Origin of the sequence: Azospirillum sp. B4, assembly GCF_000333275.1 — a bacterium.
GTDB lineage: Bacteria > Pseudomonadota > Alphaproteobacteria > Azospirillales > Azospirillaceae > Nitrospirillum.
In genome coordinates this window covers 115,343-168,397 of the sequence record NZ_BACU01000527.1, presented here as the reverse complement: position 1 = coordinate 168,397, position 53,055 = coordinate 115,343, and the positions used below count along the sequence as shown (strand labels likewise).

49 protein-coding genes and 1 pseudogene (1 of these 50 running past the window's edge) are annotated in these 53,055 nt (G+C 68.1%); 23 read left to right on the top strand and 27 right to left on the bottom strand.

Going from position 1 to position 53,055, the window contains the following annotated elements; all coding sequences use genetic code 11:
- Positions 1–9: 9 nt before the first annotated feature.
- The 5 genes from I55_RS23485 to I55_RS35475 form a co-directional block, all read right to left on the bottom strand.
- Positions 10–207 carry an IS110 family transposase gene (locus I55_RS23485; protein ID WP_044562999.1) on the bottom strand — a complete coding sequence of 66 codons (198 nt, stop codon included), beginning with the start codon at positions 205–207 and terminating at the stop codon, positions 10–12.
- 420 nt (positions 208–627) lie between these two features.
- A protein-coding gene (gene prfB / locus I55_RS23480; RefSeq protein ID WP_148293925.1) for a peptide chain release factor 2 occupies positions 628–1,750 on the bottom strand; the annotation gives its coding sequence in 2 pieces (ribosomal slippage) (positions 628–1,680 and positions 1,682–1,750; 1,122 coding nt in all).
- A gap of 264 nt (positions 1,751–2,014) precedes the next feature.
- Entirely contained in the window at positions 2,015–3,508 is a 1,494-nt protein-coding gene (locus I55_RS23475) for a PAS domain-containing methyl-accepting chemotaxis protein (RefSeq protein WP_044563049.1), read from the bottom strand.
- Between the two features lie 296 nt (positions 3,509–3,804).
- Entirely contained in the window at positions 3,805–4,458 is a 654-nt protein-coding gene (locus tag I55_RS23470) for an OmpW family protein (protein ID WP_044562997.1), read from the bottom strand.
- Positions 4,459–4,572: 114 nt separating this feature from the next.
- Positions 4,573–5,094, bottom strand: coding sequence for a hypothetical protein (locus I55_RS35475; protein ID WP_044562996.1), 522 nt, complete (start codon positions 5,092–5,094; stop codon positions 4,573–4,575).
- A gap of 165 nt (positions 5,095–5,259) precedes the next feature.
- On the opposite strand from I55_RS35475, the gene I55_RS23460 reads away from it, so the two are divergent.
- On the top strand, positions 5,260–5,649 hold the full coding sequence (locus I55_RS23460) for a hypothetical protein (protein ID WP_044562995.1): 390 nt from the start codon (positions 5,260–5,262) through the stop codon (positions 5,647–5,649).
- Positions 5,650–5,654: 5 nt separating this feature from the next.
- Here the strand turns inward: I55_RS23460 and I55_RS23455 are convergent, their stop codons facing one another.
- The 3 genes from I55_RS23455 to I55_RS23445 all read right to left on the bottom strand — a co-directional run bounded on the left by I55_RS23455 (position 5,655) and on the right by I55_RS23445 (position 8,339).
- On the bottom strand, positions 5,655–6,353 hold the full coding sequence (locus I55_RS23455) for a YafY family protein (protein ID WP_044563048.1): 699 nt from the start codon (positions 6,351–6,353) through the stop codon (positions 5,655–5,657).
- Between the two features lie 92 nt (positions 6,354–6,445).
- Positions 6,446–7,642 carry an FAD-dependent monooxygenase gene (locus tag I55_RS23450; protein ID WP_044562994.1) on the bottom strand — a complete coding sequence of 399 codons (1,197 nt, stop codon included), beginning with the start codon at positions 7,640–7,642 and terminating at the stop codon, positions 6,446–6,448.
- 211 nt (positions 7,643–7,853) lie between these two features.
- Positions 7,854–8,339 (bottom strand): OsmC family protein, encoded by a 486-nt coding sequence (locus I55_RS23445; protein WP_044562992.1) that lies wholly within the window; start codon positions 8,337–8,339, stop codon positions 7,854–7,856.
- 145 nt (positions 8,340–8,484) lie between these two features.
- Here I55_RS23445 and I55_RS23440 point away from each other — a divergent pair, with 145 nt between their 5' ends.
- Both I55_RS23440 and I55_RS23435 read left to right on the top strand, forming a co-directional pair.
- Positions 8,485–9,906 (top strand): sigma-54 dependent transcriptional regulator, encoded by a 1,422-nt coding sequence (locus I55_RS23440; protein ID WP_044562991.1) that lies wholly within the window; start codon positions 8,485–8,487, stop codon positions 9,904–9,906.
- Positions 9,896–11,275 carry a PAS domain-containing sensor histidine kinase gene (locus I55_RS23435; protein WP_044562990.1) on the top strand — a complete coding sequence of 460 codons (1,380 nt, stop codon included), beginning with the start codon at positions 9,896–9,898 and terminating at the stop codon, positions 11,273–11,275. Before I55_RS23440 ends, I55_RS23435 begins: the two co-directional genes overlap by 11 nt.
- Here I55_RS23435 and I55_RS23430 read toward each other — a convergent pair.
- Positions 11,259–12,527 (bottom strand): MFS transporter, encoded by a 1,269-nt coding sequence (locus I55_RS23430; protein ID WP_044562988.1) that lies wholly within the window; start codon positions 12,525–12,527, stop codon positions 11,259–11,261. The two genes, I55_RS23435 and I55_RS23430, sit on opposite strands and share 17 nt — an antisense overlap.
- On the bottom strand, positions 12,524–13,021 hold the full coding sequence (locus I55_RS23425) for a MarR family winged helix-turn-helix transcriptional regulator (RefSeq protein ID WP_044562987.1): 498 nt from the start codon (positions 13,019–13,021) through the stop codon (positions 12,524–12,526). Before I55_RS23425 ends, I55_RS23430 begins: the two co-directional genes overlap by 4 nt.
- A gap of 183 nt (positions 13,022–13,204) precedes the next feature.
- Between I55_RS23425 and I55_RS23420 the strand changes: the two genes are divergently transcribed.
- The 9 genes from I55_RS23420 to I55_RS38645 all read left to right on the top strand — a co-directional run bounded on the left by I55_RS23420 (position 13,205) and on the right by I55_RS38645 (position 24,629).
- Positions 13,205–14,125 (top strand): hypothetical protein, encoded by a 921-nt coding sequence (locus I55_RS23420; protein WP_044562986.1) that lies wholly within the window; start codon positions 13,205–13,207, stop codon positions 14,123–14,125.
- Positions 14,126–15,259, top strand: coding sequence for a DNA-processing protein DprA (gene dprA, locus I55_RS23415; RefSeq protein ID WP_044562985.1), 1,134 nt, complete (start codon positions 14,126–14,128; stop codon positions 15,257–15,259). It abuts the gene before it with no gap.
- Between the two features lie 70 nt (positions 15,260–15,329).
- The gene (topA, locus tag I55_RS23410) at positions 15,330–18,032 is read left to right on the top strand and encodes a type I DNA topoisomerase (RefSeq protein ID WP_044562983.1); all 2,703 of its coding nucleotides are present in this window, start codon (positions 15,330–15,332) and stop codon (positions 18,030–18,032) included.
- A gap of 31 nt (positions 18,033–18,063) precedes the next feature.
- Positions 18,064–20,397, top strand: a complete 2,334-nt coding sequence (gene rnr / locus I55_RS23405; RefSeq protein ID WP_252181282.1) for a ribonuclease R — start codon at positions 18,064–18,066, stop codon at positions 20,395–20,397.
- A complete protein-coding gene (locus I55_RS23400) occupies positions 20,398–20,790 on the top strand; it encodes a VOC family protein (protein ID WP_044562981.1) in 393 nt (130 codons plus the stop codon). It abuts the gene before it with no gap.
- Between the two features lie 188 nt (positions 20,791–20,978).
- Positions 20,979–21,380: a DUF983 domain-containing protein gene (locus I55_RS23395; protein ID WP_252181281.1), complete on the top strand. Its 402-nt coding sequence runs from the start codon at positions 20,979–20,981 to the stop codon at positions 21,378–21,380.
- Between the two features lie 25 nt (positions 21,381–21,405).
- Entirely contained in the window at positions 21,406–23,004 is a 1,599-nt protein-coding gene (locus I55_RS23390; RefSeq protein WP_148293924.1) for a S41 family peptidase, read from the top strand.
- Positions 23,005–23,312: 308 nt separating this feature from the next.
- The gene (gene rpmG, locus I55_RS23385; RefSeq protein ID WP_044562980.1) at positions 23,313–23,480 is read left to right on the top strand and encodes a 50S ribosomal protein L33; all 168 of its coding nucleotides are present in this window, start codon (positions 23,313–23,315) and stop codon (positions 23,478–23,480) included.
- A gap of 189 nt (positions 23,481–23,669) precedes the next feature.
- The gene (locus tag I55_RS38645) at positions 23,670–24,629 is read left to right on the top strand and encodes a glycosyltransferase family 25 protein (protein WP_159107261.1); all 960 of its coding nucleotides are present in this window, start codon (positions 23,670–23,672) and stop codon (positions 24,627–24,629) included.
- Between the two features lie 74 nt (positions 24,630–24,703).
- Here the strand turns inward: I55_RS38645 and I55_RS38640 are convergent.
- The 4 genes and pseudogenes from I55_RS38640 to I55_RS23360 all read right to left on the bottom strand — a co-directional run.
- Positions 24,704–25,678: pseudogene (locus I55_RS38640) on the bottom strand (glycosyltransferase family 2 protein); the annotation flags it as partial.
- Between the two features lie 1,368 nt (positions 25,679–27,046).
- Positions 27,047–28,495, bottom strand: coding sequence for a PleD family two-component system response regulator (locus tag I55_RS23370; protein WP_044562979.1), 1,449 nt, complete (start codon positions 28,493–28,495; stop codon positions 27,047–27,049).
- 63 nt (positions 28,496–28,558) lie between these two features.
- Positions 28,559–28,942 carry a response regulator gene (locus I55_RS23365; RefSeq protein WP_044562978.1) on the bottom strand — a complete coding sequence of 128 codons (384 nt, stop codon included), beginning with the start codon at positions 28,940–28,942 and terminating at the stop codon, positions 28,559–28,561.
- 243 nt (positions 28,943–29,185) lie between these two features.
- A complete protein-coding gene (locus tag I55_RS23360) occupies positions 29,186–31,174 on the bottom strand; it encodes an FUSC family protein (RefSeq protein WP_044562977.1) in 1,989 nt (662 codons plus the stop codon).
- Positions 31,175–31,261: 87 nt separating this feature from the next.
- Here I55_RS23360 and I55_RS23355 point away from each other — a divergent pair, with 87 nt between their 5' ends.
- Positions 31,262–32,155 carry a LysR family transcriptional regulator gene (locus I55_RS23355; RefSeq protein ID WP_044562976.1) on the top strand — a complete coding sequence of 298 codons (894 nt, stop codon included), beginning with the start codon at positions 31,262–31,264 and terminating at the stop codon, positions 32,153–32,155.
- Between the two features lie 13 nt (positions 32,156–32,168).
- Complete coding sequence (locus tag I55_RS23350; RefSeq protein WP_049974421.1) at positions 32,169–33,065, top strand: LysR family transcriptional regulator; 897 nt, start codon at positions 32,169–32,171, stop codon at positions 33,063–33,065.
- Positions 33,066–33,200: 135 nt separating this feature from the next.
- Here the strand turns inward: I55_RS23350 and I55_RS23345 are convergent, their stop codons facing one another.
- From I55_RS23345 to I55_RS23330, 4 genes are all read right to left on the bottom strand, one after another.
- Entirely contained in the window at positions 33,201–34,619 is a 1,419-nt protein-coding gene (locus I55_RS23345; RefSeq protein ID WP_044562975.1) for an efflux transporter outer membrane subunit, read from the bottom strand.
- 3 nt (positions 34,620–34,622) lie between these two features.
- A complete protein-coding gene (locus I55_RS23340) occupies positions 34,623–35,498 on the bottom strand; it encodes an HlyD family secretion protein (protein ID WP_044563039.1) in 876 nt (291 codons plus the stop codon).
- A 56-nt stretch (positions 35,499–35,554) separates the two neighbouring features.
- Entirely contained in the window at positions 35,555–35,746 is a 192-nt protein-coding gene (locus I55_RS23335; protein ID WP_044562974.1) for a DUF1656 domain-containing protein, read from the bottom strand.
- A gap of 211 nt (positions 35,747–35,957) precedes the next feature.
- A complete protein-coding gene (locus I55_RS23330) occupies positions 35,958–36,317 on the bottom strand; it encodes a hypothetical protein (RefSeq protein ID WP_044562973.1) in 360 nt (119 codons plus the stop codon).
- Between the two features lie 331 nt (positions 36,318–36,648).
- Here I55_RS23330 and I55_RS23325 point away from each other — a divergent pair, with 331 nt between their 5' ends.
- The 3 genes from I55_RS23325 (at position 36,649) to I55_RS35025 (ending at position 40,189) form a co-directional block, all read left to right on the top strand.
- Entirely contained in the window at positions 36,649–38,169 is a 1,521-nt protein-coding gene (locus tag I55_RS23325; protein ID WP_044562972.1) for an acetyl-CoA hydrolase/transferase family protein, read from the top strand.
- 644 nt (positions 38,170–38,813) lie between these two features.
- A complete protein-coding gene (locus tag I55_RS23320; protein ID WP_044562971.1) occupies positions 38,814–39,500 on the top strand; it encodes a hypothetical protein in 687 nt (228 codons plus the stop codon).
- 212 nt (positions 39,501–39,712) lie between these two features.
- Complete coding sequence (locus tag I55_RS35025; protein WP_083901362.1) at positions 39,713–40,189, top strand: hypothetical protein; 477 nt, start codon at positions 39,713–39,715, stop codon at positions 40,187–40,189.
- A gap of 16 nt (positions 40,190–40,205) precedes the next feature.
- On the opposite strand, the gene I55_RS23315 is transcribed toward I55_RS35025, so the two are convergent.
- The gene (locus I55_RS23315; protein ID WP_049974420.1) at positions 40,206–40,496 is read right to left on the bottom strand and encodes a hypothetical protein; all 291 of its coding nucleotides are present in this window, start codon (positions 40,494–40,496) and stop codon (positions 40,206–40,208) included.
- A 38-nt stretch (positions 40,497–40,534) separates the two neighbouring features.
- The gene (locus I55_RS23310; RefSeq protein WP_049974419.1) at positions 40,535–41,440 is read right to left on the bottom strand and encodes a cell envelope integrity EipB family protein; all 906 of its coding nucleotides are present in this window, start codon (positions 41,438–41,440) and stop codon (positions 40,535–40,537) included.
- Between the two features lie 366 nt (positions 41,441–41,806).
- Here I55_RS23310 and I55_RS23305 point away from each other — a divergent pair, with 366 nt between their 5' ends.
- Positions 41,807–42,484 (top strand): GGDEF domain-containing protein, encoded by a 678-nt coding sequence (locus I55_RS23305; RefSeq protein WP_085940088.1) that lies wholly within the window; start codon positions 41,807–41,809, stop codon positions 42,482–42,484.
- Positions 42,485–42,571: 87 nt separating this feature from the next.
- Here I55_RS23305 and wrbA read toward each other — a convergent pair whose 3' ends face one another.
- On the bottom strand, positions 42,572–43,174 hold the full coding sequence (gene wrbA, locus I55_RS23300; RefSeq protein ID WP_044562970.1) for an NAD(P)H:quinone oxidoreductase: 603 nt from the start codon (positions 43,172–43,174) through the stop codon (positions 42,572–42,574).
- A 216-nt stretch (positions 43,175–43,390) separates the two neighbouring features.
- Between wrbA and I55_RS23295 the strand changes: the two genes are divergently transcribed.
- Complete coding sequence (locus I55_RS23295; protein WP_044562969.1) at positions 43,391–44,248, top strand: TauD/TfdA family dioxygenase; 858 nt, start codon at positions 43,391–43,393, stop codon at positions 44,246–44,248.
- Between the two features lie 84 nt (positions 44,249–44,332).
- Positions 44,333–45,196: an oxidoreductase gene (locus tag I55_RS23290; protein ID WP_044562968.1), complete on the top strand. Its 864-nt coding sequence runs from the start codon at positions 44,333–44,335 to the stop codon at positions 45,194–45,196.
- A 223-nt stretch (positions 45,197–45,419) separates the two neighbouring features.
- On the opposite strand, the gene I55_RS23285 is transcribed toward I55_RS23290, so the two are convergent.
- Positions 45,420–47,384, bottom strand: a complete 1,965-nt coding sequence (locus I55_RS23285; protein WP_044562967.1) for a hypothetical protein — start codon at positions 47,382–47,384, stop codon at positions 45,420–45,422.
- A 48-nt stretch (positions 47,385–47,432) separates the two neighbouring features.
- Positions 47,433–47,714: a peptidoglycan-binding domain-containing protein gene (locus I55_RS23280; RefSeq protein WP_044562966.1), complete on the bottom strand. Its 282-nt coding sequence runs from the start codon at positions 47,712–47,714 to the stop codon at positions 47,433–47,435.
- A gap of 302 nt (positions 47,715–48,016) precedes the next feature.
- Between I55_RS23280 and I55_RS23275 the strand changes: the two genes are divergently transcribed.
- The 3 genes from I55_RS23275 to I55_RS23265 are packed head-to-tail and all read left to right on the top strand — an operon-like array spanning position 48,017 to position 49,534.
- Positions 48,017–48,358, top strand: coding sequence for a PadR family transcriptional regulator (locus I55_RS23275; RefSeq protein WP_044562965.1), 342 nt, complete (start codon positions 48,017–48,019; stop codon positions 48,356–48,358).
- Entirely contained in the window at positions 48,351–49,100 is a 750-nt protein-coding gene (locus I55_RS23270; protein ID WP_049974418.1) for a hypothetical protein, read from the top strand. The genes I55_RS23275 and I55_RS23270 overlap by 8 nt, the downstream gene beginning before the upstream one ends.
- A 26-nt stretch (positions 49,101–49,126) precedes the next feature.
- On the top strand, positions 49,127–49,534 hold the full coding sequence (locus I55_RS23265; protein ID WP_148293923.1) for a hypothetical protein: 408 nt from the start codon (positions 49,127–49,129) through the stop codon (positions 49,532–49,534).
- Here the strand turns inward: I55_RS23265 and I55_RS23260 are convergent.
- The 4 genes in view from I55_RS23260 to I55_RS23245 are tightly spaced (at most 18 nt apart) and all read right to left on the bottom strand, a layout consistent with a single transcriptional unit that may run on beyond the window.
- On the bottom strand, positions 49,531–50,232 hold the full coding sequence (locus I55_RS23260) for a cysteine hydrolase family protein (protein WP_083901361.1): 702 nt from the start codon (positions 50,230–50,232) through the stop codon (positions 49,531–49,533). The two genes, I55_RS23265 and I55_RS23260, sit on opposite strands and share 4 nt — an antisense overlap.
- Positions 50,232–51,062: a TauD/TfdA family dioxygenase gene (locus tag I55_RS23255; protein WP_044562963.1), complete on the bottom strand. Its 831-nt coding sequence runs from the start codon at positions 51,060–51,062 to the stop codon at positions 50,232–50,234. The genes I55_RS23260 and I55_RS23255 overlap by 1 nt, the downstream gene beginning before the upstream one ends.
- Before the next feature lie 4 nt (positions 51,063–51,066).
- Complete coding sequence (locus I55_RS23250) at positions 51,067–52,176, bottom strand: LLM class flavin-dependent oxidoreductase (protein ID WP_044562962.1); 1,110 nt, start codon at positions 52,174–52,176, stop codon at positions 51,067–51,069.
- Positions 52,177–52,194: 18 nt separating this feature from the next.
- Positions 52,195–53,055, bottom strand: partial view of a TonB-dependent receptor gene (locus I55_RS23245; RefSeq protein WP_252181280.1) — the final stretch only. Its footprint extends 1,500 nt past the window's final position; only the last 861 of its 2,361 coding nucleotides appear in the window; its start codon lies off the right edge, out of view; it ends in the stop codon at positions 52,195–52,197.

The following is a 53,055-nucleotide window of genomic DNA, read 5'->3' as shown; positions in this document are numbered from 1 at the left end:
AGCGCCCGCTCAAAGGCCCGGTGATAGGGCCCGGTGATAGGGCCCGGTGGGTTCGAACACCACCCGTGCGACGTCTTGGCCGCACCAGGCGACAAAGGCGGCATGACCGGCTTTGTCGTTGCCGAACCGCCGCTTGGCACCGTCGGACAGGCGATAGGCGTCCAGGGTGTCTTTCGAAACATCCACGCCGATGGTAACTTGGCTCATCTTTTCCGTGCCTCTGCTTGTCATACGGGGCTTTCTCCCCGGTATCCGTTCAGGCCAATGGAAAAGACGAGGGCGATCAAACTCTAACTCGGCTCGTTAACAGCCTGCGGTCACTCGATCCGTCCCTCGCCGCTGGGAGAGGGGTGCAGCCCTCTCCCAGCGATTCCATCGTCGCCCGTCGGCACGGAAATTCATAAGACAAGCGGAACGCGATCACGCGCGATCGCATCCAGCTCTAAGGCGCCGGGGCTTGGACGAAGGGCGATCAGCGCGTCCTCGCCAGACGTCCATATGGCGCACCGTTCATTCTGAAAAGGCCGGGGAATCGCCCCCGGCCTTTTCATTACTTAACCGGAACAGTATAGAAAAGCGGCGGCTTACGCCTCCGCCTCGTCGGGTTCCCCCTTGGCGGGCGAAGGCTTACGCCTCCGCCTCGTCGCCTTGACCCTTGATGCGGTGGGCCAGGGCGGCCTGCAGGAACTCATCGATGTCGCCATCCAGAACGGCGCCGCTCTGGCTGGTTTCCACGCCGGTGCGCAGGTCCTTCACCATCTGGTAGGGCTGCAGGACGTAGGAGCGGATCTGGTGGCCCCAGCCGATCTCCGTCTTCTGCGCCTCCAGGTTGGCGGCGGCCTCCTCGCGCTTGCGCAGCTCCATCTCATAGATGCGGGCGCGCAGCATGTCCCAGGCCTTGGACCGGTTCTTGTGCTGGCTGCGTTCCTGCTGGCAGGCGACCACGATGCCGGTGGGCATGTGGGTCAGGCGCACAGCCGAGTCCGTCTTGTTCACGTGCTGGCCGCCGGCACCCGACGCGCGGTAGGTGTCGACGCGGACGTCCTTCTCGTTGATCTCCACCACGATCTTGTCGTCGATGACAGGGGTGACGGAGACGCTGGAGAAGCTGGTGTGGCGGCGCGCCTGGCTGTCGAACGGGCTGATGCGCACCAGGCGGTGCACGCCTGATTCCGTCTTCAGCCAGCCATAGGCGTTGTGGCCCTTGATCTGGATGGTAGAGGACTTGATGCCGGCCTCTTCGCCGTTGGTCTCGTCCAGCAGTTCAACCTTGAACTTATGCTGTTCGGCCCAGCGGCTGTACATGCGCAGCAACATCAGGGCCCAGTCCTGGGCCTCGGTGCCGCCGGCGCCGGCGTTCACTTCCAGATAGCAGTCGTTGGCGTCGGCCTCACCCGACAGCAGGCTTTCCAGTTCCAAGGCCGCCGCGCGCTTCTGCAGGGCGACCAGGCCCTGTTCGGCGTCGGTGATGATCTCCTGGTCGCCTTCCAGCTCGCCCATCCCGATCAGCTCGATGCCGTCGTTCAGGTCGCGCTCAAGGGCGCGATAGCCCTCGATGGCGGTCTCAAGCTGGGTCTTTTCCCGCATGATCTTCTGCGCGCGGTCGGAATCGTCCCACAGCTTGGGGTCTTCCGACAGGGCGTTCAGTTCGTCATAGCGGCGGAGGGCATTTTCCCAGTCAAAGATGCCTCCTCAGCAGCGTCAAGGACTGTCGCACAGCCTCGACGACCGCCTCGATCTCGGCCCGCATCGCGGTCCTCCTCGTCTCTGGTCATGAAATGGTCTCGTAACGGACCGCTTAGATAGCCGGTCCCCCGGCCAATTTGAACCCTGGATTTCCGCCGGGCGGCGTTGCGGGTGCAAAGACCGAAGTGGGAGTGTCATGGTGTGGGGACTTGGACGGCTAGCGCCGACCGTCCAAACCGCCTTGCCGGTGCCGCTCCTGCTCGTCCGTAAAAAAAGGGCGTCCCGCGGAGGACGCCCTTTCAAGTTCCGGGTCAACCAGGTGGGGGCGTCAGCCGACCATGGCCAGCGAAGCCTCGTTGATCCGGCGGGTCAAAGCGTTGGCGCCCTGGGTGGCGTCGGCGATCTTGGTCATGCTTTCGCTGATGCTGGAGACGCCATCGGCGGCGGTCTGCATGTTGCGGGAGATGTCGCGGGCCACCGCGTTCTGTTCCTCCACCGCCGCCGCCATGGCGCCGGAGATGGCATTGATGCGGTTGATGATGCCGCCGATGCCCTGGATGGCGCGGGCCGAGTCGGTGGTGGCCAGTTGCACCGTGCTGATCTGCTCGGCGATCTCGCCCGTGGCCTTGGCCGTCTGGTTGGCCAGCGCCTTCACCTCGGTGGCGACAACGGCGAAGCCCTTGCCAGCCTCCCCCGCCCGCGCCGCCTCGATGGTGGCGTTCAGGGCCAGCAGGTTGGTCTGGCTGGCGATGTCGCTGATCAACTTCACCACTTCGCCGATGCGTTGTGCGGCGTTCAGCAGGCCGGTGACGGAGGCGTTGGTCAGATCCGTCTGGCGCACCGCGTCCTCGGAAATCTTGGAGGCCTCGGCCATCTGGCGGCTGATCTCCTCGATCGAGGCCACCAGTTCGGTGGCCCCACCGGCGATGGCCTGCACGTTGCCAGAGCAGATCATGGCGGCGTTCGAGGCGTGGCTGACCTGCTCGTCCGTCACGTTCATGGCGCCGGCCAAGCCGCTCAGATCCTGGGAGATCACCTTTTGCGTGGCGGCGCGGCGGTCGCGGGCCTGCACCTGGTTGGTGATGTCGGTGGCGAACTTGACCACCTTATAGGGCTTGCCGCTGATGTCGAAGATGGGGTTGTAGGTCGCCTGGATCCAAACCGGCTTGCCGCCCTTGCCCAAGCGCTTGTATTCCGCCGCCTGGAACTCGCCACGGCCCAGCGCCGCCCAGAAACGCTTGTATTCCGCGCTCGCCTTCACGGCGTCGTCGACGAACATGCTGTGGTGCCGGCCCTGGATCTCCGCCAGGCCGTAGCCCATGGCGTTCAGGAAGTTCTCATTGGCTGTCAGGACGATACCGTCCATATCAAACTCGATGACGGCCTGGCTCTTGTGTATCGCCTTCAACTGACTGCGCAGGTCGTCATTCCGCTGACGGCGGGCGGTAATGTCGGATGCCATCTTGATAACTTTCACCGGCTTGCCGCCGGCGCCGATGACGGGGGTGTAAGTTGCTTGCAGCCAAACCTCTCTGCCACCCTTGGCCAGGCGCTTGAATTCAGCGGTCTGGAACTCACCCCTGTTCAGGCTAGCCCAGAAATTCCGGTATTCCTCGCTGCTCCTGTAGTCGGCATCGACGAACATGCTGTGATGACGGCCCTGGATCTCCGCCAGGGTGTAACCCATGAATTTCTGGAAATTCCCATTCGCGGTGATGATGGTACCGTCCATCTTGAATTCAATGATCGCCTGGGATCGGTTCACAGCTTCCAGAATAGCTTTAGCATCAGAGTTTCCGATATTGGAAAACAGCCCGCTCATCATGATCGACCCCGCTTTTCTCTTTATTGCATGTGGTCGATGTTTCTCGACCGGACAACCTAAAATTAGGGTCGGAATCTTAAGGCTTCCTTAACGCGCAGCCTGGGTGAATATTGGTTAATTGCGCGCGATCAAAGGGTTAGCTTGTCATTTATGCCTCATTTACGCCAAATCCGTTGCTTTCTATCCTTTTGAGATGGATTATTTTACTGTTAACAATCATTAAAAAAGACCAAGCCGCCCCCGGCATCGGGGACGGCTTGGCCCATTCACAACCAGTGGGGAGTATCCCAGCCTCAGAAGCGGTACCCCACGCCGACGCCGACCAGCCAGGGGTTGATGTCAACGTCCGCCTTGATCGGCGTGCCCAGCCCGGCGTTCACCGTGGCCGTGGTGTTCAGCATCAGTTTCTTCAGGTCCAGGTTCAGCGACCAATGGTCGTCCAGCTTGTAGTCCACGCCGGCCTGGAAGGCATAGCCGAAGGTGTTGTCGTACTTCAGGCCCAGGGCATCGCCCTTGTCGACGTTATAGAACAGCGTGTAGTTCACGCCGACGCCAATATAGGGGCTGATCTTCTCATGCGGCATGAAGTGGTACTGCAGCGTCAGGGTCGGCGGCAGCAGCCAGACATTGCCCAGGTCCACCTTGCCCAGCGGCGTGCCCGTGGCCTTCACGTTGTGCGGCGTCGTGCCGGCGATCAGTTCCGCGGCGATGCTGTCGGTGAAGAAGTAGCTGAAGTCCAGCTCCGGCACGACGGCCGTGCTGATGTCGGTGTGACCCGGAATGCCGGCCCCACCCAACGAGAGAGAGCTGCCCACGTCCGGCGCCACGATCAGGGCACGGCCCCGGATCAGGATGTCGCCGGCCTCGGAAGCGCGCGCCGCCGGCGCCGCGCCGTAAATCCCCGCCAGAAGAGCTGCGGCGGCCACCGTGACGGACAAGAACTTCATCACTTACCCCTCCTTGAATAGTGAAGCCGGCGAATGTTCTACCGCCTTGGCACCACCCTTATTTTCAATGAGGGAATTTTTATTGGATCTTCAGCGGACCATCCCTGACCTGCATCAATCGGCGTCTACAAGAGACGCAATCCGGACCGGCGGAAAGGCCATGGCTGGTTCCTCCCCCTCCGTCAGCGCGGCGGCGATGGCGTCCAGGCTGCCACCGTCCAGCCGCATCAGGCCCACGGGCAGGCTCATCCCCCAGCCCATGCCGGCCAGGGCGCCGTCCAGCACGGCCGCCAAGGGCACACGTCCAGCCGCCGGATAGGCGACCGGGCGGCACGCCCAATCCCTTCCCACCGCGTCGCGGTCCGCCGTCATGCCGCCCGGCAGCACATGGCCCAGCGCCAGGAAACAGCCGCCGCCCGGTTGCGCGTCAGGTGCGAAGCAGGCCACGCGCTCCCCCGCCGCGACGCGCAGCAGGGCCCCGTCGCGTCCCACCGGCAGGCGCAGGTCACCGGCGGCCAGCGCCCGGCCGATGGCGCCCGAGGATGCCACCCATACCCAGCCCGGCGCGGACTCCGACCCCCCGGTGGGACTGACCCGGCCGGACGGGCGGACGGCGGGGGTGGGTTGGGCGATCATGGCGACACTCCGTCGATAGGCAGGGTGGCATCATACCGTCACCCCCTGACAGATCCTGGCAGCAGGGCGGGACGGCGGACGACGACTCCCAGCCCCTCGCCAAACCCGCCGGCACGCGTTAGGGTCCGAACCTTTCGCGCACCCTGTCGATCCTGGGACATCCACATGCGTTTCCGGACCCTCCTCCCGCTGGCCCTGGCCATCGGTGCCGCCCTGCCCGTTCCCGCCGCCTTGGCCCATGACTGCCAGCCTTACCAGCCGGAACCGGTGACCCTGACGGGGGAGATTACCCTGGTCCATGGCCCCAAAGGCCCCAAGGATGACTATTACCTGCTGACCCTTCCGCAGATGGTGTGTGTGGCCGGCGGCACGGCCGAGACGGATGAGGATGTGGCGTCCATCGACGCCCTTCAACTGCAGATGCCCAAGGGCGTCAAGCTGGCGCCCGCGCTGCTGGGCCGGCGGGTGGTCGTGACCGGCACCCTGGCTCATCGCCTGGCAGAGGGCCATACCGAGGTGCTGCTGGCCTACGACGGCGCCAAGCCCGCGTCCTGAAGCGGTCAGGACGCCTCGGGCTCGGATTCGTCCATCTCCGCCCGCCAGTCGGCCAGCAGGGCGTGCCGCCGGCGGGGATACCGGTCGGCCTGCACCGCCACCTCGACGATGCGGTCGGTGCGGAAATGGCGGAAGGCCTGCCGCGTCTCGCACCAGGCGACCACCATGCGGATGCGCTCCATGAAGGCCAGCGCGCACGGCCAGATGACGCGATCGCTGGGCCGGCCCTGGCCGTCGGTGTAGGCGATGCGCAGCTTGCGCTCCATCCGGATGGCGCGGCGGATTTCCGTCAGGTCTCGCGGCTCGGTCACGGTGGGCTTCAGCGACACCGGCACCAAGCCGCTGTCCTCCGCCAGGGCGCGCAGGTCGGCGGGCAGCACGGCCATGATCTTGGCGCTGGCGTTGTGCGCCGCCAGGCCCAGGGGGCCGTCGCCCCGCTGGGCCACCCAGCGCAGGCCCAGCACCAGCGCCTCGATCTCGTCATCGCCGAACATCAGGGGCGGCAGCATGAAGCCGGGCCGCAGGACATAGCCCAGCCCCGCCTCCCCCTCCACCGGCACGCCCTGGGCCGACAGGGTGGCGATGTCGCGATAGACGGTGCGGATGGAAATGCCCAGTTCCACCGCCAAATCGGCCGCCGTCACCGGCCGGCGATGGCGGCGCAGGGCCTGGATCAGATCCAGCAGGCGGGCGGAGCGGGACACGGGCGGCGGAACCTCGGACGGCAACGGGGGGGGGGCGAAGGGCGGGCGGCATGGTAGCCCGTGGCGCCCCTGGACGGAAGCCGTCGGCCCGCTCACACCTCCGACGGCATCACGCCGGTGGCGGCCAGCGCCAGGGCCGCGCGGCTGTGCCGCTCCCGCCAGAAGGGCGCATCCGGCCAGCGGGTCTCCCGTCCGTAGAGTTGGGCGCGGGTGCGGCAATAATCGGCGTGGCGCCGTGCCACGGCCACCGCGCGGGCGCGGGACGGCGGCGGCAGCGCCGCCCCCAGCGCCCGCGCCACCTCACGGCCCACCGCCACGCCGTCCGCCAACGCGGCGTGGAGACCATGGGCCGCCACAGGATCGAAACTCGCGGCGGCGTCACCCACCGCCGCCCAACCGGTCCCCTCCACCTGCATCAGCAGGCTGGACTGGAAGCGCCGCGGCAGCGGGTCCGCGGCACCTCGCGGCAAGCCCAGGACCACCCCCGCCGCCGCCAACCGTGGGCCGACATGCAGCGTGGCGTTCAGCGCCCGCCCCCAGGCGGCCGCCCCAGCGCCCGTACCCGCGTCGTGCGGTCCCACGTCGTGCAGCCCCAGGTCATTTAGCCCCGCCTGGTCGGTCACCAGCATGACCGCCACCTGCCCCTCCGGCAGACGGACGGCTTGCCACCAGCCCTGGGGCGTGGCCTCGATCAGGGTCTGCCAGGTCAGGTCACCCGGCAGCGGCAGGACGGCCGCCAGGGCGTAGAGGGTGTCGTCCACCTGTCGATCCACCCCCAGCGCCCGCGCGAAGCGCGCTTCCGCCCCGGTGGCGTCCACCACCCAGCGGGTCTCCACCGCGTGCAGCGTGCCCGCCCTCTCCAGCATCAGCCGGTGACCCAGGCCCGGCATGGCCTGGGTCCGCTGGAACCGGGTGCCGAAGACCACGGCCACCTCGGCCGTCTCGGCCGCGTCCAGCATCATGGCGTCGAAGCGCGCACGGTCCAGCCGCCAGGCGGGTCCCATGGGGTTGTAGGGGAAATCGCAGCTGGTCACCCGGCCGCCGCCCCAGAGGGAGGCGCTGCCCGGGCAGGGCACATGGCCGCCGGCGCGGAAACGCGCCACCAGGCCCAGTTGCCCCACCGGCAGCAGCAGCTCCGGCGGGGCGTTGGCGCCCATGCCCGGCTGCCCCGCCGGCCCGGCCTCCGCCACCAGGATGGCCACATCCGGGCTGTAGCGCCGCAGGCATAGGGCGGTGGCCAAGCCAGCCGGGCCACCGCCCAGAACCACGGCGTCATAGCGCGCGCGCACTTTGATCCGCCCACTCAGCGCCCCCGCCGCGGCCCACAGGCCAGCGGGGGAGCATCATCAACGCGGCGCATGGGGGACCGTCTCCTCTGCCAAGTAAAGCGCCCCGCAAAGGGAACACTCATGGTAGTGGAGAATAGTTTACCCACGCGCCCGAGTACACGCCGCATATGTCACAGATTCTGACAAGATGTGTAGCCAACTTGGCTACAGCCTAGTCCACAGTGACCGTCCCTTCCGTCTCCACGGGGAAGTTGACCGAGTTGGCGATGAAGCAGAAGTGGTGCGCCTTTTCATGCAGGGCCTGGGCCAATGCCACATCGGCACCGGCCGTGCCCGCCGCCGAGAGGCTGACGTGGGGGCGCAGCAGGACACGGGTGAAATGGCCGTTGCCGTCGCCCGTCTCCGCCATCGTGCCCTCGGCGGCGTCGCGATAAGCGGTGACGACCAGCCCCGCCTCCGCCGCCAGGTGCAGATACCACAGCTTGTGGCAGGCGGAGAGGGAGGCGACCAGCATCTCCTCCGGGTTGTAGCGGGTGGCGGCGCCCAGGAAGGCGGGATCGGAGGAGCCGGGAATGACCGGCTTGCCCACGGCGGCGATCTCATGGTCGCGGCTGTAGGCGCGGTATCCCGCCGTGCCGGCGCCCGTGTTCCCGGTCCAGGTGACGGTGACGCGGTAGGTGTGCTGCTTGCCCGCCATGGCGGTGGTTCCCCTCAACGGTTGCCGTGGCCCCATTGGACGGGGCCATTCCCGTTCCGCCAAGGGGAACCACCGCAGAACGGACATGCGCTGAAGGTTCAGGCGGTGTACGTTTCCGGACAGTATCGTGGGGGACTTCACACCGATGACTCAGAAAAACGGCCGCATCCTGATGGTGGACGACGACCAGGACATCCTGGTGGCCGCGCGCCTGTTGTTGAAGCGCGAAGGCATCCTGGTCCACACCGAGAGCCAGCCCGACCGCATCCCCCTGCTGCTGAAGGAGGAGGCGTTCGACGCCGTCCTGCTGGACATGAACTTCGCCATCGGCGCCAACACGGGTCGTGAGGGCTTCCAATGGCTGAAACGGGTGCTGGAGATCGACCCGACCCTGTCGGTCATCCTGATGACCGCCTATGGCGACGTCGGCACGGCGGTGGAAGCGATGAAGCAGGGCGCCTGCGACTTCGTGCTGAAGCCCTGGTCGAACGAGCGGCTGGTGGCCACGCTGATGAGCGCCATGACCCTGACCGCCTCGCGGCGGGAGGCGGCGCAGCTGGGCGCCCGCAACAAGGAGCTGGCGGCGGCCTTGGACCAGCCGGGGCAGGCCCTGATCGGCAGCAGCCCGGCCATGACCCGGGTGCTGACCCTGGTGGACCGCGCCGCCCCCACCGACGCCAACGTCCTGATCCTGGGGGAGAACGGCACGGGCAAGGAGGTGATCGCCCGGGAGATCCACCGCCGCTCCCGCCGCGCGTCCCAGGTGTTCGTGGCGGTCGACCTGGGCGCCATCTCGGAGAATTTGTTCGAGAGCGAGCTTTTCGGCCATAAGAAGGGCGCCTTCACCGACGCCAAGGACGACCGGGTCGGCCGGCTGGTCGCGGCCAATGGCGGCACCCTATTCCTGGACGAGATCGGCAACCTGCCCCTGTACCAGCAGAGCAAGCTGCTGTCGGTGCTGGAGCAGCGGGTGGTCATCCCCGTGGGCGGCAACCGGCCCATCCCCATCGACGTGCGCCTGATCTCCGCCACCAACATGCCGGTGGAGCAGCTGGAGAGCCCGGACACCTTCCGCCAGGATCTGCTGTACCGAATCAACACGGTGGAATTGCGCCTGCCCCCGTTGCGCGACCGGGCGGACGACATTCCGGCGCTGGTGGCGCATTTCATGGGCCTGTACGCCCGCAAGTACGCCATCCCGCCCCGCCGCCTGTCCGACGACGCGCTGGCGCGGCTGAAGGCCTATCACTGGCCGGGCAACGTCCGCGCCCTGCGCCACGCGGTGGAGCGCGCCATGATCCTGGGCGCCGGCGACGTGCTGGAGGCGGAGGACTTCTCCCTGCCCTCCGCCCCCGGCGGCGCGCCCCGGCCGGCGGCGGCCCCGCCGCTCCTGGCGACCGGCGCCGATGGCGACTTCACGCTGGGCACGCTGGACCTGGAAACGGTGGAGGCGCAGGTGATCCGCCGGGCGCTGGAAAAGCACCAGGGCAACATCAGCCACGCCGCCAACGAACTGGGCATCACCCGCACCTCCCTCTACCGCCGGATGGAGAAGCATGGTCTTTAAGTCGTCGTTCAGCACGGCGCTGACCCTGCGGGTGACGCTGCTGTGCCTCAGTTGCGTGGCGTTGGGCCTGCTGCTGGAGGCGACGGACTACCACGCCACCGAGTTGCTGGTCCTGGTGCTGATCGCCCTGCAGATCGGCGGCGTGGTCCGGGTGGTGAACACCACCAACCGCGAGCTGGCGCGCTTCCTGAACGCGCTCAGCCATTCCGACTTCACCCAAAGCTTCAACTACCGCGCCATGGGCCCCAGCTTCCAGGAGCTGGGCCGCGCCTTCGCCGGGGTGTTCGACAAATTCCGCGACGCCCGCGCCGACACGGAGCGCAAGGCCGACTATCTGAACGTGCTGGTGGAGCATGTGCCGGTGGCCCTGGCGGAGGTGCATCCCGACGGCCGCGTCAACCTGCTGAACACCGTCGCCCGCCGCCTGATCGGCCATGACGACCTGAACCGCCAGCTGGTGGACGGCGGCACCCTGGCCTCCGCGTTGCGCGTGCTGGAACCGGGGCAGAACGCCCTGCTGAAGGTGGCGGGCGGCATCACGCCGTTGCACCTGACGGTGCGGGCCACGCAACTGACCCTGGCGGAGGGGCCGCGCCTGCTGGTCTCCCTCCAGAACATCGGCGGGGAGCTGGAGGCGACGGAGGTCAAGGCCTGGTCGGACCTGGTGCGGGTGCTGACGCATGAGATGATGAATTCGCTGACGCCGGTCTCTTCCTTGGCCGGAACGGCGCAGTCGCTGCTGGCCGACCTGCGCACCCAACTGGAAACCATACCCGGCCTGCCACCCGCCGTGCTGTTGGACGCGGCCGACGCGGGCGAAGCCATGGACACCGTCACCCGACGCGCCGGCGGCCTGCTGCGTTTCGTCGAACGCTACCGCCGCTTCACCCAGATGCCACGTCCGAAAGTGGACCGGCTGAAGGTGCGGGACCTGTTCGGGCGGGTGGAGCGGCTGATGGGCCCGGCCCTGGCCGAGCATGGCGTGGCACTGGACGTGGTGGTGCTGCCGCCGCCGCTGGAGATCAGCGCCGACCCAGACCTGATCGACCAGGTGCTGATCAACCTGGTGAAGAACGCGGTGGAGGCCCTGGACGAGGCGAAGGCCGGCGGCACGGCCACCCGACCGCCCGCCATCACCCTGGCCGGCCACCTGGACGTCACTGGCCATCTGAACCTGCTGGTGCGCGATAACGGCCCCGGCATCCCGCCCGACGTGGCCGACAAGATCTTCGTGCCCTTCTACACCACCAAGCGCGAAGGCAGCGGCATCGGCCTGCCGCTGGCCCGCCAGATCATGCTGGCCCACGGCGGCACCATCGCGGCATCGCCCGTGCAGGGTGGGGGCACGGTGTTCACGCTGAGGTTTTGAGGGCGCCCCGCAGGCGCCAGCCGGTGTGCCGGACCAGATAGCGCACACCCACCAGCGCCGCCACCAGGCCGGAGGCGGCGCCCAGACCCAGGGCCCAGCGCGGCCCGGCCACGTCCGCCACCCAGCCGACGATGGGGGCGCCCAGGGGGGTGCCGCCCATGGCGATGGCCAATAGCAGGGCCACCACCCGGCCGCGCATGGCGCTGTCCGTCGACAGCTGCACCAGGCTGTTGGTGGAGGTGGTGAAGGTCTGGGCCGCCACGCCGACGATCACCAGGGTGACGCCGAACAGCCAGGGCGTGGGCATCACCGCCGCCAGGGCGCATCCCGCCGCGAACAGCAGGGCGGCCCCCAGCAACAGCGGGATGGTGGGCACGGCCCGCCGCGCCGCCAGCAGCGCGCCGGTGACGGAGCCGATGGCCATGGTGGAGCTGAGCACGCCGTACTCCCCCGACCCCGCCCCGAAGGCGTGCACCGACATGGTGGAGATGAAGATGGGGAAGTTCAGGCCGAACGCCCCGATGATGAACAACATCACCAGCACCGCCGTCAGGTCGGGCCGGCCCCAGACATAGCGGAAGCCCTCGACGAAGCTGCCCCGGCTGCGCACCGCCCGCACCCGGGGATGCAGGTCCGCCGCGCGCAACAGCGACACCGAGGCGATGACCGCCAGGTAGGAGGCGCCGTTGATCAGGAACACCCAGCCGGTGCCCACGGCCGCGATCAGCAGGCCGGCCACCGCCGGCCCGATCATGCGGGCGCCGTTGAAGGAGGCGGAGTTGAGGGCCACGGCGTTGGCCAGGTCCGCCTCCCCCACCACCTCGGAGATGAAGGTCTGGCGGGCCGGGGCGTCGAAGGCGGCGACGCAGCCCAGCCCCAGGGCGAACAGATAGACGTGCCACAGTTGCACCACGCCCAGCAGGGTCAAGGCGCCCAGCCCCAGGGCCAGCAGGCCGGACGCCCCCTGGGTGACCAGCAGCAGGCGGCGGCGGTCGAAATAGTCGGCGGCGAAGCCGCTGAAGGGCAGCAGCACGGCCAAGGGCCCGAACTGCAGCGCCATGACGATCCCCACGGCCGAGGCGCCGTTGACATGGGCCAGTTCCGTCAGCACCAGCCAGTCCTGGGCCGTGCGCTGCATCCAGGTGCCGATGTTGGAAATCAGGCTGCCGGCGAACCACAGGCGGAAATTTGGGTTGGCGAAGGAGCGGAAGGTGCCGGTGGCGTTGGAACCGACGGCAGGCGACGCGGTCATGCCTCCTCCTGCGCCGGGCCGGCATCCTCATTGGCCACCAGACGCTTCAGGAGATCGACCGCGCGGCCCAGCTCCGCCCGCTCCGTCGCCGTCAGGCGGGCGTTCATGGTGCGGAACAACCAATCCTCCCGCGCGGCGCGGCTTACCCGCAGCCACTCCCGGCAGGCGGGGGTCAGCTCCCACAAGGTCTGGCGGCCATCGGCCGGATCGGGATTGCCGGCCACCAGGCCCGCCGCCTCCAAGGCCGCGACCGTGGCCCCCAGGGACTGGGAGCGCACGCCCTCCGCCCTGGCCAGGGTGGTGATGGTGGCGGCACCACCATCCTCCAGCCGGCGCAGCACACCGATCTGGGACGGCGTCAAGTCGTTGGTCTTGGCCTGCTCGCGCAGGCGGCGGATCATCTTCCCCACCAGCACGCGCAGCTCCACCGCCGTCGCCATCACGGCGGCGGCCTCGGCGTCGCCCGTGTCGGGCCTGGTCGGGGAATCGCTCATGCCGTCATTCTGGCAGATACGAAGGTGGACTGTGAAGTTTACCTTCGTATATCAGCCCGGTGCGTTGGTGATGGCTGTCCTGGGACGTCACCACTTTACTGCGTCCCGTTCTTTAATCGTTCCCTCATTAGGTGTATCGGGCTAAGCTGCCCGCCGGTTTGGGGCCGAAGAAAGAAAAACACCATGCGCGGACTGATCCTGCCGGCCATCCTGGCGATATCGCTGGGTGCCGGGCTTCCCCTGATGACCCAGGCGCAGACGACGCCCCCAGCAACGGAGGCGCCCACGCCGGGAGTCGCCGCCGTCGCGCCGACGGCCACCCCGCGCACCACGATCGTGGTCGATGACGGGGCGCAGACGGCGGCGCCGCGCCTGGCCACGGTGTGGAAGCTGCTGGACCCCGCCTCCAAGACCGACAGCAAGGCGTTCGGCGCCCTGCTGCTGGCCATCGCGATCGCCGCCTTCTGGGGCAGCGCCCGGCTGGGTGACATGCTGCGCGACGGCGCGCCACAGACCTTCATCGCCCCCGGCGCCGTCGTCCCGACGGTGCCCCACGCCGCCAGCACCCAGACGGGGACCTGGACCGGGACGGCCAGGGCCCTGCGCCGGCCCTACAGCCTGGCGCAGTCGCAGATGTGCTGGTGGTTCATCATCATCCTGATCTCTTATCTCTATCTTTTCGCGGTGACCGGGAACCTGGACACCCTCAGCGACCAGGCCCTGATCCTGATGGGCATCGGCACCGGCACGGCCCTGGGTGCCGCGATGGTGGAGCAGAACAAGACCAACCAGACCCTGGCCGACTATCAGGCGGCGCTGGCGCAGTGGCAGACGACCCCCACCCCCGCGCTGCGCGACACGCTGGATGACCTGGCGGCCAAGCTGGCATCGCAGGATTTCTTCCACGACATCCTGACCGACCAGAACGGCATCAGCCTGCACCGCTTCCAGTCCCTGGTTTGGACGGTGGTGCTGGGCGCCCTGTTCCTGGTGGAGGTGGTGGTGCGCAAGGCCATGCCCACCTTCGACCCCAACACGCTGGCCGTGCTGGGCATCAGCGCCGGCACCTATCTGGGCTTCAAGGTTCCGGAGAAGCCGAATTAAATGGCCCTCACGTCAATGGAACGCGGCCGCGCCCTTTCCCCTGTCGAGCGCCTGGACTGGTTGCGCCTGACGCGCACGGAGTCGGTGGGGCCCGTCACCTTCCATCGCCTGATGGAGCGGTTCGGCACCCCCACGGCGGCCTTGGAGGCCCTGCCCGACCTGGCCCGCCGGGGTGGCCGCGACCGTCCCCTGAGCATCGTTCCCCGCGCGGGGGCGGAACGGGAACTGGCGATCCTGGACCGCATGGGCGCCCGCCTGCTGGCATGGTGCGAGCCCGACTATCCGCCCCAGCTGGCCGCCATCGAGGACGCGCCGCCCGTCCTCACCGTGCTGGGCGACCCGGCCCGCCTCAGCCGCCCGGCCGTCGCCGTGGTGGGTGCCCGCAACGCCTCCCTCACCGGCCGCAAGCTGGCGGGCATGATCGCCCACGACCTGGCGGAGGCGGGGATCACCGTCGTCTCCGGCCTGGCGCGGGGCATCGACACGGCGGCGCATGAGGCCAGTCTGCACCGGTGCACCGTGGCGGCGCTGGCCGGCGGCGTCGACGTCATCTACCCGCCGGAAAACGCGGATCTGCACCGCCGCATCGCCGAACAGGGGGTCCTGGTGGCCGAATCGCCGCCGGGGACAGAGCCGCAGGCCCGCCACTTCCCCCGGCGCAACCGCCTGATCTCAGGATTGTCACGCGGCGTGCTGGTGGTGGAGGCGGCGCTGAAGTCCGGGTCGCTGATCACCGCCCGCCTGGCGCTGGAGCAGGGCCGCGACCTGTTCGCCGTGCCCGGCTCCCCCCTGGACCCCCGGGCCCAGGGCTGCAACCGCCTGCTGAAGGATGGCGCCGTGCTGGTGGAGACCGCCGACGACATTCTGGCCTATCTCGGGCCACAGGGAATGGCGGCGTTCAACGCACCGGCCGTGGGCGGCGGGCCGGTCCCGCCCCCGGTCGACCCCGGGGAGAAGGAGATGGAGGCGGCCCGTCCGCGGGTCACCCTGTGCTTAAGCCCCACCCCGGTACACATTGACGAAATTGTCCGGGACTGCCAATTGTCTGCGGCGGTGGTGCTGACCATCCTGCTGGAACTGGAACTGGCGGGCCGTCTGCACCGCCATCCCGGCGGCCGGGTCAGCCTGGCGTGAAGGCCTGAGGGCCGGCGCCGCGGGGATCGGTTCTGGAAAGCGTCACCACCTATTGCAGTGCGGGGTCCCCTTGTCGGGCAGCAACGTCGTCATCGTCGAATCGCCGGCCAAGGCGAAGACCATCAACAAATACCTGGGCGATGATTTCACCGTTCTCGCCAGCTACGGCCATGTGCGCGACCTGCCGGCGCGCGACGGCTCGGTGAAGCCGGAGGAAGACTTCTCCATGGAGTGGGAGCTGGGCGACCGCTCCAAACGCCATATCGACGACATCACCAAGGCCGCCCGGGGCGCCACCCGCATCTACCTGGCAACCGACCCTGACAGGGAAGGGGAGGCCATCGCCTGGCACGTCAAGCAGCTGCTGGATGAGAAGCGCATCAGCGGCAAGGTGGACGTGAAGCGCGTCACCTTCAACGAGATCACCAAGTCCGCCGTCCTGGACGCCATCGCCCATCCGCGCGATGTGCACCAGGAACTGGTGGACGCCTATCTGGCGCGCCGCGCGCTGGACTATCTGGTGGGTTTCACCCTGTCGCCGGTGCTGTGGCGCAAGCTGCCGGGCTCCCGCTCCGCCGGCCGGGTGCAGTCCGTGGCCCTGCGCCTGATCTGCGAGCGCGAGTCGGAGATCGAGGCCTTCCGCCCGCAGGAATATTGGACCATCGACGGGGAGTTTCGCACCCCCGCCGGCATTCCCTTCACCGCCCGCCTGGTGGGCCTGAACGGCAAGAAGCTGGACAAGTTCACCCTGGGCAACAAGGGCGACGCCGACGCGGCCCTGGCGGTCATCCGCCCGCTGTCCTTCGCGGTGCGCAGCGTGGAACGGCGCCAGGTGCGCCGCAACCCCTTCCCGCCCTTCACCACCAGTACCCTGCAGCAGGAGGCCAGCCGCAAGCTGGGCTTCGGCGCCACCAAGACCATGCGCATCGCCCAGAAGCTGTATGAGGGCGTGGACATCGGTGGCGAGACGGTGGGCCTGATCACCTATATGCGTACCGATGGCGTGCAGCTGTCGAACGAGGCCATCGACGGCGCCCGCCGCCTGATCTCCTCGGCCTTCGGCAACGAGTACCTGCCCAACGCGCCGCGCGTCTACAAGTCCAGCGCCAAGAATGCGCAAGAAGCGCACGAGGCCATCCGCCCCACCGACATGTTCCGCCGGCCGGACCAGATGGGCCGCTTCCTGGACAAGGATGAGCAGCGGCTGTACGAGCTGGTGTGGAAGCGCACCATCGCCTGCCAGATGGCCAGTGCCGAGCTGGACCAGGTGTCGGTCGACATCACCTCGCCCAAGGCGGAGGCACAGTTCCGCGCCACCGGCTCCATCGTCACCTTCGACGGTTTCCTGAAGGTCTATCAGGAGGACCGCGACGACGCCGGCGATGACGAGGACAAGGACAGCCGCCTGCCGGCCATGAAGGACGGCGACGACCTGGCCAAGGGCGAGGTCAAGTCCGACCAGCACTTCACCCAGCCGCCGCCCCGCTATACCGAGGCCAGCCTGGTGAAGAAGATGGAGGAGCTGGGCATCGGCCGGCCCTCCACCTACGCCAGCATCCTGCAGGTGCTGCAGGACCGGAACTACGTCCGCCTGGAAAAGCGCCGGTTCGAACCGGAGGACCGCGGCCGCCTGGTCACGACCTTCCTGGAGAACTTCTTCAACCGGTATGTGGAGTACGGCTTCACCGCCGACCTGGAAACCAAGCTGGACGACATCTCCGGCGGCCGCATCGACTGGAAGACGGTGCTGCGGGATTTCTGGCGCGACTTCTCCGGCGCCGTGGACGGGACCAAGGACCTGACCATCACCCAGGTGCTTGACGCGCTGGATGAGGCGCTGGGCCCGCACTTCTTCCCCACCCCGGCGGAGGGCGGGCGCGATCCGCGCGTCTGCCCCGTCTGCGGTGATGGCCGGCTGTCGCTGAAGCTGGGCAAGAACGGCGCCTTCATCGGCTGCTCCAACTACCCCGGCTGCAAGTATACCCGCCCCCTGAGCGTCGAGGGCGGGGAGGAAGGCAACGCCGACCGCGAACTGGGCAACGATCCGGAGACGGGCTACCCCGTGTCCATGAAGCGCGGGCCCTACGGCGTCTATGTCCAGACCGGCGCGCCGGATGAGCCCAAGCCCAAGCGCGTGTCCTTGCCGCGCGCCCTGAATCCGCAGGACGTGGACCTGGACATCGCCCTGCGCCTGCTGGCCCTGCCGCGCAGCCTGGGCCCGCATCCCGAGACGGGGCAGGAGATCACGGCCGGCATCGGCCGCTTCGGCCCCTATCTGAAGCATGGCGACGCGTACAAGAACCTGACGCCGGACGACGACGTTCTGACCATCGGCCTGAACCGGGCGACGGTGCTGCTGGCCGGTGTGGCCGCGCGCAAGACGGTGGCGGGGCGTGAGCTGGGCAACCATCCCAAGGACGGCAAGCCCATCACCCTGGGCAGCGGCCGCTTCGGCCCCTATGTCAAGCACCTGAAGCTGTTCGCCAGCATCCCCAAGGCCATCAACGCCGACACCATCACCCTGGAACAGGCGGTGGAGCTGCTGGCGGCCAAGGCGGCCAAGGACGGCGGCAAGAAGCCGGCGGCGGCCGAGGGCGAGGAGAAGCCGAAAAAGGCGGCGGCCAAGAAGGCGCCCACGAAAGCGGCAACCACCAAGGCGGCGGCCGAGAAGAAGGCGGCCGCCCCGAAGAAGACCACCACGGCGGCGAAGAAGCCGGCGGCCGCCAAAACAGTGAAGCCCAAAACAGTGAAGAAGGCGGCGGCGGGCGACTGAGCCCGCCGCTCCCCAGGTTTAAGGAATCACCATGCCGAAGCGCCCGGAAGGCCCCCGGCGGGCTACGCCCAGGCCGGTGCCGGCCCGCCGCGCGGCCGACGCCCCCTTCCCCACCCGGGAAGAGATCCTGGACTTCATCCAGTCCAGCCCGGTGCCCGTGGGCAAGCGGGAGATCGCGCGCGCCTTCAACATCACCGGCGACGGCCGCATCGTCCTGAAGGAACTGCTGAAGGATCTGGAGACCGAGGGCAGCATCGAGAAGGGCGAGGGCCGCCGCGTCGGCGTGCCGGCCGCCCTGCCCGAGGTGGCGGTGCTGATCGTCAGCGAAGTGACGCCGGATGGCGAAGTGCTGGCCCGGCCCACCACCTGGGCCCACGAGGCGCCGCCGCCGCGCATCTACATGGCCGCCGAGAAACGCGGCCATCCCGCCCTGGCGGTGGGCGACCGCGTCCTGGCCCGCCTGTCGCGCCAACCGCAAGCCGACGGCGAGGACGTTTACGAAGGCCGCACCATGCGCAAGCTGGAGGGCGGCACGGCCACGCGCATCGTCGGCGTCTATGAGCGCGCCCGCGACGGCGGCCGGCTGAAGCCGGTGGACCGCCGCGCCAAGGCGGAATTCGCCGTGGCCGATGCCAATGCCGAGGGCGCGCAGCCGGGCGAGCTGGTGGTGGCCGAACTGCTGCCCTCTTCCCGCCTGGGCCTGAAGCAGGTGCGGGTGGTGGAACGGCTGGGCAGCATCGAGGAGCCGCGCGCCGTCAGCCTGATCGCCATCGCCCAACACGCCATCCCCACCCAGTTCGCGAAAGCGGCGATCGACGAGGCGGAAGCCGCCCCCGAGCCCACGGTGGAAGGGCGCACCGACCTGCGCGACTTCCCCCTGGTGACCATCGATGGCGAGGATGCGCGCGACTTCGACGACGCCGTCTTCGCCGAGCCCGACACCGATCCCAACAACCCCGGCGGCTGGCACCTGCTGGTGGCCATCGCCGACGTCAGCTTCTACGTCCGGCCGGGCATGGCGCTGGACCGCAACGCCTTTGACCGGGGCAACAGCGTCTATTTCCCCGACCGTGTCGTGCCCATGCTGCCCGAGGCGCTGTCCAACGAACTGTGCTCCCTGAAGCCGCAGGTCAACCGCGCCTGCTTGGCGGTCCATATGTGGATCGACAGCCAGGGCCGGCTGAAACGCCACCGCTTCGTGCGCGGCCTCATGCGCTCCGTCGCGCGCCTGACCTACACCCAGGCGCAGAAGGCCCGGGATGGGGAGCCGGATGAGTTGACCGGCCCGCTGATGGACACGGTGATCACGCCGCTATACGGCGCCTTCGCCGTGTTGCAGAAAGCCCGCGACGCCCGCGGCACGCTGGAATTGGACCTGCCGGAACGGGTGGTGAAGCTGGATGAGGCCGGCGCCATCCAGAGCATCGGCGTACGCCCCCGCCTGGACAGCCACCGCCTGATCGAGGAATTCATGATCGCCGCCAACGTGGCGGCGGCGGAGGCGCTGGAAGCCAAGCACAGCCCCTGCATGTACCGCGTGCACGCCGAACCGGCGCGCGACAAGCTGGAGGCGCTGCGCCAGTTCCTGGGCTCCCTGGGCTACACCCTGGCCAAGGGCCAGGTAATGAAGCCCATCCTGTTCACCCGCATCCTGGCCAAGGCGGCCGACACGCCGGAAGCGGACCTGGTGAACACCGTCATCCTGCGCAGCCAGAGCCAGGCGCTGTATCAGCCGGAGAACATCGGCCATTTCGGCCTGGCCCTGCCCCGCTACGCCCACTTCACCTCCCCCATCCGGCGTTATGCCGACCTGGTGGTGCACCGCGCCCTGGTGAAGGCCTACGGCCTGGGGCCGGGCGGATTGGATGAGGAGGAAGCGGGCCGCCTGGTGCAGGTGGGGGAGCATATCTCCGTCACCGAACGGCGCGCCGCCACGGCGGAGCGCGACGCCCTGGACCGCTATGTCGCGGCCTACCTGTCGGACCGGGTGGGCGGCACCTTCACCGGCCGCATCGGCGGCGTCACCCGTTTCGGCTTGTTCGTCACCCTGGACGAGACGGGCGCCGACGGCCTGGTGCCCATCTCCACCCTGCCGGACGACTTCTACGACCATGACGAGGCCAACCACCAGCTGGTGGGCCGCCGCTGGGGCCGCACCTATCGCCTGGGCACGATCGTCAAGGTGCGGCTGGTGGAAGCCGACCGCATTTCCGGCAGCATGGTCTTCGCCCTGCTGGGCGAGGACACCGACGACGCGCCCTGGCTGGCCGGCGGCAAATTCGACGGTAAGGGCGGCCGCGCCCGCCTGACCAGGACGGCCGCCACCAAGGCCCGCGTCAAGCGGCCCCCGCTGAAGGATAAATGAATGAGCCAGTTCATCGGTAGCGTCGCCCTGATCGTGCGTGACTATGACGAGGCCAAGGCGTGGTACCGCGATGTCCTGGGCTTCAACGCGGTGGAGGACACCGACCTGGGCGGGGGCAAGCGCTGGGTGGTGATGGCGCCGCCGGGATCAAATGAGACGCGTCTGCTGTTGGCCAAGGCGGTGGGGGCGGAGCAGGAGGCCGCCATCGGCAACCAGGCGGGCGGCCGCGTCTTCCTGTTCCTGCGCACCGACGATTTCTGGCGCGATTACCACCGCATGACGGTCGCCGGCGTCACCTTCTGTGAGGAGCCGCGGGTGGAGGCCTATGGCACCGTCGTCGTGTTCCAGGATCTCTACGGCACACGCTGGGATCTGCTGCAGCTGAACAGCTGATTCGCCTGGTTCACAATTCCCACAAATCACAACAAGTGTTGATGGCAGAGCTGACGTCCGGCAAACGCGTCTGGACCATGGCTCCGGCCGTACCCATCATCTAGGCCATGACGACCGACCCCGTCCCTCCCGTCGATGAACACCCGAGGGCAGCCCGCGAGGCCCGCGTCGCCCGGATGGAGGACATCATGATGGACACGGACACCCTGGCCGACGCGCCGGAGGAGATCATCGCCCCACCCAAGGGCATGGCCGGCACGGCCATGATGCGTGGCATCCGCCGCTGCTGCCCCAACTGCGGCGCGCACACCCTGTTCGTCGGCTACACCAAGGTGGCGCCGGTCTGCACCAACTGCGGGCTGGAGACGGGCAAATTCCGCGCCGACGACGCGCCGCCCTACTTTACCATCTTCGTCGTCGGCCATATCGTGGTGGGCGCCGCCCTGGCGGTGGAACAGAATTTTCATCCCGCCCTCTGGGTGCATGCCGCCCTGTGGGGGCCGTTGACCGTGGGCCTGTCGCTGGCCTTGCTGCCCCTGTTCAAGGGGGCCGTGATCGGCGTGCAGTGGGCCATGGGCATCCGCGGCTAAGGGACAAAACAAATCGGGAGGTGCTGTGGCCCCTGCCACAGGCTGGGCACGTCCTGTCCGGCACGCCCTGTTGAAATCGGCCTGCATCCGCCGGGGCGCCGCCCTGGGCCGGAGCCTGTCGGCCGTGGCCGGCTTACTGGCCCTGGCGGCTTGCGCCAGTGGTCATGGTGAGCGCGGCGCCGTCACCGCCGAGCAGTTCTACCAAAGCGCCTATGGCAAGATCGACGAGCTGTACCTGGATCCCGTGGACATGCGCCGGCTGGTGGTTGATGGCCTGGTCCATGCCGGCATGGTCATCCCCAACCTGTCGGTGTCGCTGCAACCGGGCGGCACCGCCGTGACCCTGGCCGTGGGCAATCGGGCACCCCACACCTTCGCGCTGCCCAACGGCCCGGAAGTACGGGCCTGGGCCCATGCCGCCGCCACGATCACCGACTGGACGGCGGCGCAAGCCCCCGACCTGACCCCCGCCGACCAGACGCGGGACCTGCTCTACCGCGCCCTGCTGGAGGGGGCGACCGCGGACCTGGACCCCTACAGCCGCTATTCGGTGCCGGCGGCGGCGCGGACGGAGCGGACCCGGCGGGAGGGCTACGTCGGCATCGGCGTGACGCTGGAGGAGACACAGCGCGGCTTCCGCATCATCGCCGTCGCCCCCGGCAGCCCGGCCGCCGTCGCCGGCCTGTGGGTGGGCGACCTGATCACCGCCGTGGGCGGCCAGCCGGTGGACGGCACCGGCGGCGGCACCGCCCTGACGGTGGAGGCGGTCATGGCCCGCCTCAGCGGTCCGGAGGGGACGGGCGTGCCCCTGCGCGTCAGCCGGGGCGCCACGGCGCTGACCGTGCTGATCAGCCGGCAGCGCATCATCCTGCCCACGGTGACGGCGGAGCGGGCGGGCCCGGTGGGCGTGCTGCATGTCAGCCGGTTCAACGCCGGCACGGCGGACGCCCTGGCCGCCGCCGTCCGCCATCTGCGGGACGGGGATGCCACCGGGGCCGCGCCCACCGGCTGGGTTCTGGACCTGCGCGGCAACACCGGCGGCCTGCTGGACCAGGCGGTGGCGGTGGCCGACCTGTTCATGCCCGGCGGCCCCATCCTGAACACCATCGGCCGCCACCCCGACAGCGTGCAGCATTACGACGCCACCCCCGGCGACGTCCTGGACGGCGCCCCCCTGGTGGTGCTGGCCGACGGGCAGACCGCCTCCTCCGCCGAGATCGTGCTGGGCGCCCTGGTCGACAGCGGCCGGGCACTGGACGTGGGCACCACCAGCTTCGGCAAGGGCGTGGTGCAGACCGTGGCACCCCTGCCCAATGGCGGGGAGCTGTTCATCACCTGGTCGCGCATCGTGACGCCCAGCGGCCGCATGTTCGACCACCAGGGCCTGGCCCCCGCCCTGTGCACGGCGGGCATCACCGACGCCGACGCCATCCTGGCCGCCTTGCGGGCCCAGCCCCGCCCAGCCGCCACCCGCGCCGCTTGTCCGGCGGAACGCAACCGGCCGCAAGCCGTGGACCTGAGGGTGGCGGAGACCCTGCTGACCAGCCCCGCCCTGCTGCGCCGGGCCCAATTGGCAAGCCAGACGCTGCTGGCCGACCAGCCGGCGGCCGAGAACAGCCCATAGCCCGGCCGGTCCCGGACCGCCATTCCGCCCGGCGCCCCACATGATCGAATCAGTGGCCCCGCGTTGATGATGATCGGAAGGCCATGGACAGCCGCCGGCGGCGCCTGCCGCCTCATGCGCCGCGCGCATCCCCTGCCCCAACGCCCGTTCCCGGCGCGTATGGCTCTTTGGCCTTGACTCTCAGGTGCCGCTGACTAAAGTGCCGCGACGCCGTGCCCCAGAGGGTCACGGTACGGAATTGATTTTGACCGCCCCCGACCCGCCGCGCCGGCGACCGAACGGGGTTGTCGTAGGTGGGATTAAAGGTCATGGCCAAGCAGAACACCGTGCTGATCCGTCTGATCAGCTCCGCTGAAACCGGCTTCTTCTACGTGAAGAAGAAGAACCCGCGCAAGACGACCGAGAAGCTGGAATTCCGGAAGTATGATCCGGTCGCGCGCAAGCACGTGATCTTCAAGGAAGCCAAGATCAAGTAAGTCCCGCGCGCCCGTATCGGGCGCGCCGTTCCAGGCCCTCGCCCCGCCCAGGCTGGCGGCGAGGATCCGGAACCCGGTGGACACTGATCAGGCGAAGGGCCGCTCCTGGAGCGGCCCTTTCCTATTGGCACGCCCGCGCCCCCGTGACGAACAGGCGTGGGCCGGCCAAAGAACCTTGGGAACGCTGCCGTGGCCCCCTGCCCCATCTTCGTCATCAACCTTGAGCATGACGTGGTGCGGCGCGCGCACATGACCGAACAGTGCGCGCGGTTGGGCCTGGCGGTGGAGTTCGTGCCGGCCGTGAACGGCCGCCAGCTGGGCGACGCCGACCGCGCCGCCTATGACCGCGACCGCACCTTGCGCATCTATGGCGTGGAGATGCTGGACACGGAGATCGGCTGCTATCTCAGCCACTATCGCCTGTACCAGCGCATGGTGCGGGACGACATCCCCGTCGCCCTGATCCTGGAGGACGATGTGGCGCTGAGCCCCGCCTTCCCCCGGATCATCGAGGACCTGCTGGCCGATCCCCGGCCGGAATGGCAGGTGGTGCGCCTGGAATCCCTGCGCAAGCGCGTGCGGGAACCCAGGAACGCCCAGTTCCTGGGCAAACCCGTGAAAGCGTTGCGGGACGGGGAGCTGTACCGCCTGGGCACCCATGTCCTGGGCTTCGGCGCCTATCTCATCCGCCAGGACGGGGCACGGCGCATGCTGGACTACGGCCGCCGCATCTTCATGCCCATCGACCAGACCATGGACCGGTATTGGGAGAACGACATCATCCCCTACCTGGTCCGTCCCATCCCGGTGCACCAGCGCGGCGACATGGATTCGCGCATCGGCGCCCGGCCGGATGGGCGGCATGTCGGCCAGCCCTTGCGCTTGCGGCTGCGCCGCCCGCTGGCAGCGGCTGACCGACAGCGTCGCCAAGCGGCTGTACCGGTTCTGATCGGGCTTCCGGGGAGCGTAGCGGACTGGAAACCGAGGATAAGCCGCCGGATGGCGGCGCCCGGCGCCTGGGGGCTGAATCAAAAAGAAGTCGACAGCCGGGACTGCCGGGCCAGCCGGGGCGTGGTCGATTGCAGGTCCAGGTTGGGATTGAAGCAGGGGTCGGCGTGCATCACGTCCGCCCACCGTTCCACCATATAGTCGATCTCCGCCGCGAAGCGTCGCTGCTTGGCCGGGTCGGTGTCCGGGCCGCGCGACACCGACTCCAGATGGTACAGCTCCGCCGTCGCCGCCCACACCACGCGATATCCGGCCGCGCGCAGGCGCAGACAATAGTCGACGTCGTTGAAGGCCACCGTCAGCGCGCGCTCGTTAAGGCCGCCCAGTTCCTGGTACAGCGACCGCCGCGTCAGCAGACAGGCGCCCGTCACCGCCGACACGTCCTGGGTCAGCGCCGCTCGCCCGAAATAACCGCCCTGCCCGCGCGGTAGCCGGCGATGCACATGGCCGGCGACGCCACCCATGCCGATGACGACGCCGGCATGCTGGATGGTGTCGTCGGCGTAGTACAACATGGCCCCCACGGCACCCACGTCGGGCTGCAGGGCATGCGCCATCATGTGCCCCAGCCAGTCCGGCGTGATCACCACGGTGTCATTGTTCAGCAGGCAGAGATAGTCGCCGGTGGCCATGTCCGCCGCGCGGTTGTTGAGGCGTGAATAGTTGAAGGGGCCGTCGTCGCGCAGCACGCGGATGGCACCCGCCGCCGCCAGGTCCCCCAGATACTCCAGCGTCGCGGCCTCGTCGCTGCCGTTGTCCACCACGATGATCTCGGTATCGGGGTATGTGGACACGGTGCGCAGGCTGTCGATGCAGCCGCGCAGCAGATCCAGCCCGTTCCGGGTGGGGATGATGATGGAGACGCGCGGCAGCGCCGTCAGGGCGTAGTCGACCCGATAATGGCCATCACCGGCGGGGGAGACCGTGCCCGGCCGGCCCAGGCGGACCAGATGATCCTCCACCGCGCGCCTGCCAGCCTGCCAGGCGCCGGGCCCGGCCACCGCCCGCGCGGCGCGATGATAGAGGACGCGGGGGACATGGCGGATGTGGTCGGGGCCTGTCACCGCCGCCACCCGCAGCGCCAGATCATGATCCTCCGCACCCTCGAACCCCGGGCGGTAGCCGCCCGCCGCCAGCACCAGGGCACGACGGAACACGCCCAGGCGGGCGAAGGCGTCCTGGCCCAGCATCAGGGCGGGGTTCCAATCCGGTTTGAAGTTCGGATCGCGGCGGAAGCCATCGGCGTCGATCGTGTCCTCATCACTGAACAGGGCGTCGGTGTCGGGCCAGTCACCCAGTTCCGCCGCCACCCAATAGAGGGCGGCGGGCGACAGCGCGTCCCCCTGGTCCAGCCGGGCGATGTGGTCGCCACCGGCCAGCGCGAGCGCGGCCGGAAGGCGTGCCTCCCGCCCCACGGCCAGCCGGATGCGGCCATCCTGATCGGCCTGGCGGCGCAGGTCTGCCACCACCGCCGGGTCGGCGGCGGGGTCCAGGGCGACACACAGCTCCCAATCGGGATAGAGCTGGCCCCGCACCGACGCGACGGTCCGCTCCAGCGACGCCAGGTCCATCTCCTCGATCGGCAGCAGCAGAGAGATGACGGGACGCGCGGTCAGCGCCGCCACCAACGCCCGCAAACGCTCCAGCGCCGCGTCATCCACCGCCTCATGCGCCTGGATCCAGGCATCGTAGTCGCGGTCACGGCTGAAGCGCGGCTGGAAGGCGGGCGCCGTGGGCCGGCCCTGGTCCCGCCCCTGTTCCAGATAATGAACCAGCGGGTTGACGCCGGCGGCGGCCACGTCCGGGTTGTGGTCCAGGTAGTGGCGGGTGGAGAAGCCGGGGCCGGGGTTGCGGCCGGCGGCGGCACCGGCCGTGAGGTAGTCCAGCACCGGATCGGCGCCACCGGCCACAACTTCCGGATATTCCTGGCGATACCAGTCCGCGTCGAACAGCGCGTCACCGGCCACAAGACGGTACCAGCGGGCCAGCTGGCGACGGCGGCGCAGCTGAGGGCCCAGCCGGCCGGTCAGTGTCCAGCCCAGCCAGCGCAGCGGCGGGCGCAGCCCGGCCGCCAGTCCGGGCAAGCGGGTCAGCAGGGCGCGCAAGGGGGCGGTCAGGCGCCAGGAGGTGCTGGCCTCCATCCCCGCCAGGCGGGCCCGCAGCCATGCGATCTCCGCGGCCAGATCACCGCGCTGCCGTTCCGCCCGGGCCTGGGCCTGGACCAGACGCTCGCGGGTGCGCCGCTCCGCCCGGCGCAACTGGGCGGCCGTGGCCGACAGCTCACGGAAGGCCTGCGACAGCGCGGCCACCGCCTCACCGGGATCGGGATGGTCGGCCAGCAAGGCCGCCAGCCGCCAGTCGGCATCGCCGCGCACCGCGGTTGTTGGTTCCGGGGGCATTGGTTCCGCGGGCGGGGGGGCTGGCGATGGGGCGGCGGCGGACATGGGTTGGGACGGCCCTTCAAGCCTGCGGGAAGGCATGGCCCCCCGACAAGCGGTGGGGCACGGCCTGTGCGCCTTAAAGCACAAACAGCGGCATTTGGGGAGGGAAAGCCCGCCTCAGCGCGGCAGGGTGAGATCCGGGGCGTCCTGCCGGGCCGGCGGCGCGGCATCCGGGCTGCTGTCGGTGACGACGCGGTTGCGGCCGGCGCGCTTGGCCTCATACAAGGCCATGTCGGCCCGACGCAGCAGGCTGTCGCCGGTTTCCATGCGGCCTTCCGGACCCATGGCGCCAACCGCCACGGCCACGCCGATGGAGATGGTGACCGTGATCTGCCCGCCTTCGGCCGTCACGGCGAAAGGCGTCTCGGCGATGCGGCGGCGCAGACGCTCCGCCACCAGCACGCCGGCGGCCAGGTCGGTGTCGGGCATGACGACGACGAATTCCTCACCACCCAGGCGCGCCACCAGATCGAAGTTGCGCAGGTTGCGGCTGGCGCGCAGCGCCACCTCCTTCAGCACCTCGTCACCCACGCCATGGCCGTAGGTGTCATTCACCACCTTGAAATGGTCGATGTCGAACAGCAGGGCTGCCACGGGCTTGTGGTTGTCGCCGCCCCTGTCCAGCAGCCGCGGCAGGTGGGCGCTGAGGTAGCGGCGGTTGAACAACCCGGTCAGGCTGTCGGTCAGGGCCAGGGACAAGCTCTGCTCGTAATTCGCGCGCAGCCGGTCCTGATAGCGCTTGCGCCGGATCTGGGTCCGCGCGCGGGCCATCAGCTCGTTCCGGTCGATGGGCTTGATCAGGTAGTCATTGGCGCCCAGTTCCAGGCCCTTGGCCACGCGGTCGATGTCGGTTTCGTCCGCCACCAGCAGCACCGGTACCTGGCGGGTCTTCTCCTGCGAGCGCAGCTGGGAACAGAGGCGCAGGCCGTCCTCACGCATCAGGGTCAGGCTGATGACGATGAAGTCGAAGTCCCCGGCCAGCGCCTGTTCCAGACCACGGGCGCAGGTATCGGCCGCCACCACCCGGCCGCGATCGCGGCCCAGCGTCTCGGTGATCTTGTCCAGGTCGATGGAACTGTCCTCGACCACCAGCACGTTGGCGCCCTCCGCCGACTGGTTGTGCATGCTGTCGGTGGAGACCAGCATGCCCAGCTGGCCCGAGGTGCTTTCGCGCAAACGCCATTCGTCCATCATCATCTTGAGACGGACCAGGGAACGCACACGGGCGAACAGCGCCACGTCGTTGACGGGCTTGGTCAGGAAATCATCGGCGCCGGCCTCAAGGCCCCGCACGCGGTCGGCGATATCGGACAGCGCCGTGACCATGACGACGGGAATGTGCATGATGGCCGGATCGCTGCGGATGCGCTCACACACCTCGAAGCCGTCCATGCCGGGCATCATGACGTCCAGCAACACGATGTCGGGCGCCTGCGCCTTGATCTTTTCCAGCGCTTCGGGGCCACTGCTGGCGGTGATGACGTCGAAGTACTCGCGCGTCAGCTTCGCCGCAAGCAGCTTGACGTTGGGCAGGACATCATCAACGACCAGGACGCGAGCCGACATGACACCACTTATTCCGGCCGCGGCGGGGATGGCGCGGCTTTATCCAAGGTACCATTGCGCACCCTAATCCAGAAAGCGACGGACTGTCCGGATGAAAGTGGCAACCGAGATCGGTTTAGCGATGTAATCGTCACAACCGGCCTCACGGATACGCTCCTCATCGCCCTTCATGGCAAAGGCCGTGACCGCGACGATGGGAATGTCCCCAAGCTGTTGATCTTCCTTCAACCAGCGCGTCACGTCCAGACCGGAAAGCTCCGGAAGCTGTATGTCCATAAGTATAAGATCCGGACGGTGGGTCCGCGCCAGTTCCACGGCCATGCCGCCATCGCGGGTCTGCACCGTGCGATAGCCGTGCGCCTCCAGCAGATCATTGAAGAGCTTCATGTTCAGCTCATTGTCCTCAACGATGAGGACACATTTGGCGGGGGCGGCAACCGTGGCCATGCAGCAGTCCGTGACGTGTGGCGGCTAAACTAAAGGACAATCCGGGCGGGTGCCACCGCTATCCGGCGCACTTTCCGGTCAGGGCGAGGCTGGTCATTGCTACGTTGCCATGATGGCGATGAATCCCCGTTCAGGCCTTGGTGGTACCCCCCCGGCGCCCCCACATCCATCAGGTAATCCAAAAAAATGGTTAAACCAGGGGGAATCGGCGTGGAAATATCCCGCCGCCATCCCGTGCGCCGATCAGGCCGAGACTCCACCCAGTTGCCGGCACCAAGCCGCCAGGTCCAACAAGCCGACGCGCCCGGTATCGGCGGCGGCGGCCTCCAGCCGGCGGCCGGCGCGCCCAGCGAAGACGGACAAGCGCGCCGGATCATCGATCAGCCGGCCCAGCGCGCGCACCACCACCTCCCCCCGCCGCCGGTCCTGGACGGCCAGGCCTGGCAGGAGGGCGCGCATGGCGATGATGGACCGGCCCACGTCCATGCGCGCCCGCGCCGTGGTCAGCGTGCCGTCGTCCATGCCCCAGGCGGCCAGGCGCGCCAGACGATGGTGATGGCGGTATTCCCAGGCCGCCACCTCCGGCACCGGCGACGCCCCCGTCGCCAGGGTGCGCACGCTGGCGGAAAAGCTGGCCAGCAGGCGCCGCACCTCCCCCCGCCCGTCCACCGGCAGGATCAGGCGGTACGTGATCACGATCCACACCGTGGCCATCAGGATGGCGCCGGCGGCGTTCAGGTAGGCCTGCAGATCGTAGGTCATGGGATTTGTCGGCGCCACCAGGGTCAGGAACAGCAGCGGCATGAAGGCGCCGAAATCCCCCCGCCCCGGCCGCTGCGACATCAGGGCCGCCAGCAGGATGACCGGCCCCAGGGCCAGCGCCAGGCCCCAGAACTCCGACAGGGCGGGCAGGACCAGGAAGGTGACGGGCAGGCCCAGCAGCACCGCCCACAAGGCGGCGCGGAAGGCCTGGAGGCTGACGGCGCCAGGGGTGGACCGGGTGGCCAGCAGGGCGCCGAAGACGCTGGTCCAACTGACCATGGTGGCGCCGGCCGGCCATTCGGTGGCGATCCAGAATCCCGCCGCCAGCCCCACGGAGATCAGGGTGCGCAGGGCGGCGATGGCGGCGCTGGCCCAGGGGCCATCCGCAGGCTCCGGCAGGGTGAAGGTCAGGCGCCGCGCAGGGTCGCGCGCCACCGCCACCCGTATAATCAGGTCCAGCACCTCCCCCAACTGATGGGCCGCAGCCAGCGCCGCCGCGTCGCCGGACCGGTGGGCCAGGCGGACTGCGGCACGCAGGCGGCGACGGGCCGAGGCCGCCGCCCGGCGGAAGGCGGTGGCCTCGCCGGCGCCCAGCGGCTCCAGACAGGCCAGCAGGGGTCCCGTGGCGGCCGGCAGCACGGCCAGCGCCCGGCGCGCGCCATCGGCCCGACCCAGCAGGCCAAACAAGGCGGCCGCGACCACCCGCGCGCCGTCGGCCTGGCGGCGGAAGGCGGCCGATTCCACGGCGGCGTATGTGGCCAGGTCATCCAGGCCCTGCAATTCGGCCAGCAGCTCGCGATGGCGTCCCGGCGCGCCCTGGCCGGCGATGTCCCGCGCCACGGCGGCGGCCACGGCGGCAGTGACGCGGGCCACCCGGCTGTCCAGCCGCCGGGCCGCCGTCACCGGCCACAGCACGCCCGACACGGTCATCTTGGTCAGCACGCCCACCACGATGGCGGCGACACGGGCGGTGGCGATGTCGAAGGTGCGCAAGGGATCGTCCACCGCGCCCAGCGCCACCAGTGCCAGGGTGTAGCCGGCCAGCACGGCGGCGTAGGACCGGAAGCGCCGCAGGCGGGAGGCCAGCGCGACACACCCCGCCAGCCACAGGGTATAGAGCAGCAGGAATGCCTCCGGCGACTGACCGAAGGCGGACATCAGCGCCAGCGCCGCCACCGCCCCCGCCAGCGTGCCCACGATGCGCCACACACTCTTGGCGATGACGGCGCCGCTCATGGGGTGGCTGACGATCATGACCGTCACCGCCGCCGTCTGCGGGCTTTCCAGCTGCAGGGCATAAGCGAGATAGAGCGCCAGCAGGGCCGCGAGCGTCGTGCGCACGGCATGGCCGATGGCGCCCCGGCTGGGGAACAGGGTGGCGAGGACACCGGATGGGGATGGAAAGGGCAAGGGGGAAACCAGGGGCCGGGGGTGGCGGCCCACCCATGAGCGGAACGCCAGCCAGTTCATCGATTATCAGGATGCACCCGGGCCCCGCCTACGGTCCAATATATGGCTGAGCGATTTTCGATATCCAGAACAGACAGGATCATCCCTGTGGACATCCGCCACCTGCGCTACTTCACCGCCGTCGCGGAGGAGCTGCACTTCACCCGCGCCGCAGAGAGGCTGGGCATCCGCCAGCCGCCGCTGAGCCAGCAGATCCAACAGCTGGAGCGGGAAATCGGCAGCCCCCTGTTTCATCGCCTGTCGCGCGGGGTGGAGCTGACAGCGGTGGGCGCGTCGTTCCTGGAGGACGCCCGGGCCATCCTGGCGCAGATCGACCGGGCCCTGGCCAACGCCCGGCAGGTGGCGCGGGGGGAGAAGGGGCGCCTGCGCCTGGGCCTCAGCATGTCGGTCACGGCCCACCCCTGGATCGCCCGGCTGATCCGCGACTACCGCGCCAGGAACCCGGGTGTGCAGCTGACGCTGGAGATGAACGATTTCGGCCAGCTGACCGACGCGGTGCGCGACAACACCCTGGACGTGGCCCTGCTGCGCGGCCGCACGGCGGAGATCCCGGGCCTCAGCTCCTACACCGTGGTGGAGGAGAAGCTGATGGCCGCCCTGCCCGCCGGCCACCCTCTGGCGGAGCGGGACGCCATCGACCTGGCCGACCTGGCGGATGAGGATTTCCTGATGATCTCCCGCACCGCCGGCCCCAACGTCCACGACATCATCATCGCCGCCTGCCGTGAGGCCGGGTTCAGCCCCCGCATCGTGCAGGAGGTGCCGGCCTTCCCGCCCCTGCTGAACCTGGTGGGCGCCGGCCTGGGCGTCGCCGTGGCGCCGGACAGCCTGCGGACCATGCGCCTGGAAAACGTGCGCCTGCTGGATCTGACGGGCGGCTACGACAAGGCGCCCATCGTCCTGGTCTATCGCGCCGCCGAGGGTGCGGCGGCCGTGCGCAACCTGGTGGCCCAGGCGCGCCGCGCCGCCGCCACCGCGTGAAGGAGAGCCCGCGATGCTGGAACTGAAGCTGCTGCGGTCCTTCGTCCTGTTGGCGGAAGAGCTGCATTTCGGCCGGGCGGCGGAACGGTTGCACATCGTGCAGCCGGCCCTGACCCAGCAAATCCAGTCGCTGGAGCGCCAGATCGGCACACCCCTGCTGAACCGCGCCCGGGGCCGCATCAGCCTGACCGACGCCGGCGTCCTGGTGCTGGCGGAAGCGCGCAAGACCCTGGAGCAGGCGGCCCGGACGGAGGCCATCGGCCGCCTGGCCGGGCGGGGGGAGGTCGGGCGGCTGGAGATCGGCTATGTCGGGTCCGCCGGCCTGGGCGACCTGATGCCGACGCTGCTCCGCGACTTCCGGGCCGGCCATCCCGGCGTGGAACTGGCGTTGACGGAGATGGCGGTGGGGTCGCAACTGGCGGCGATTTCCACCGGCACGCTGGATCTGGGCTTCATCCGCCTGCCGCCCTTGAGCCTGCCCCCGCGCGTCGCCGTGCTGCCCCTGGCGCCGGAGGGGCTGGTGGTGGCGCTGGCGGCCGACCACCCTCTGGCGGCATTGGATGCCATACCCGTTGCCCGCCTGGCGACGGAACCCATGGTGCTGCACCACCCGACCAGCGGGGCGGAGCTGCGCAGCCAGATTGACGACCTGTGCCGCCGCCATGGTTTCAGCCCGCATGTCGTGCAGGCGGTGCCGCAGGTGGCGCTGACCATCCGCCTGGTGGCGGCCGGCCTCGGCATCTCCCTGGTGCCGGCGACCACCACCTGGCTGACGGTGGCCGGCGTGGCCTACCGCCCCCTGGCCGATGGCGACGCCCGATATGAACTGGCGTTGGCCCACCGCGAGGACGACCCGGCCCCGGCGGTGCGCGCCTTCGTGGCGCTGGCCGCGAAGGCGGCGGAGGTATGACCGATGACGTGAGACTTTGACTCATGTCGCCGTAGGACGCGACTGCGGCCGCCGGAAGTTTCCGGGGAACGAAGTGGACTGGAAACTGAGGAAGCCTAGCCGCCGGATGGCGGCGCCCGGCGCTTGAGGGACGTATCACTCATCCAAGTCTATCCCCTGCCAGCCGCCGCCCAGGGCCTTGTACAGCGTGATGACATGCTCCACCCGCGCCAGGCGGCTCTCGGCCTCGCGGTCCCCCGCCTGGTAGGCCTGGCGTTCGCTGTCCAGCACCTTGAGGAAGTCGGTCAGGCCGGCGCCGTAGAGCCGGGTGGCATGGGCCAGGGCCAGGGCCGCGTCGTCGCGGGCGGCGGCCAGGGTCTGCTGGCGCCGCGTCTCCGTCTGATAGCCCACCAGCGCGTCCTCCACATCGCGCAGCGCCTCCTTCACCGTGCGCTCGTAGGTGATGCGCGCGGCCTCGGCCTCCGCCGTGGCCATGGCGACGCGGGCGTCGTCGCGGCCGCCGTTGTAGACGGGGCCGGCCACCTGGGCGCCCAGGGAGTAGGTCAGGCTGGCCAGGCTGAACAGTTTGCCCAGGTCCGCCGCCTGGGGCATCAGGGTCAGCGGAATGGCGAAGTGGGGCAGGCTGGCGGCCGTGGCCACGCCGATGCGGGCGTTGGCGGCGGCGTAGCGGCGATCGGCCCGGCGGATGTCCGGCCGGTTGGCCACCACCTCCGACGGCAGGGACACCGGCAGGCTGGCCGGCACGGACAGCGGCGGGGCGGGCTGTGACAGCTCCGCCTCCAGCTCGCCGGGATAGCGGCCCAGCAGGATGGCGATGGCATGGCTCATGCGCGCCACCGTGGCCTCCAGCGGCGGGGTGGCGGCCCGCACCGTCTCCAGCTGCGCCTTGGCCTGGCTGATCTCCAGCACCGTGCCCAAGCCGCGCTGGTAGGCGCGTTGCGCCAGATCCAGCGCCTGGGCCGCCACGGCGATGTTGCGCTGGGCGATGGCCAGACGCAGCTGCGCCGCGCGCAGGCGGGCATAGTCGGTCGCGACCTCCGCCAGCAGGCTGACCAGCAGGGCGCGCCGTCCCTCCTCCGTCGCGGCGATGTCGGCGTCGGCCGCCTCCACCGCCCGCTTGGTGCCGCCGAAGACGTCGATCTCCCAGGTGGCGTCCAGTTCGGCCTGCCAAGTGTGGTAACTGCCGATGCCGGCCGGCCAATCCACACTCTCGCTAGATCGTTGCAAGGCCGGATCAATCCCCAGCCGCACATCCGGCAGGTCGGCGGACTTGGCGACGACCCGGGCGGCGCGCGCCTGGACCAGGCGCTGGCGGGCGATCTTCAGATCCTCGTTATCGGCGATGGCGGCGTTGACCAGGCGGCTGAGCGTCGGATCCTGGAAGCTGTCCCACCAGGCCCGCATCGTGTCCACCCCGGCGGCGGGTGGTAGCGCCTCCGTCCAGCCCTTGGGCAGGTCGTCCAGGGGCACCGGTTTGTAGTCGGGCCCGACGACGGTGCAGGCGGACAGCGTGGCGCCCAACAGCAGCGCCGCCAGGACTTTGCGGCGGATCATGGTTCAGATCCTCGATTCCAGCCGGGCGAGCACGCGGCCCACCAGGCCCTGGGGCCGCCCGGCTTCCTCCCCCACCGAGACGGTGCAGGTCATGCCGGCGGCCAGCACGATGCCCGGCGGCACGGTGTCGATGGCCACGCGCACGGGAATGCGCTGGGCCAGCCGCACCCACGTGAAGACGGGGTTCACGTCCTGCAGGCCATAGGCGTTGGGGGCGCTGTTGCGGTCATTGATGCCGCGGGCCAGGGTTTCGACATGGCCGGCCAGCGGGTTGGCGTAGCCCATCAGCTTGATGCGGGCGGGGTCGCCCTCATGGATGCGGGCCAGCTTGGTCTCCTCGAAATAGCCGGAGACCCAGAAGCTGTCGGTGTCGATGACCGCCACCCGGGGCTGACCCACGGTGGCGTAGTCACCCACCCGCAGGCGCAGGTTGGTGACATAGCCGTTGACGGGGGAGCGGATGACCGACCGCTCCAGGTTCAGGTTGGCCAGGTCCAAGGCCGCCGCCGCCGCGTCCAGCTGGGCGCCGGCCACGTTGGCGGTGCTGCGGAACCGCTCCTGCTCCGCGTCCGACACCACGCCGGCCAGGCCCTGCCGGCGCTGGGCGTCGCTGCGCTTCAGCGCCTGGTCATCCCGGGCGGCGGCCAGCGCGGCGCGCGCTTGCGCCTGGGCGATACGGAAGCGGACAGGATCGATGACGAACAGCACGTCGCCCTTGCGCACCAGTTGGTTGTCATGGACGGGGATGTCGACGATGGTGCCCGGCACCTCTGGCGCCACGTCCACCACCTCCGCCCGGACGCGGCCGTCACGGGTCCAGGGGGCCAGCATGTAGCGCTGCCACAAGGCGCCGATCAGCAGGATGGCCAGCGCCACCATGGCCAGGGTGGCCGCGCCCCGGCCCAGGGCGCGCCCGGCGTTGAGCCAACGGGGGTTCACAGCAGCACCAGACCGGACAGCAAGGCCGAGAACAGGGCCGCCTCGAACAAGGCGGGATGCCAGACCGCGCGCCAGAAGCCGAAGGCCCCCAGCAAACCGCGCAAGGCCAGGAACAGGGCCAGCGCTGCGATGCCATAGCCGACGATGGGGGCCATGAAGATGCCGGCGACGTCCAGTTCGGCGATCACGGGGAAGAACCTCGATTGGAAGCCTGGAAAAGAAAAGGACGCGGCCCCGCGGGTCTACACCCCCTTGGCCACGTCCTTTTCCTCTTGCGTGGCGGCACCCGGCGGCCCGATGGGAGGGGGGCCGGCGGACACCACCACGAACGGGGGTGGAGGGAGGCGGAACCGGATCAACCGCCTGGATCCCCCCACCCCTGAACGGGGTAACCCGTCATCAGTTGGTCGACAGGGTCTGGGCCGTCATCGCAGCGTCCAGATTGTTGACGCAGGACATGAACTCCGAGGAGCCGGGCGAGACGCCGGCCAGGGCGCACGCCTGCTGTTCACGGCCGACCTGGGGCGCAACCTGCCCATGCTCACCCTTCGCGTGGATCAGGACGGCGGTGCAGGCGGCGAAGTCGGCGTTGGCCGGGTGCAGGCCCATCGCCTCACAGGCCTGGTGGATGGCGGGGGTCACCACCACCTCGGGCGCCGAGGCGGCACAGGCCGACAGGGGGGCCGCGACGGCCAGGGCGGACAGGGCGGCGGCGGCGACAGCGACCGACCGGGCGGAATTCTTCAGCGACGCGAACATCACAACATCTCCATCAATCAACCGGGCCGCGTCCTGTGAGGTACAACGCCTTCAGTCGGCGCGGTCGTTGGTGAGACGAACTATGCGCCCAGTTTTTGCGGTGCGTCTAATATATCGATGCTGCGAATTCGATATCTTTTTCATATGACTCGGCACCGCGCCGACGATCAGTATCCGTGATCGTCACCCCCCTCAGAAACTATTGGAGGGCGAGCGGCGCAGGCCCCCAAATATTCGGTGCCCGCACCCGGAAGGGGCCGCAACGACCAAGGGGCCGTTGACGCGTCCTGGGGCCACCCCCAGGGAGAGGGGCCGAACAACGGACAAGAACATGGTTAGAGAGCGAATTCGCCTGAGCGGCCTGCACGACCGCGTGATGAGCGCGGACCAGGCGGCCAGCCTGATCCAGGACGGCATGACCGTGGGCATGAGCGGCTTCACCCGGGCCGGCGACGCCAAGGCGGTGCCGCTGGCCCTGATCGCCCGGGGCAAGGCCGAGCCCCTGCACATCAACCTGCTGACCGGCGCCTCCCTGGGCAACGACCTGGACGGCATGCTGGCCGACGCCGGCATGCTGAAGCGCCGCCTGCCTTTCCAGGCGGACGCCCGCCTGCGCGCCGCCATCAACCGGGGCGAGGTCATGTTCATCGACCAGCACCTGTCGGAGATGGTGGAGCAGTTGCGCTCCGGCGCGCTGGGGCACCTGGACTGCGCCATCATCGAGGCGACGGCCATCACCGAGACCGGCGCCATCGTCCCCACCACCAGCGTGGGCAATTCCGCCAGCTTCGCCATCCTGGCCGACAAGGTGATCGTGGAGCTGAACCTGGCCCAGCCGGCGGCGTTGGAGGGCCTGCACGACATCTACATTCCCAAGCGCCGCCCGGCGCGTGAGCCCATCGGCCTGACCAGCGCGTCCGACCGTATCGGCGCCACCGCCATTCCGGTGGATCCGGACAAGATCGTGGCCATCGTGCTGACCAACCAGCCCGACAGCGCCACCACCCTGCAGGCGCCGGACGCGGACACGCAGGCCATCTCCCGCCACCTGATCACCTTCCTGGAGAAGGAGGTGCTGGCCGGCCGCCTGCCCCGCCACCTGCCGCCCCTGCAGGCCGGCATCGGCGCCATCGCCAACGCCGTGCTGTCCGGCCTGAAGGACAGCCCCTTCACCGACCTGGAGCTGTACAGCGAGGTGCTGCAGGACAGCACGTTCGACCTGTTCGGCGCCGGCAAGCTGGCCTTCGCCTCGGCCTCGTCCATCGTGCTGACGGCGCCGGTGATGGCCCGCGTCATGCCCAACATCGCCGCGTATCGCGACCGCGTCATCCTGCGCCCGCAGGAAGTCAGCAACCATCCGGAGGTGGTGCGCCGCCTGGGCCTGATCGCCATCAACACCGCCATCGAGTGCGACATCTACGGCAACGTGAACTCCACCCACGTCAACGGCACCCACATGATGAACGGCATCGGCGGGTCGGGCGACTTCGCCCGCAACGCCCAGCTGTCGGTGTTCGTCACCAAGTCGCTGGCCAAGGACGGCCGCATCTCCAGCATCGTGCCCATGGTCACCCACGTGGACCATACCGAGCATGACGTGGACGTGATCGTCACCGAGCGCGGCCTGGCCGACCTACGCGGCCTGGCCCCCCGGGAACGCGCCCAGGTGATCATGGAGAACTGCCTGCACCCCAGCTATCGCCCGCAGATGGCGGACTATGTGCGCCGGGCGGTGGCGCGCGGCGGCCAGACCCCGCATGTGCTGGAGGAGGCGTTCAGCTGGCACATCCGCGCGCGGGAAACCGGCAGCATGCTGGCCACCCCGGCGGCGCAGGCGGCGCTTTCCGCCTGATGCCAGACACCAGCGGCATGAGGGTCACCCTCATGCCGCTGAAGGCAACCCGGATGTTTGGGCATGATGGATTCCTATCAAGCCCTGCCCCCGGCATGAGGGAGCGTCGAACTGCCACATGGGAATGCTGCAGTCGGCCGGATAGGCGCTATCGTCGGCGTTCAAGAGGGCTTTCAATTGAACCACCATTTGTACCATCGCCCCGTGGCTCCAGACGGGCCTGCCGTCCAGCGACACGCTGGGCGACGGCGTGAGCCAGGCGGCTGCCTCAGGTGACGCCATCGGCGGCGGGGACGAAAGGCCTTCGGCGGGAAATCCACCAGCGGACGCGGGAGTGTGCCCGGCAGCCATTTCTTCACCGGGGGAGTCGGCAGCGGTTTTTCCTGGTCGGTCATGGCGTCTCCGGGGTGTCGTCCAGCCTGCCGGTTTTAGCCGCTGAAATCCCCCGGGCCCAAGGGCGCGGATACACGTCGCGCCGGGTGACGGATTCTGCCTTGGCAAGTCAGGCTTTCGTCTGCGGCGGGCACTGGATCTCGATTTATCATGAGAACAAACGAACGTCATTAAAAATGTTTGACGAATGAATTCCTTCGTGCGCTAATTTCGCTCCGCCTTAGCAGAATACGCCGATAGGAACTTATAAAATGACAAACGTTTATAGTTATCCTGAAAAGAAAACGGCCCGCGACGCACTGTTTGCGTTTGCCGTGAAAAGCCTTGAGAAAGAAGGATGGTCCGTCACGCGGGTGCCGAAGGGTGGCAAGGGGAGCCTTCGGCGCATCACCAAGGACGGGAAGAGCTACAATGTGTCGATCCGGACATCTCAGGATGCGTGGATTGCCTTCCCCCGCAAAGCGGATGGGGAGGGCTGGGTTACTTTGGATGATGTCGATTACGTTGTGGCTGTTTCGCTCAATGACCGACGCAACCCGACTAAGGCAAGCGTCCACATGATCCCGGGCAATGAAGCTCGCTCCCGGTTTGATCGGGCCTATGCGGCCCGCAAGGCGGCGCAGCATAGGCTTGCGGACGGTCGAGGTATCTGGGTGTCTCTCTACGACAAGGACGAGGCTGACCCGGTCAATCATGTCGGGGCCGGTATGGGGCTCGACTACGCGCCCTTGGCAGTTTGGGACCTTACAAAATGGGGGCTACCGGCCGGGACAGAAAAACTGAGCCAGGACGGGACTGACGATGGCGACGAGGATGAAGGTGGCAAGGTCAACGAAGACCACGAGCGTGCGCCGCTGACTATTTCCGAGGCAAAGCGACGGCTGGCGGAAACGCTGGGTGTGCCGGAGAGCGCCATCAAGATCACCATCGAGCACTAGGAAGACCAGGGTATGGTTCTCCGTACGGCCCGGACTTTTCTCGCGCTCCGCGTGTGCTCCGCGCGCGCGGTTTCGGCCGATAATCCGAGTTAGGGCGATATGGAAAATGCGGGAGGGGCGCCTGGGGCGGGGGAGGGGCGCAACCGGGGGTGGGTGGTGCGCCCGTCCGTCTGTTATGATGGCTGTCCCTGACCGATAGACGGAATACAGCGATGCCCAACCTGGCTGGAGACTTCTTTCGTTCGACCGTGAAGCCAACCGTCGATGAGTTCCTCACCAGCCACTTGGACATCCGCCGGGGACGGTTGGCGGCTATCGTCCTCTATCATATGGCCGATTATTGGACTGAAGAACGCCATGCAGGCAAGACGGCCAAAGAGAAACATGACGAGTTGCAGAAACTCCATAAGGAGTTAATTGGCAAGTGCCCGGGTTTCCAGCTGATCCGTGACGTTGCCGATGCGTCCAAACATGCCAAGCTCAATCTGTCTGGACAGAAAACTATACCCCGTGGCTTATCCTCATCCGACCAGATTACGGTTCAAGAAGGATTGTTTAATGAAACTTTTGGTTCATCTTCGTTCGTTCCAGAAATAACGGGCGAACTGGATGATGGGACGAAAAAGTCTCTAATTGAATCAGTAAGGTCTGTTCTCAGCATGTGGCAGTCGATGCTGACGACGCCATAGAGGAAACCCCTCAGCTCTAAGCGCTGAGCTTCTTCGATCGGCCGCCACGCTTGCCGTTCTCCTGGGCCGCCGTGGCCTTGGCCCCGCCCGCGTCCGGCCCCGGGGAGTGCTCAGCCATCCAGCGCTTGGACCCCAGGACATCTTCCAACAGGACGGGCACGTAGAGATCGGCATCCAGCCGGAGGAAATGCAGTCCCAGCCCGAACGTCTCCACCTCGATCCGCGCCAAGTCGGCCGTCGTCGCGCCGGCCAGGCGCAGGACCGTCGCGGGCGTGGCCATCGTGTCCAACACCAAGACCAAGGCCATCGTTGCGCCCCCAGCGGTTGAAGGCGCTTAAGACAACCTCAGCAGCTGGGCTTGGGCAGCGGCTCCAGCGCCACCAATTCGGCCCGCACCTTGAAGTCGCCGTAGTCGATCAGCATGGACTGCACGATGCCGTTGTCCATCAGCATCATGGCGGTGTCGTAGTCGGGCAGCGCCTGCTGGTCGTCATTGGGGAAGAAGGCCAGGTGCACGGGCCAGGCCTTGTCCTTGTGCAGGGCGGCCACGACGACAGCGTCCTTGGCCAGGGGCTTGGCCCGGCCGATGACGGCCGACACCGGCCCCGCCTCCTCCGCCTCCGATCCGTCGAACACCGGGCGGACGTAGACCGGCGCCTCGCCCCGGCGGGCCTGGTCGATCAGCAGCAGGGTGTGGGCGGTGGGGAAGACGGTGCCGGGCGCCAGCTGGACATCCTGCGGCTTTGGCTTCTCGAAATGGGCGACGCCGCCGTCCTCGCCCGACAGGGTGGCGACACCCTTCATCTCCTCATCCGGCTGGCCGGTGATCTGCTTGCGCACGTTGAAGCGATAGACGCTGCCGTCCTTGGCCTCCCACGTGGTGTAGCTGGTGGTCATCTCCTGGTCGTCCGCCTCGGAATAAAGGAAGCGGATCTGGAAGCGCTGCTCCGTGGTCCAGCCGCGGCAGACATCGTTCCAGGCGAAGTTCATGGCGCCGACCACGCCCGTGACCCGGCTGCCCTCCTTGGAGGAGGCGAGCGTCAGGCGGTAGGCCGCGCGGTGGGGGGACATCTGCAGGCCCAGCGCCGTCACCGTGGCGGCCATGGGGCCCACCGCCTGCGTGGGGGCCAGGGTGGGTGCCGACGGCGTGGACACGGGCGGGGGGGCCACCGCCGGCGGGGCGGCGGCCAGCGCCGGCAGCGCCAGAACGGCCAGGGACGCCAAACCCATGCTCACCAGACGTGCGCGCATTCTTCTCGTCACTCTTGCCACCTCATCCCGGGCGCGGTTCCCGGAACACCCAGCATGCCGCGTCCCGGGGGCCGCCGCCAAGCTTCTTGTCGTCGCGGGGTCCGGGCGGCCGCGCTACCGGCCCCACTCCCAGGTGATACGCGCCGCCCCGGCCGTTCTTGTCGCCACCGGCGCGTCCCGGCGCGGCCAACGGGCAGACATTGCCGGCCGCTTCTGCCGAAAGGGGGTCGGCAAAAACTGCCGCCACCCGGGTGCGGTCCGGTCCTGCAAAACGCGAACCCAATAATTCCAATGGTTTGATGGCCGGCACGGGCCTTGCGATCTCCCATACGCGTCACCCCCGACGCCCCAAACGGAGTAGCGCCCATGACCCCGCCGGACACCGCCCTGCCCCTGATGCCCGCCATCAACCTGACCCTGCCCCGGGGCCAGATGCCGGTCGGCCTGCGCGGGCCGGAGGCGGCGGCCAGCCTGAACCAGCTGCTGGTGCAGGAAATGGCCATGCGCCTGGCGGACGCGGAGCGCATCATCACCGAGCAGCGCGACCGCATCGACTATCTGGAAACGCTGAGCACCACGGATGAGCTGACCGGCCTGCTGAACCGGCGCGGCTTCCAGGTGTCCTTCCGGCGCGAACTGGCGGCCGCGCGGCGCGGCGGCCGGGGGGGCGTGCTTGTGATGGTGGACCTGGACGGCTTCAAGCGCATCAACGACGTGCACGGCCACCAGGCCGGTGACGCCTATCTGCGCATCGTGGCCCGCACCCTGGCCGACCATGTGCGCGCCCAGGACATCGTGGCCCGCCTGGGCGGCGACGAATTCGCTGTGCTACTGACCCGTGTGGCGCCTGAGCAGGGCATGCAGCGCGCCGAAGCGCTGTCCAGAATCCTGCACCAGGGCGCCCTGGACTGGCAGACCCACACCCTGCCCCTGAAGGCCAGCTTCGGCTGCCAGGCCTACGGCGCCGACGACCGCGAGGACGAGGTGCTGCACCGCGCCGACGTGCTGATGTACCAGACCAAGGCGGCGTCCAAAGCGGCTTGATGCCACCGCGCCCCGCGGGCGGGCCCGGTCGGGGCCGACAGCGGCATGAGGCCTGCCCCCATGCCGCTGAGACGACGTAGGCCGCGATCAGCCGGCCAGCTTGGCCGCCAGCTTGGCGACGTGGGCGCCCTGGAAGCTGGCGATGCCCAGTTCGGCCTCGGACGGCTGGCGGGAGCCGTCGCTGGCCGACAGGGTGGTGGCGCCGTAGGGCGTGCCACCCTGCACCACACCGAGTTCCCCCAGGCGGGGTTCGGCGTAAGGCACGCCAACCACCACCATGCCGTGGTGCAGCAGGCTGGTGTGGAAGGACAGCAGGGTGCTTTCCTGGCCGCCGTGCTGGGTGGCGGTGGAGGCGAAGACGCTGCCGATCTTGCCGATCAGCTTGCCCTGGGCCCACAGGCCGCCGGTCTGGTCCAGGAAATTGCGCATCTGCGCCGCCATCATGCCGAAGCGGGTGGGCGTGCCGAAGATGATGGCGTCATAGTCGGCCAGCTCTTCCGGGGTGGCGATCGGCGCCTCCTGGTCCAGCTTGGCATAGGCCTTTTCCGCCACGTCGCGGGGCATCAGTTCCGGCACGCGCTTCACCACCACCTCGGTGCCGGCCACGGACTTGGCGCCGTCGGCCACGGCGTAGGCCATCTTTTCGACATGGCCCCAGGTGGAATAGTAAAGGACAAGGATCTTCGCCATCGGTCAATCTCCAGGCGGGTTACGGGTGGCCGGCATATGCCACGGCCCCCGAAACCGGCCAAGGTGCGGGCCGTCTGAGGCAAGTCGCCGGGCAGATCTGGACAAGACGGGGGGGATGGCCTTCCCTACCCTCACACTCGCGACGGACCTGGTGTCGTGGATGCTGGGACATCCCCATCGGACGGTCCGCGCGGACAGGAGTAGTGAGGATAGGATTTGGAAACCCTCGAAGCCCTGCGCACGCGCCCCCTGAAGCCCGGTTTCGGCGCGGAAATCCTGGATGTCGACCTGAAGACGGCCACGCCGGAGGAGGTGGACCAGGTGGTGGAGACCTTCCACCGCTTCGGCGCCATCCTGCTGCGCGGCCAGGACCTGGACCCGGCCGGCCTGAAGGCCTTCCTGGGCCGCTTCGGTCCGCTGGAAGGCCACACCCAGAAGCAGTTCACCCTGCCCGACCATCCCGAGGTCTACATCCTGTCCAACAAGGTGGTGGACGGGAAGCCCATCGGCGCCCACAACGATGGCGTGGGCTGGCACACCGATTATTCCTACAAGGCCGAGCCGGTGATGTGCACCATGCTGTACGCGGTGGAGGTGCCGGATGAGGGCTCCGACACCCTGCTGGCCGACCTGTGCGCCGCCTATGACGCCCTGCCGGAAGAACGGCGCGCGCAGCTGGACGGGCTGAAGCTGCACCACAGCTACGAATACTTCATGACCAGCCGCCAGTACCTGCGGGTGGACCAACTGAGCCCCGAGCTGAAAGCCCAGAACCCGGACGTCATCCACCCCCTGATCCGCACCCACCCCGCCGACGGGCGCAAGGCGCTATGGGTCAGCACCGGCACGGTGAAGGAAGTGGTGGGCATGCCCAACCCCCAGGGGCTGGAACTGCTGGACGAGCTGGTGGCGTTCGTGACCCAGGACCGCTTCGTCCATGCCCACAAGTGGCAGGTGGGCGACATTCTGATCTGGGACAACCGCTGCACCCTGCACACCGGCACCCTGTACGACGACAAGAAGTACACCCGCCTGATGCATCGCATGTGGGTGAAGGGCGATAGGCCGTTCTGACGGCCCTTCCCTTTCGATAGGTTCGATCTCCGAAGACTGGCCGTGGGTGGAACTCCCACGGCCTTTTTCACGAATGGGCAAGCAATGACGACGAAGAAATCCCGTACCTGGCTGATCACCGGCGTCAGCTCGGGCTTCGGCCGGGCCCTGGCCCAGGCGGTGCTGGACCGGGGCGATCGGGTGTGGGGCACCGTGCGGAGCGAGGGCGATGCCGACGCCTTCCGCGCCCTGGCGCCGGATCTGGCCCGTGCCCCCATCCTGGATGTGACGGATGAGGCGGCGGCCCACCGCGTGGCGGCGGCGGTGGAGGCCGACGGCGGCGGCATCGACATCCTGGTCAACAACGCCGGCTATGGCCTGGTGGGCGGCGTGGAGGAAACCAGCCTGGCCGACGCCCGCGCCCAGTTCGAGGTCAACGTCTTCGGCGCGCTGGCGATGATGCAGGCCGTGCTGCCCTACATGCGCGGCCGCCGCGCCGGCCACATCGTCAACCTCACCTCCGTCTCCGGCCTGGTGGGCTGGCCCAGCCTGGGCCTTTATTCCGGCAGCAAGTTCGCGCTGGAAGGCATCACCGAGACGCTGGCGCAGGAGGTGGCGCCCCTGGGCATCAAGGTGACCATGGTGGAACCAGGCGGCTTCCGCACCGATTTCGCCGGCCGCTCGCGCAAGCGCAGCGAGGCGGACACGGACCGCCCCGACCTGGCCGCCGACTACGACGCCACCGTCGGCGAATGCAAGCGCATCCTGGCCAGCCATGCCGGCCACGAGCGGGGCGACCCCGCCCGCGCCGCCTTGGCCATCCTGAAGGCGGTGGACGCGCCCAACCCGCCCCTGCGCCTGCTGCTGGGCGAGGACGCGGTGGGTTACGCCACCGCCAAACTGACCCGCCAGCTGGCGGATATCGAGGCCTGGCGGGCGGTTTCGGTGGATACCGACTTCCGCGCCTGAGCAGGTTCCTCCAGATCGGGCCACACATGGCCCGGCCTGGAGAAATCCGCAGACTCTATAGTTCAGCAGATTTCCGAGCCCGCCCATGTGTGGGCGGAGTTCGGAAAGTCTGCTTAGAAGTGTGATCGGCGCAAGTGGTATCGGCTGAGCCGTGAATCCGCTCGCGGACAGACGCGGCCAAAGCCGGTTGCGGCCGATTTGACGTGGCGGGCTCACTCCCCCATCAGTGTGTCACCTTCAGGTCAATGCTGCGTTTCTGACCACCCGTGATCTTGCCCACCGCGTATATGGTGTAGGTGATCATTTCCTGGTCTTCAGACAGGTCACCAAAGGCGGAGACCACGAAAGTGGTCTTCTCCTCCGGCTCCAGCGCCGAAGTCCGGGACAGGTAGCGATAGGGGCCGCCCCCAATCTTCTCCGTCTTGAAGACACGGAAAGCGCCATTGTCGCCGACCCCGACATTGAACAACCCCGGGTCATCATCGAAATTGATGATGATGGCCGTTTCGGTAAATGCAATGTCCTCGATCCCAGACATTTCCACGATCAGCTTTTCCCCTTCCGGGGTCGAGCCGGGGAAGCTGGTGACGTCCGTCCCTTTGGCCAGGGAAATTTCGTGTGACCATTGCGGCAGCCAGTACCCCTGGGACGCCACCGCGTCTTCGAAGTTCCTCAGGACGAACTTCAATTCCCTGAGATCCTTTGGAAAGCTGTCCATCAAGGTCCGCATGAGGCGGATAGGATCGACACACTGATACGATGCCACGTCATTGAAGTCGCTCTGGATCAGGTAATCCATCGCGTCCTGACCCATATCCAGCCTTTCAATGGACTTCACGTCGTGCGCGGTCGCCTGGTTGGCGAGCAGGCAACTGGCCTCCAGCGTTTCGACCATCGTGTGGGCGCCGGAAATGCGACGGTCGTAGTAAAGCCGCCATAGCGCGAACAGGCCGGCGCAGATCACCACCTTTCCAAATTTTGGAAAATCCGCACCCATCTGTGCCTGCCAGAAGGCGATACCGCCAACGGTATGGCCCGACGCACCCGCCCAGAGCGGACATAAATTGTAGCGGTAGGTGATGGTGGCATCGTGCCATTCGTCCCGGTTCCAACTCCAGGTCAGGTCCCGGCCCACGTTCCTGAACCGGGGGACGTGGCTCTTGCCGGCCGCCCGCTGCACCCGATAGGCGCGTTCCCCCCTCTGGACCTCCGTCATGGCCGCTATATCAGGTGACACCATGGCGACGCGCTCCGACGGTTCCTTTTCCACGATCCCCAACTTGCGCAGATCGTTCATCAGGCACACGCATCGAATGACCGGGGGCAGCCGCCGCCAGGCATAGGCGCAGCGCGCGCTCAAGCTTTCGCTCGCAATGCCGCTGCCGGACAGATCCATGTCTCCCCGCCCCAGGGCGCTGTCTATCATCGCCCGCAGAAGGTTCAGCGCCGCCTGGCCGGTGATCCGGTCGGGCGAGTGCGAATCCGATGCGTCCTTGGGAAGGTAATAGCGGCCGTACTCCAGCGCGGCGACACCTCGCTGCTTGACATATTCCTCGATGGTTTTCTTCTTCGGCCATTCCGTGACAGTCGCCAGCATCCTGCGCTGCGAATCCAGAAACTCGGCACTAAGGCAAATTTTGAGCGCCAGTATCTTCTCCAGCTTGCGACCGCAAATGCTGGTCATTTCCCCAATGAAGGCCCGGGCCAGTTCAATGATGTCGTAACAGATGCGGCATTGATCACGGCTGGCCTTGTCCAGGCGCGGCATCTTCCACAGCAGGCCCGCCACAGCCTTCTTGCTGGACTCGTCCAGGAAGTCTGACTTGGTCCAATTCTCCACATACTGGAATGACGGGTCCAACGGCCGGACGCGGGGCGACTGGACCAGGTTGCCCACCATCGGGTGGGCCCAGTAGAAGAAAGTGGCCTTCATCTTGCCGGTCAGCGCATTCCCATCGGCGAGAATGTCGATCCCATACAACTCCTGGAATTTCGACACATAGCTCAAGCAGATCAAATCCTGCTTCGCGGCCTCCAACGTGGCGGCCAGCATTGCTTCCCAGGTGTCGTAAACCTCATTCCAGGAGACGATCGCGTACCCATCCTCCCGTCTGGTTGGGGGCCCGAAAGGGATGCGGATCAGGTCGAAATTGGTGCGCTGATCCGCCGGCAGGACAAAGAAGATCATGAACGTTGTTTCCCCAATTGACGGGAACCCGGGAGGCGAGGAGGGGGCCTAAAGCCGGGCCGTTCCGAAACCGGCGGGTCCCAGCCTGTAAAGCAAGACCAGGGTCGGCCCATCGGGCAGTCCCGTCGCGGGAAGGCCGTAGTCGATCTGGAATGCCTCGATCGGGTCACCGAGATCCTCCGCGGCGGGGGGCTCGGTACGGCCGCCGCAGTATCCCAAAGCCTGCAACCGCTGCCATAGCGCCAGAACGACCTCCGGCGGCAAGGTGTCCGCCCGGGTGTCCGAAGATTGGGCCGTGCCATTGATGAGAATCAGTCGTCGACGGACCATGATGGCCCCTTGCTGGTGGAGCCGCAGCCCCCGCGGCCAATCTGAATCCTAGAGGCGACGGACTTCCGAAACCCCGCAAAGTTGACGTTTTTGTCGGACGTCGCGCTCCCAAGGCCCTTGCCATACCTTGCAGCGCTAGGCATTATGCATCGCACCACAAGGCATGAGGCGACGTCTTGCGGGAGAGGAGCGTGCCTGACACGTGGCGGGGCCTCGCAGAAATGCCTGCTGACCGCTGGTGTCACGCCGCGCCCTGGACGGCACGCCCCCCGTCATCCACAACCTGAACCCCAGCCCATCCCATGGCAGAGAACAATTCCAACTTCATGAGCGGCGTGCCCGAACTGCTGATCTTGCGCCTGGTGCGGGAGAAGGAGATGTACGGGTATGAGCTGGTGCAGGCCATCCGTGAACGCAGCAAAGAGGCCATCGCGCTCGGCGAAGGCGTCATCTACCCGGTGTTGCATGCGCTGGAGCGGGACGGCGCCCTGTCATCCTCACGCAAGACCGTGAACGGCCGCAGCCGTGTCTATTACGCGCTGACCGCCGCCGGCGCCAAGCGGCTGGATGATCTGGCCGGCAACTGGTCGCGCCTGACCGACGCCATCCAGAGCATCCTGGTCAGCGGGGCGCAACATGCTTGACGGCTTCACCGTTTTGCGGGAACGCCTGCTGACCGCCGGCATCGCGCCCCGCCACGCCGGCCGTTATATCGCCGAACTGCGCGACCATGCCGCTGACCTGGCGGAGGAGGAAAGGGCAGCCGGCCTGCCGGAGCAAGAGGCCGACGCCCGCGCCCTGAGCCGCCTGGGCGGGGCGGACGACCTGGTCCAGGCCATGGTCGCACGGGGCGACTTCCTGTCGTGGAGCGCCCGCGCGCCCTGGGCGGTCTACGGCCTGGGCGCCGTGCTGGGCCTGCTAGCGGCCTATGCCGTGGCCGTGGCCATCCTGGCGGCCATCATCGAGACCCACCGCCCGGTGTGGGGCGCCCATCCCGAGTTGCCGCTGTGGTTCGACACCGCCTTCGACGGTGTCCGCTATGCCACCGGTGTGCTGGCGCCGCCGGCGCTGGGCGGCCTGTTCGCCGTCATGGCGACACGCCAGCGCATGACGGCGCTGTGGCCCACCATCGCCCTGCTGGTTATCGGCATCGCCGGCGCCTGTGGGACCTGGTCCTTCAACCGCGGCGACGGCCACGGCAGCCCGATGGAACTGGGGGTGAACTTCGGCATCTCCACCGTGGACACCTCGGTCCGCCATATCGTCATCAACCTGCTGCTGACGCTGGCGCCCTATATCGCCTGGCACGTCTGGCGGAAGGCGGTGGTGCAGTATTCCGGCCTGGGACCGGAGGATGAACCGGGCGGCCCGCTGGTCCACGGCTGACGCCACACACGTCAAGGAATCATAAGATGTCCAAGCGACTGGGGAGGGGCGGTGGCCTTTCCGCCCTGATGCTGGCGGCCGTCCTTTTCCCGGCCACGGTCGGCGCTCAGCAACCGTCACAAGCCCCTACTGCCGCCCCAGTGGCCGCCCCAGCGGCCACCGGCCCCGCCGCCACCCAACCCAACAATGATGGCGGGCTGGTGGGGGAAATCATCATCACACCCAGCTTCCTGCCGACGCCGGAGGAGGTGAAGGCCTACCATGATGAGGAATACGCCCGCCTGAAGGGCATCTACGCCCCTCCCCCGCCGGTGGTGTCGCGCGGCGACGTCCTGAGCCGGCCCAAGGACCTGAACACCGGCACGGTGGCGGGCCCGAAGTCCGTCAACTGCGCCAATGTTGGGGAGTGCCGGTCAGCTTATGGCGGGAACTAAGCCCCGCCCCACGCCGCGACCACATCCCCGCTTTCCACCAACAGGGCGCAGTTCTTGGACAGCGCGTACAAAGCACCCCAGTGCAGGGCCGGTTCATAGGCGGCACAGGCATCCGCCACGATGAAGACGTTGAAATCGCGGTGGAAGGCGTCGCGGACGGTGCAGTCGACGCAGCATTCGGTGGTGAAGCCGCAGACCACCAGGGTGTCGATGCCCCGGGCCTTCAGGTCCGCCTCGAAGGTCGTGCCGGCGAAGGCGGAGAACAGCACCTTCTCCACCTCCATCTCGCCGGCCGCCGGCGCCACGCCGTGATAGTCGGCGCCTGGCGTGCCGGCGCGACAGATGCCTACCGCCTCCGCCGGCCAGCCGCGCCGTTCATAGAGGGCCTTCAGCGCGGCACCATCGGTGTCGGGCCGGGTGATGACACGGATGAACACCGGCGGCACGCCGGCGGCGCGGGCGGCGTCCAGCAATGGACGGATGCGGTCCAAGGTCGGCTCCACCACGCCCAGATCCACGCCGGCCTGGCCGATGGCGCCTTCCGGCGCGATGAAATCCACCTGCGGGTCGATAATCAGCAGAGCCGTGCGGCCTGGCCGTATCATGGGCGCCAGGGTGGCGGCCGGCACCGGCGGGTCCAGGGTCAGGCTGACGGTCACGGCCCCAGTTTGGACGCCCTCTTTCAGTATCGTCGGCATCAGTAGGGCTTGTCCCCGGCAATGGTGACACGGAAGCCGGAGCGGACGTTGGGGAAATAGTCCCACACCGCCAGGTGCTGCACCGCCCGGTTGTCCCAGAACGCCACCGAATGGGGTTCCCAGCGGAAGCGGATCTGGAAATTCGGATTCTTCACGTGGTCGAACAGCATGGCAAGGATGGCCTTGCTCTCCTCCTCCGGCACGCCCTCGATGCGGGTGGTGTAGGAGGAGTTCACGAACAGGCACTTGCGCCCCGTCACCGGATGGGTGCGCACCACCGGGTGGCTATTGCAGGGGTAGCGCTTGTCGTAGTCCTTGAACAGCGCGTGGTAGACGGGGTTGGCGTCGTGCACCGCCGTCAACCCGTCCAGGTAGGCCTTCATGCGGTCCGACAGCGCGTCATAGGCGGCAACCATGCTGGAGAAGCAGGTGTCGCCCCCCACCGGCGGCAGGGTGTGGATGTAGAGGATGCTGCCCAGCGGCGGCTCCGCGTCACAGCTGAGGTCGGAGTGCCAGTTCTCCCCCGCCACGTATTTGGAATTGGCGTCCGCGTGGATGGCCACGATCTCCGGATGGCCGTCGATGCCGGCCACGGCGGAATGGATGGCCAGCCGGCCAAAGTGCCGGCCAAAGGCCTTGTGCGCCTCATGCGTCAGCGCCTGCTGGTCGCGGAAGAAGATCACCTGATGGCGGGCGAAGGCGTCCTTCACCTCCGCCACCTGCAGGTCGGTCAGCGGCTGCGACAGGTCGATGCCCAGCAGTTCCGCCCCCAGCGCCACGGCGCTGGGCTTGATCCGGAAGCTCTGATACTCGCGGATGCTGTTGTCCATGGCGTCACACCTTAGCGGGAAAGGCCTCACGGATGGCCGGCAGCACCTCTTGGGCGAAGCGCGGCACACCGGTGATGTAGTCGGGGAAGATCAGCATCATGCCATCCAGGTCGCAGCCACCCAGCATGTCGATCAGCTTGGCCGCGATCGTCTTGGGCGCGCCCATCAGGTGGCTGGACATGAAGCCGGACTTGGCCTTGGTGGTGAAGTCGTTCTGGCGGCCGATCTCCACATCCAGGAAGCCGTAGGCCTTCATCATGCCGCGCCAGGCGCCCTCGTCGAAGCCCTCGACGTACTTCGCCGCCAGTGCCTCGGCCTCCGCATCCGTGTCGCCCAGCACCAGGGTCATCATGGAGTAGGTCTTGATGGTGCGCCCGGCCTCTTTCGCCATGGCCTTGGCCATGCCGCTGTTCTTGGCCAGTTCTTCCTTGCTGGAACCGGACAGGAAGATGGCGTCCATCTCGTTGATGGTGAAGGCCATGCCCCGCTTGCTGGACCCGGCGCAGACCAGGAAGGGACGGGAGAAGGGCTTGGGGTCGGACTGGCAGTCCGTCAGGGTCACGTACTTGCCCTGGTAATCGACCGTGTCCTCGGTCCACAGCCGCTTGATGGCGTGCACCCACTCCTCGGCGAAGGTATAGCGCTCGTCGTGGTCCAGCTCGTCCCGCCAGGCGCCCATCTGCTCGAACTCGCCCTTGTAGGAGCCGTTGACGACGTTCAGGCCGGCGCGGCCCTGGCTGATGTGGTCCAGGGTCATGATCATCTTGGCGGTGACGGCCGGGTTCTGCAGCAGGGTGTGGACCGTGGCCCACACCTTGACCTCCTTCGTCACCTCCGCCAGGCCCGCCATCATCATCTGGCTTTCCATGGCGTAGCGCCAATGCTCGGTGGTGCCGCCGTAGCCGCGCCACTTGGCCATGGCCATGATGAAGTCATAGCCCGCACCATCGGCCAGCTGGGCCACCTGACGGTTATAGGCGTAGGAGCCATCGATGGGGGGCGCGGAGGAGGACAGGATCCAGCCGCCGTTGGCGATGGGCAGGAAGATGCCCAGGTCCTTGCCCCCCGCGTCGGAGGGCAAGGGCGCGCGCTTCAGGTCGATCGTCTGCGTCATGATGGAACCAGGCCTCCCTTAGAACGAGTAATTGACGCTGAACAGCATCTGGCGCGGCGGAATGTACTGGTTGCTGACCACGCCGCTGCCGTAAGGGTCGGTGTAGCGGCCCGCGATGCCGGCCCGGTCCAGCAGGTTGGTGACGGTGAAGGTGGCCCGCCACGGCCCGCTTTGCGGGGTGTATTCGAAGAACAGGTTCACTTGGCTGTACGACGGCACATGGTCCACCCCGGCCTCGTTGAACACCCGCGCCTCATAATCGCTGCGGAACAGCACTTCGGCCCGCGACACCAGCGTACCGTAATTGCCCAGGGTTTGCTGCCAGCTGGCGTTGACGCCGCCGGCGGCGCCCGGCATGTCGGGCGGGGTGTTGCCCTTCACGTTGATGGACTGGGCGGCGCGGATGGCGAACCACTGCGCACTCCAGGGATATGTCACGCCGGCGGCCACGGCCTTGGCGGCGGCGGCATCGGCCAGGCGCCGGTCCAACGCCGAATAGCTGTCGGGAATCTCGCCATCCATAAGGGTCAGGTTGGCGCCCAGTTCCAGGCGGTTGTCCAGCAGGCGGTACTTGGCTTCGACCTCCGCACCCCACATGTTCACCTGGGGGATGTTGCCGATACCGCCGCTGTAGGGCACCGGATCCTCCTCGATGTACTGCATGTTCTTATATTTGGAGTAGAAGGCCGACAGGTTGACGTTCAGGTGGTTGGCCAGGAAGCGGTTCTTGGACCCCAGCTCGAAGCTGTCCACCGTCTCCTTCTGGTAACTGCCGGAGACGACCATGGCGCTGCTGGTCCCGGTGTTGATGCCACCGGGCTTATAGCCGCGCGACCAGCTGGCATAGACCATGTTGTCCGGCGTCAGGTCGAAGTCGGT

What these genes read in the sequence shown, in the direction of transcription:
- I55_RS23345 (WP_044562975.1), bottom strand. Translation starts at nt 34,619, where the DNA reads ATGATCCGCCGCAAAGTCCTGGCGGCGCTGCTGTTGGGCGCCACGCTG.
- I55_RS23430 (WP_044562988.1), bottom strand. Translation starts at nt 12,527, where the DNA reads ATGACCGCGTCGCCTGCCGTCGGTTCCAACGCCACCGGCACCTTCCGC.
- I55_RS23255 (WP_044562963.1), bottom strand. Translation starts at nt 51,062, where the DNA reads ATGGACAACAGCATCCGCGAGTATCAGAGCTTCCGGATCAAGCCCAGC.
- I55_RS23470 (WP_044562997.1), bottom strand. Translation starts at nt 4,458, where the DNA reads ATGAAGTTCTTGTCCGTCACGGTGGCCGCCGCAGCTCTTCTGGCGGGG.
- I55_RS23325 (WP_044562972.1), top strand. Translation starts at nt 36,649, where the DNA reads ATGGTTAGAGAGCGAATTCGCCTGAGCGGCCTGCACGACCGCGTGATG.
- I55_RS23485 (WP_044562999.1), bottom strand. Translation starts at nt 207, where the DNA reads ATGAGCCAAGTTACCATCGGCGTGGATGTTTCGAAAGACACCCTGGAC.
- rnr (WP_252181282.1), top strand. Translation starts at nt 18,064, where the DNA reads ATGCCGAAGCGCCCGGAAGGCCCCCGGCGGGCTACGCCCAGGCCGGTG.
- I55_RS23310 (WP_049974419.1), bottom strand. Translation starts at nt 41,440, where the DNA reads ATGCGCGCACGTCTGGTGAGCATGGGTTTGGCGTCCCTGGCCGTTCTG.
- I55_RS23290 (WP_044562968.1), top strand. Translation starts at nt 44,333, where the DNA reads ATGACGACGAAGAAATCCCGTACCTGGCTGATCACCGGCGTCAGCTCG.
- dprA (WP_044562985.1), top strand. Translation starts at nt 14,126, where the DNA reads ATGGCCCTCACGTCAATGGAACGCGGCCGCGCCCTTTCCCCTGTCGAG.
- I55_RS23305 (WP_085940088.1), top strand. Translation starts at nt 41,807, where the DNA reads ATGACCCCGCCGGACACCGCCCTGCCCCTGATGCCCGCCATCAACCTG.
- I55_RS35475 (WP_044562996.1), bottom strand. Translation starts at nt 5,094, where the DNA reads ATGATCGCCCAACCCACCCCCGCCGTCCGCCCGTCCGGCCGGGTCAGT.
- I55_RS23315 (WP_049974420.1), bottom strand. Translation starts at nt 40,496, where the DNA reads ATGGCCTTGGTCTTGGTGTTGGACACGATGGCCACGCCCGCGACGGTC.
- I55_RS23330 (WP_044562973.1), bottom strand. Translation starts at nt 36,317, where the DNA reads ATGTTCGCGTCGCTGAAGAATTCCGCCCGGTCGGTCGCTGTCGCCGCC.
- wrbA (WP_044562970.1), bottom strand. Translation starts at nt 43,174, where the DNA reads ATGGCGAAGATCCTTGTCCTTTACTATTCCACCTGGGGCCATGTCGAA.
- I55_RS23475 (WP_044563049.1), bottom strand. Translation starts at nt 3,508, where the DNA reads ATGAGCGGGCTGTTTTCCAATATCGGAAACTCTGATGCTAAAGCTATT.
- I55_RS23370 (WP_044562979.1), bottom strand. Translation starts at nt 28,495, where the DNA reads ATGTCGGCTCGCGTCCTGGTCGTTGATGATGTCCTGCCCAACGTCAAG.
- I55_RS23460 (WP_044562995.1), top strand. Translation starts at nt 5,260, where the DNA reads ATGCGTTTCCGGACCCTCCTCCCGCTGGCCCTGGCCATCGGTGCCGCC.
- I55_RS23270 (WP_049974418.1), top strand. Translation starts at nt 48,351, where the DNA reads ATGCTTGACGGCTTCACCGTTTTGCGGGAACGCCTGCTGACCGCCGGC.
- I55_RS23365 (WP_044562978.1), bottom strand. Translation starts at nt 28,942, where the DNA reads ATGGCCACGGTTGCCGCCCCCGCCAAATGTGTCCTCATCGTTGAGGAC.
- I55_RS23275 (WP_044562965.1), top strand. Translation starts at nt 48,017, where the DNA reads ATGGCAGAGAACAATTCCAACTTCATGAGCGGCGTGCCCGAACTGCTG.
- I55_RS23400 (WP_044562981.1), top strand. Translation starts at nt 20,398, where the DNA reads ATGAGCCAGTTCATCGGTAGCGTCGCCCTGATCGTGCGTGACTATGAC.
- I55_RS23265 (WP_148293923.1), top strand. Translation starts at nt 49,127, where the DNA reads ATGTCCAAGCGACTGGGGAGGGGCGGTGGCCTTTCCGCCCTGATGCTG.
- I55_RS23285 (WP_044562967.1), bottom strand. Translation starts at nt 47,384, where the DNA reads ATGATCTTCTTTGTCCTGCCGGCGGATCAGCGCACCAATTTCGACCTG.
- I55_RS23440 (WP_044562991.1), top strand. Translation starts at nt 8,485, where the DNA reads ATGACTCAGAAAAACGGCCGCATCCTGATGGTGGACGACGACCAGGAC.
- I55_RS23420 (WP_044562986.1), top strand. Translation starts at nt 13,205, where the DNA reads ATGCGCGGACTGATCCTGCCGGCCATCCTGGCGATATCGCTGGGTGCC.
- I55_RS23280 (WP_044562966.1), bottom strand. Translation starts at nt 47,714, where the DNA reads ATGGTCCGTCGACGACTGATTCTCATCAATGGCACGGCCCAATCTTCG.
- I55_RS23340 (WP_044563039.1), bottom strand. Translation starts at nt 35,498, where the DNA reads ATGGTGGCGCTGGCCATCCTGCTGATCGGCGCCTTGTGGCAGCGCTAC.
- I55_RS23320 (WP_044562971.1), top strand. Translation starts at nt 38,814, where the DNA reads ATGACAAACGTTTATAGTTATCCTGAAAAGAAAACGGCCCGCGACGCA.
- I55_RS23435 (WP_044562990.1), top strand. Translation starts at nt 9,896, where the DNA reads ATGGTCTTTAAGTCGTCGTTCAGCACGGCGCTGACCCTGCGGGTGACG.
- I55_RS23360 (WP_044562977.1), bottom strand. Translation starts at nt 31,174, where the DNA reads ATGAACTGGCTGGCGTTCCGCTCATGGGTGGGCCGCCACCCCCGGCCC.
- I55_RS23445 (WP_044562992.1), bottom strand. Translation starts at nt 8,339, where the DNA reads ATGGCGGGCAAGCAGCACACCTACCGCGTCACCGTCACCTGGACCGGG.
- I55_RS23350 (WP_049974421.1), top strand. Translation starts at nt 32,169, where the DNA reads ATGCTGGAACTGAAGCTGCTGCGGTCCTTCGTCCTGTTGGCGGAAGAG.
- I55_RS23260 (WP_083901361.1), bottom strand. Translation starts at nt 50,232, where the DNA reads ATGCCGACGATACTGAAAGAGGGCGTCCAAACTGGGGCCGTGACCGTC.
- rpmG (WP_044562980.1), top strand. Translation starts at nt 23,313, where the DNA reads ATGGCCAAGCAGAACACCGTGCTGATCCGTCTGATCAGCTCCGCTGAA.
- I55_RS23395 (WP_252181281.1), top strand. Translation starts at nt 20,979, where the DNA reads ATGATGGACACGGACACCCTGGCCGACGCGCCGGAGGAGATCATCGCC.
- I55_RS23250 (WP_044562962.1), bottom strand. Translation starts at nt 52,176, where the DNA reads ATGACGCAGACGATCGACCTGAAGCGCGCGCCCTTGCCCTCCGACGCG.
- I55_RS23425 (WP_044562987.1), bottom strand. Translation starts at nt 13,021, where the DNA reads ATGAGCGATTCCCCGACCAGGCCCGACACGGGCGACGCCGAGGCCGCC.
- I55_RS35025 (WP_083901362.1), top strand. Translation starts at nt 39,713, where the DNA reads ATGCCCAACCTGGCTGGAGACTTCTTTCGTTCGACCGTGAAGCCAACC.